The sequence below is a fragment of the Kitasatospora sp. NPDC091335 genome (assembly GCF_044757205.1).
In the GTDB taxonomy this organism is placed as follows: Bacteria; Actinomycetota; Actinomycetes; order Streptomycetales; family Streptomycetaceae; genus Kitasatospora.
The window spans coordinates 115,343-172,178 of record NZ_JBIVUM010000003.1; the positions used below are offsets into that span (position 1 = coordinate 115,343).

The 56,836-nt window shown below is 74.3% G+C and carries 48 protein-coding genes and 2 pseudogenes (2 of these 50 cut by a window edge); 26 read left to right on the plus strand and 24 right to left on the minus strand.

From position 1 onward, the window contains the following. The 3 genes from ACIQOW_RS09180 to ACIQOW_RS09190 form a co-directional block, all read left to right on the plus strand. Positions 1–2,800 carry the final stretch of a MupA/Atu3671 family FMN-dependent luciferase-like monooxygenase gene (locus ACIQOW_RS09180; protein WP_401081643.1) on the plus strand. The gene continues 10,388 nt to the left of window position 1, outside the view, so the window shows 2,800 of its 13,188 coding nt (coding positions 10,389–13,188); its start codon lies off the left edge, out of view; it ends in the stop codon at positions 2,798–2,800. After that, a complete protein-coding gene (locus ACIQOW_RS09185) occupies positions 2,797–4,296 on the plus strand; it encodes a condensation domain-containing protein (RefSeq protein WP_401081646.1) in 1,500 nt (499 codons plus the stop codon). Before ACIQOW_RS09180 ends, ACIQOW_RS09185 begins: the two co-directional genes overlap by 4 nt. Positions 4,297–4,488: 192 nt before the next feature. Beyond that, positions 4,489–5,019, plus strand: coding sequence for a GNAT family N-acetyltransferase (locus ACIQOW_RS09190; protein ID WP_401081649.1), 531 nt, complete (start codon positions 4,489–4,491; stop codon positions 5,017–5,019). 148 nt (positions 5,020–5,167) lie between these two features. Here ACIQOW_RS09190 and ACIQOW_RS09195 read toward each other — a convergent pair whose 3' ends face one another. Beyond that, positions 5,168–6,163: a tellurite resistance/C4-dicarboxylate transporter family protein gene (locus ACIQOW_RS09195; protein ID WP_401081652.1), complete on the minus strand. Its 996-nt coding sequence runs from the start codon at positions 6,161–6,163 to the stop codon at positions 5,168–5,170. A gap of 135 nt (positions 6,164–6,298) precedes the next feature. On the opposite strand from ACIQOW_RS09195, the gene ACIQOW_RS09200 reads away from it, so the two are divergent. Genes ACIQOW_RS09200 through narI form a run of 4 tightly spaced genes read left to right on the plus strand, consistent with a single transcriptional unit; the run spans position 6,299 to position 13,009 of the window. Beyond that, positions 6,299–10,024, plus strand: coding sequence for a nitrate reductase subunit alpha (locus tag ACIQOW_RS09200; RefSeq protein ID WP_401081655.1), 3,726 nt, complete (start codon positions 6,299–6,301; stop codon positions 10,022–10,024). Further along, a complete protein-coding gene (gene narH, locus ACIQOW_RS09205; protein ID WP_401081658.1) occupies positions 10,024–11,616 on the plus strand; it encodes a nitrate reductase subunit beta in 1,593 nt (530 codons plus the stop codon). Before ACIQOW_RS09200 ends, narH begins: the two co-directional genes overlap by 1 nt. Further along, positions 11,613–12,284 (plus strand): nitrate reductase molybdenum cofactor assembly chaperone, encoded by a 672-nt coding sequence (gene narJ, locus ACIQOW_RS09210; protein WP_401081661.1) that lies wholly within the window; start codon positions 11,613–11,615, stop codon positions 12,282–12,284. The genes narH and narJ overlap by 4 nt, the downstream gene beginning before the upstream one ends. After that, complete coding sequence (gene narI, locus ACIQOW_RS09215) at positions 12,284–13,009, plus strand: respiratory nitrate reductase subunit gamma (protein ID WP_401081664.1); 726 nt, start codon at positions 12,284–12,286, stop codon at positions 13,007–13,009. Before narJ ends, narI begins: the two co-directional genes overlap by 1 nt. Positions 13,010–13,022: 13 nt before the next feature. Here the strand turns inward: narI and ACIQOW_RS09220 are convergent, their stop codons facing one another. After that, on the minus strand, positions 13,023–13,868 hold the full coding sequence (locus ACIQOW_RS09220) for a siderophore-interacting protein (RefSeq protein WP_401081667.1): 846 nt from the start codon (positions 13,866–13,868) through the stop codon (positions 13,023–13,025). A 342-nt stretch (positions 13,869–14,210) separates the two neighbouring features. Between ACIQOW_RS09220 and ACIQOW_RS09225 the strand changes: the two genes are divergently transcribed. The 6 genes from ACIQOW_RS09225 to ACIQOW_RS09250 all read left to right on the plus strand — a co-directional run bounded on the left by ACIQOW_RS09225 (position 14,211) and on the right by ACIQOW_RS09250 (position 23,682). Then, positions 14,211–16,760 carry a lantibiotic dehydratase gene (locus tag ACIQOW_RS09225; protein WP_401081670.1) on the plus strand — a complete coding sequence of 850 codons (2,550 nt, stop codon included), beginning with the start codon at positions 14,211–14,213 and terminating at the stop codon, positions 16,758–16,760. Between the two features lie 178 nt (positions 16,761–16,938). Further along, complete coding sequence (locus ACIQOW_RS09230) at positions 16,939–19,620, plus strand: lantibiotic dehydratase (protein ID WP_401081673.1); 2,682 nt, start codon at positions 16,939–16,941, stop codon at positions 19,618–19,620. Beyond that, entirely contained in the window at positions 19,617–20,885 is a 1,269-nt protein-coding gene (locus ACIQOW_RS09235; protein ID WP_401081676.1) for an MFS transporter, read from the plus strand. Before ACIQOW_RS09230 ends, ACIQOW_RS09235 begins: the two co-directional genes overlap by 4 nt. Before the next feature lie 30 nt (positions 20,886–20,915). Next, positions 20,916–22,034, plus strand: coding sequence for a hypothetical protein (locus ACIQOW_RS09240; protein ID WP_401081679.1), 1,119 nt, complete (start codon positions 20,916–20,918; stop codon positions 22,032–22,034). Next, complete coding sequence (locus ACIQOW_RS09245; RefSeq protein WP_401081682.1) at positions 22,031–22,768, plus strand: HAD family hydrolase; 738 nt, start codon at positions 22,031–22,033, stop codon at positions 22,766–22,768. The genes ACIQOW_RS09240 and ACIQOW_RS09245 overlap by 4 nt, the downstream gene beginning before the upstream one ends. Further along, positions 22,765–23,682 (plus strand): phosphotransferase family protein, encoded by a 918-nt coding sequence (locus ACIQOW_RS09250; protein WP_401081685.1) that lies wholly within the window; start codon positions 22,765–22,767, stop codon positions 23,680–23,682. Before ACIQOW_RS09245 ends, ACIQOW_RS09250 begins: the two co-directional genes overlap by 4 nt. A gap of 78 nt (positions 23,683–23,760) precedes the next feature. Here ACIQOW_RS09250 and ACIQOW_RS09255 read toward each other — a convergent pair whose 3' ends face one another. Both ACIQOW_RS09255 and ACIQOW_RS09260 read right to left on the minus strand, forming a co-directional pair. Next, positions 23,761–24,078 (minus strand): hypothetical protein, encoded by a 318-nt coding sequence (locus ACIQOW_RS09255; RefSeq protein ID WP_401081688.1) that lies wholly within the window; start codon positions 24,076–24,078, stop codon positions 23,761–23,763. A gap of 106 nt (positions 24,079–24,184) precedes the next feature. Further along, entirely contained in the window at positions 24,185–26,203 is a 2,019-nt protein-coding gene (locus ACIQOW_RS09260) for a heavy metal translocating P-type ATPase (protein ID WP_401081691.1), read from the minus strand. A 110-nt stretch (positions 26,204–26,313) separates the two neighbouring features. Between ACIQOW_RS09260 and ACIQOW_RS09265 the strand changes: the two genes are divergently transcribed. Further along, the gene (locus ACIQOW_RS09265; RefSeq protein ID WP_401081694.1) at positions 26,314–26,709 is read left to right on the plus strand and encodes an ArsR/SmtB family transcription factor; all 396 of its coding nucleotides are present in this window, start codon (positions 26,314–26,316) and stop codon (positions 26,707–26,709) included. Positions 26,710–26,796: 87 nt separating this feature from the next. Here the strand turns inward: ACIQOW_RS09265 and ACIQOW_RS09270 are convergent, their stop codons facing one another. Then, the gene (locus ACIQOW_RS09270; protein WP_401081697.1) at positions 26,797–28,251 is read right to left on the minus strand and encodes a carboxylesterase/lipase family protein; all 1,455 of its coding nucleotides are present in this window, start codon (positions 28,249–28,251) and stop codon (positions 26,797–26,799) included. Positions 28,252–28,588: 337 nt separating this feature from the next. Between ACIQOW_RS09270 and ACIQOW_RS09275 the strand changes: the two are divergent. The 5 genes and pseudogenes from ACIQOW_RS09275 to ACIQOW_RS09295 all read left to right on the plus strand — a co-directional run. After that, positions 28,589–28,855, plus strand: a pseudogene (locus tag ACIQOW_RS09275) (hypothetical protein); the annotation flags it as partial. Beyond that, positions 28,852–30,057, plus strand: a complete 1,206-nt coding sequence (locus tag ACIQOW_RS09280; protein WP_401081700.1) for a cytochrome P450 — start codon at positions 28,852–28,854, stop codon at positions 30,055–30,057. The pseudogene ACIQOW_RS09275 and the gene ACIQOW_RS09280, both read left to right, overlap by 4 nt. A 3-nt stretch (positions 30,058–30,060) precedes the next feature. Continuing rightward, on the plus strand, positions 30,061–30,261 hold the full coding sequence (locus ACIQOW_RS09285) for a ferredoxin (RefSeq protein ID WP_401081703.1): 201 nt from the start codon (positions 30,061–30,063) through the stop codon (positions 30,259–30,261). A gap of 261 nt (positions 30,262–30,522) precedes the next feature. After that, a complete protein-coding gene (locus tag ACIQOW_RS09290) occupies positions 30,523–30,861 on the plus strand; it encodes a hypothetical protein (RefSeq protein WP_401081706.1) in 339 nt (112 codons plus the stop codon). Further along, entirely contained in the window at positions 30,858–31,055 is a 198-nt protein-coding gene (locus tag ACIQOW_RS09295) for a hypothetical protein (protein ID WP_401081709.1), read from the plus strand. The genes ACIQOW_RS09290 and ACIQOW_RS09295 overlap by 4 nt, the downstream gene beginning before the upstream one ends. Before the next feature lie 109 nt (positions 31,056–31,164). Here ACIQOW_RS09295 and ACIQOW_RS09300 read toward each other — a convergent pair whose 3' ends face one another. Further along, positions 31,165–32,655, minus strand: coding sequence for an ATP-binding cassette domain-containing protein (locus ACIQOW_RS09300; protein ID WP_401081712.1), 1,491 nt, complete (start codon positions 32,653–32,655; stop codon positions 31,165–31,167). Between the two features lie 212 nt (positions 32,656–32,867). Beyond that, positions 32,868–33,809 carry a GlxA family transcriptional regulator gene (locus ACIQOW_RS09305; protein WP_401081715.1) on the minus strand — a complete coding sequence of 314 codons (942 nt, stop codon included), beginning with the start codon at positions 33,807–33,809 and terminating at the stop codon, positions 32,868–32,870. Between the two features lie 71 nt (positions 33,810–33,880). Between ACIQOW_RS09305 and ACIQOW_RS09310 the strand changes: the two genes are divergently transcribed. Then, entirely contained in the window at positions 33,881–34,513 is a 633-nt protein-coding gene (locus ACIQOW_RS09310) for an HD domain-containing protein (RefSeq protein ID WP_401081718.1), read from the plus strand. A 17-nt stretch (positions 34,514–34,530) separates the two neighbouring features. On the opposite strand, the pseudogene ACIQOW_RS09315 reads toward ACIQOW_RS09310, so the two are convergent. After that, positions 34,531–34,647, minus strand: a pseudogene (locus tag ACIQOW_RS09315) (polysaccharide deacetylase family protein); the annotation flags it as partial. Between the two features lie 148 nt (positions 34,648–34,795). Between ACIQOW_RS09315 and ACIQOW_RS09320 the strand changes: the two are divergent. The 4 genes from ACIQOW_RS09320 (at position 34,796) to ACIQOW_RS09335 (ending at position 39,493) form a co-directional block, all read left to right on the plus strand. Then, a complete protein-coding gene (locus ACIQOW_RS09320; protein ID WP_401081720.1) occupies positions 34,796–36,340 on the plus strand; it encodes an MFS transporter in 1,545 nt (514 codons plus the stop codon). A gap of 138 nt (positions 36,341–36,478) precedes the next feature. Beyond that, a complete protein-coding gene (locus ACIQOW_RS09325; protein WP_188296784.1) occupies positions 36,479–36,868 on the plus strand; it encodes an SCO5389 family protein in 390 nt (129 codons plus the stop codon). Positions 36,869–37,076: 208 nt separating this feature from the next. Further along, positions 37,077–38,114: an LLM class flavin-dependent oxidoreductase gene (locus tag ACIQOW_RS09330; protein ID WP_401081724.1), complete on the plus strand. Its 1,038-nt coding sequence runs from the start codon at positions 37,077–37,079 to the stop codon at positions 38,112–38,114. 371 nt (positions 38,115–38,485) lie between these two features. Next, a complete protein-coding gene (locus ACIQOW_RS09335; protein ID WP_401081727.1) occupies positions 38,486–39,493 on the plus strand; it encodes an NADP-dependent oxidoreductase in 1,008 nt (335 codons plus the stop codon). A gap of 111 nt (positions 39,494–39,604) precedes the next feature. Here ACIQOW_RS09335 and ACIQOW_RS09340 read toward each other — a convergent pair whose 3' ends face one another. The 4 genes from ACIQOW_RS09340 to ACIQOW_RS09355 form a co-directional block, all read right to left on the minus strand. Continuing rightward, positions 39,605–41,053 (minus strand): WGR domain-containing protein, encoded by a 1,449-nt coding sequence (locus tag ACIQOW_RS09340; protein WP_401081730.1) that lies wholly within the window; start codon positions 41,051–41,053, stop codon positions 39,605–39,607. Between the two features lie 147 nt (positions 41,054–41,200). Then, positions 41,201–43,276, minus strand: coding sequence for a HEAT repeat domain-containing protein (locus ACIQOW_RS09345; RefSeq protein WP_401081733.1), 2,076 nt, complete (start codon positions 43,274–43,276; stop codon positions 41,201–41,203). A 147-nt stretch (positions 43,277–43,423) separates the two neighbouring features. Next, on the minus strand, positions 43,424–43,720 hold the full coding sequence (locus ACIQOW_RS09350; protein WP_401081736.1) for a WhiB family transcriptional regulator: 297 nt from the start codon (positions 43,718–43,720) through the stop codon (positions 43,424–43,426). 359 nt (positions 43,721–44,079) lie between these two features. After that, positions 44,080–44,373: a helix-turn-helix transcriptional regulator gene (locus ACIQOW_RS09355; RefSeq protein WP_401081738.1), complete on the minus strand. Its 294-nt coding sequence runs from the start codon at positions 44,371–44,373 to the stop codon at positions 44,080–44,082. 166 nt (positions 44,374–44,539) lie between these two features. Here ACIQOW_RS09355 and ACIQOW_RS09360 point away from each other — a divergent pair, with 166 nt between their 5' ends. Together ACIQOW_RS09360 and ACIQOW_RS09365 are read left to right on the plus strand one after the other, a co-directional pair. Beyond that, positions 44,540–45,031 carry an STAS domain-containing protein gene (locus ACIQOW_RS09360; RefSeq protein ID WP_401082852.1) on the plus strand — a complete coding sequence of 164 codons (492 nt, stop codon included), beginning with the start codon at positions 44,540–44,542 and terminating at the stop codon, positions 45,029–45,031. Between the two features lie 170 nt (positions 45,032–45,201). Then, positions 45,202–46,167 carry an alpha/beta hydrolase gene (locus ACIQOW_RS09365; protein WP_401081741.1) on the plus strand — a complete coding sequence of 322 codons (966 nt, stop codon included), beginning with the start codon at positions 45,202–45,204 and terminating at the stop codon, positions 46,165–46,167. Positions 46,168–46,225: 58 nt separating this feature from the next. Here the strand turns inward: ACIQOW_RS09365 and ACIQOW_RS09370 are convergent, their stop codons facing one another. From ACIQOW_RS09370 to ACIQOW_RS09425, 12 genes are all read right to left on the minus strand, one after another. Further along, positions 46,226–46,843 carry a response regulator gene (locus tag ACIQOW_RS09370; RefSeq protein ID WP_401081744.1) on the minus strand — a complete coding sequence of 206 codons (618 nt, stop codon included), beginning with the start codon at positions 46,841–46,843 and terminating at the stop codon, positions 46,226–46,228. Beyond that, complete coding sequence (locus ACIQOW_RS09375; RefSeq protein WP_401081747.1) at positions 46,840–48,069, minus strand: sensor histidine kinase; 1,230 nt, start codon at positions 48,067–48,069, stop codon at positions 46,840–46,842. Before ACIQOW_RS09375 ends, ACIQOW_RS09370 begins: the two co-directional genes overlap by 4 nt. 15 nt (positions 48,070–48,084) lie before the next feature. Beyond that, on the minus strand, positions 48,085–48,498 hold the full coding sequence (locus ACIQOW_RS09380) for a hypothetical protein (protein ID WP_401081750.1): 414 nt from the start codon (positions 48,496–48,498) through the stop codon (positions 48,085–48,087). A 101-nt stretch (positions 48,499–48,599) separates the two neighbouring features. Further along, positions 48,600–48,863 (minus strand): hypothetical protein, encoded by a 264-nt coding sequence (locus ACIQOW_RS09385; protein WP_401081753.1) that lies wholly within the window; start codon positions 48,861–48,863, stop codon positions 48,600–48,602. Continuing rightward, complete coding sequence (locus tag ACIQOW_RS09390) at positions 48,860–49,687, minus strand: hypothetical protein (protein ID WP_401081755.1); 828 nt, start codon at positions 49,685–49,687, stop codon at positions 48,860–48,862. The genes ACIQOW_RS09385 and ACIQOW_RS09390 overlap by 4 nt, the downstream gene beginning before the upstream one ends. A 58-nt stretch (positions 49,688–49,745) precedes the next feature. Next, entirely contained in the window at positions 49,746–50,384 is a 639-nt protein-coding gene (locus tag ACIQOW_RS09395; RefSeq protein ID WP_401081758.1) for a GNAT family N-acetyltransferase, read from the minus strand. After that, positions 50,368–51,303 (minus strand): class I SAM-dependent methyltransferase, encoded by a 936-nt coding sequence (locus tag ACIQOW_RS09400; RefSeq protein ID WP_401081761.1) that lies wholly within the window; start codon positions 51,301–51,303, stop codon positions 50,368–50,370. Before ACIQOW_RS09400 ends, ACIQOW_RS09395 begins: the two co-directional genes overlap by 17 nt. A gap of 122 nt (positions 51,304–51,425) precedes the next feature. Further along, entirely contained in the window at positions 51,426–51,878 is a 453-nt protein-coding gene (locus ACIQOW_RS09405; protein WP_401081764.1) for a Pycsar system effector family protein, read from the minus strand. A 161-nt stretch (positions 51,879–52,039) separates the two neighbouring features. Next, positions 52,040–52,993 carry a hypothetical protein gene (locus ACIQOW_RS09410; protein WP_401081767.1) on the minus strand — a complete coding sequence of 318 codons (954 nt, stop codon included), beginning with the start codon at positions 52,991–52,993 and terminating at the stop codon, positions 52,040–52,042. Next, the gene (locus tag ACIQOW_RS09415) at positions 52,977–55,241 is read right to left on the minus strand and encodes a hypothetical protein (RefSeq protein ID WP_401081770.1); all 2,265 of its coding nucleotides are present in this window, start codon (positions 55,239–55,241) and stop codon (positions 52,977–52,979) included. Before ACIQOW_RS09415 ends, ACIQOW_RS09410 begins: the two co-directional genes overlap by 17 nt. Further along, a complete protein-coding gene (locus ACIQOW_RS09420) occupies positions 55,238–56,212 on the minus strand; it encodes a hypothetical protein (protein WP_401081773.1) in 975 nt (324 codons plus the stop codon). The genes ACIQOW_RS09415 and ACIQOW_RS09420 overlap by 4 nt, the downstream gene beginning before the upstream one ends. 124 nt (positions 56,213–56,336) lie before the next feature. Then, positions 56,337–56,836, minus strand: partial view of a Crp/Fnr family transcriptional regulator gene (locus ACIQOW_RS09425; protein WP_401081776.1) — the 3' portion only. 193 nt of this gene lie beyond the right edge of the window; the window shows 500 of its 693 coding nt (coding positions 194–693); its start codon lies off the right edge, out of view — the gene reads right to left on this strand; the stop codon is at positions 56,337–56,339.

Here is a 56,836-nt window from a genome sequence, read left to right on the forward strand (position 1 = left end):
CTTCGACCTGGCCGAGGGCCCGCTGTTCCGGGCCCTGCTGCTGGAGCGGGCGGCCGACCGGCACGTCCTGGTCCTGTCGATGCACCACATCGTGATCGACACCCTGTCCACCGAGGTGATCACCCGCGAGCTGGGCGAGCTGTACCAGGCCGCCAGGGAGGACCGCGCCGCCCGGCTGCCGGTGCTGGCCACCGGACCGGCCGCCGAGGCCGCCAGGGAGCGGGCCAGGGTGGCCGCCGGCGAGTACGACGAGAGCCTCGCGTACTGGCGCAAGGTGTTCAGCGGCGACCTGCCGGTGCTGACCCTGCCCACCGACCGGCCGCGCCCCACGGTGCCGGACGGCCGGGGCCGCGCCTACGTCCACCACCTGCCCGCCGAACTCGCCGACGGACTGCGGCAGTTGGCCCGCTCGCGGCGCTCCACCCTGTTCATGGTGCTGCTGACCGCCTTCGCCGGCGTGCTCCAGCGGTACGCCGGCCAGGACGAGATCGTGGTGGGCACCCCGGTGGCCAACCGGGCCGAGGGCACCGAGGACCTGATCGGGTTCTTCGTCAACACGCTGGCGCTGCGCCTGGACCTGTCCGGCGAACCGGACTTCGCCGAGGCCCTGGGCCGGGTCCGCTCCACCGCGCTGGACGCCTACGAGCACCAGCAGCTGCCCTTCGAGGTCCTGGTGCAGGAGCTCAACCCGCAGCGCGACACCAGCCGCAACCCGCTCTTCCAGGTCATGGTCGAGTTCGAGAACCACGCGGTCTTCGAGCTGGACCTGCCCGGGGTGACGGCCCGCCCGCTGGACCACGTCGCGGACCGCTCCGCGTTCGACCTGACGCTCTTCCTGACCAGCCTGCCCGACGGCATCCGCTGCCACGTCGAGTACGCCGAGGCGCTGTTCGACCGGGCCACCGTCGACCGGCTGGTCGGCGCCTTCGAGCGGCTGCTGACCGCCGCCGTCGCCGACCCCGAGCGCCCGCTCGCCGAACTCACCGCCGTACCCGCCGACCAGGCCGACGAGGCCCTGGAGAGCGAACCGGTCCTGACCGAGACCCCCGAGCACCCGCTGGCCGTCGTCGCCGCGACCGCGTCCGAGCGACTCGACCAGACCGCGGTGGTCGCCGCCGACGGCACCGAGACCGACTACCGGACGGTGCTGGCCAGGGCCGAGGAACTGGCCGGCCGGCTGCTGGCGGCCGGCGTCCGGGAGGGCGACCTGGTGGCCGTGCTGCTGCCCCGCTCGGTGGACCTGGTGGCCTCGCTGCTCGCCATCCTGCGGCTCGGCGCCGTCCACGTGCCGATCGACGTCCTCCAGGGCCCGGAGCGCTGCCGGCTGATCGCCGCCGACAGCGACCCCGTCGTCGTGCTCACCACCTCGGAGGCCGACCCGGCGCAGTTCGGCCTGACCGCCCCGACGGTGCTCACCGACGTCCCGACCACGGACGCCGGCCCCGTCGCCCTGCCCCCGCTGCCCGTCCCCTCGGCGCAGGCGCCCGCGTACCTGCTGTACACCTCAGGGTCCACCGGCCGGCCCAAGGGCGTGCTGATGCACTCGCTCGGCCTGGCCCACTTCGTGGCCTGGAACATCGCCGGGCACAACGCGGCCCGCACCCTCCAGTACGCCTCCTGCGGCTTCGACGTCAGCGTCCAGGAGATCCTGACCACGCTCGCCACCGGCGGCACCCTGCTGCTGATCGAGGAGGAGACCCGCTACGACGTGACCGCCCTGGCCGCCGTGGTCCGGGCCACCAGGGCCGAACGGGTCCACATGCCGTACACCCCGCTGAACGCCCTGGTCGACGCGCTCGGCGAGGAGCCGGCGCCCCACCTGCGGGAGCTCATCTCGGGCGGCGAGCAGGTGCTGGTCAACCCCGGCATCCGGGCGTTCCTGCGCCGCAACCCCGGCTCCCGGCTGTTCAACCACTACGGCCCGACCGAGACCCACGCGATGACGGCCTGCGAGATCGACCCGGAGTCCACCGAGTACGCGCCGATCGGCCGCCCCACCCCGGGCAGCCGGGTCGTCATCCTGGACGCCGCAGGGCGCCGGGTGCCGCCGGGAGCGATCGGTGAGATCCACGTCCGGGGCGTCCAGGTCGGCATCGGCTACCTCAACCGTGACGCGGAGAGCGCCGCCGTCTTCACGGACACCCCCGAAGGCCGCAGCTACCGCACCGGCGACCTCGGCCGCTGGCGGCCGGACGGCGCCGTGGAGTACCTCGGCCGGGCCGACCGCCAGGTGAAGATCCGCGGCTACCGGGTCGAGCCCGGCGAGGTGGAGACCGTGCTGCGCAACGTGCCCGGCGTGCGCACCGCCGCGGTGGCGGCACGCCGGACCCCGGCGGGCACCGTGCTCGCCGGGTACGTCGACTGCCCGGCCGCCGACCTGCCCGTGGTCCGCGACCGGCTCGCCGAACTGCTGCCCGACTACATGGTGCCCGGGCTCTGGGCCGCCGTGGACACGCTGCCGTTCACCGTGCACGGCAAGCTGGACACCGCCGCCATGCCGGAGCCCCGCCCGCTGGGCGCGGACGAGCCCGAGGCCGCGCCGGTCACCGAGCTGGAGCGCACCGTACAGCGGCTCTGGGAGGAGGAACTCGGCCGCCCCGCGGGGGTGGAGACCTCCTTCTTCGACCTCGGCGGGCACTCGCTGGCCGCCACCAAGCTGCTGAACCGGGTCCGCGAGGCGACCGGGATGCGGATCGGCGTCCTGGACTTCTTCCGCCGCCCGACCATCCGCGCGATGGCCGCGCACGTGCCGGCCGCCGCCGAGCAGCAGGCCCCGGCGTTCGAGGAGGGCACGCTGTGACCACCACCACCGACGCCACCACCGGCACGACCCCGACGGACGAGGGCTGGAAGCGGCTCCTCCAGCTGCTCGACGAACGCGAGATCGTGCTGCGCACCACCGGCGAGCGGCTCTCCTACCTCGCCCCCGCCGGGGCGATGGACGAGGAGGTGGCCGGCCTGGTCCGGGCCCACCGCGACCGGCTGCTGACCATCCTGACGGGTGCCGGGGCCGCCGAGTCCGCCGCGCCGGCCTCGGTGGGGCAGCGGCGGATGTCCGGGACCCACGCCCGGTCGGCCGACCCCGCGGTGTGGAACGTCAGCTACCGGGTCAACGTGGGCGGGCAGCTGGACCCCCCTCGCATGGCCGCCGCGCTGACGGCGCTGATCGAACGCCACGAGAGCCTGCGGACCCGGATCCTGGACACCGAACTCGGAGTGCTCCAGCACGTGCTGCCGAGCACCCCGGTGGTCCTCCCGGTCGAGGACCTGAGCGCGCTCCCGCCCGCCGAGCGGGAGGCGGCGGTGGCCGGCGCCGTCGAAGCCGAGCTCAGCCGCCCGTTCGACCTGGCCGCACCCCCGCTGGTGCGGACCCGTCTGCTGCGGGAGTCGGCGGACGGGTGGGTGCTGCTGCTGACGATCCACCACATCGCGATCGACGGCTGGTCGATGGCCACCGTGCTGACCGACCTGGCGGAGCTCTACCGCACCGGAAGGCCGCTGCCGGAAGAGCCTGCGCGGATGACCGACTACGCCTGCTGGCAGCTGACCGTGGTCAACCGGGCCGGCATCGAGGCGGCCACCGACCACTGGGTCGAGGCCCTCGGCGAGGACCCGCTGGCGATGGACCTGCCCACCGACCGGCCGCGCCCCGAGCGGCGCTCCGGGCGCGGCGACACCCTCGAACTGCGGCTCCCCGCGGTGCTGGCGGACGCGATCGGGCAGTACGCCGCCGCCCGCTCCACCACCGCCTCCGCCGTGATCGTGGCCGCGTGCGCCCGGCTGCTCTGCTCGATCGGCGGGGCACCGCAGGCCCTGGTCCTGCTCTCCAACGCCAACCGCACCCGGCCGGTCGACGAGGGGGTGGTCGGCCTGCTCACCGGCGGCCTGCCGATCCTGGTGCGCACCGAGGATGCCGACGGGTTCGGGGACCTGGTCGACCGGGCCGGGCGGGCGATCGCTTCCGCCCTCGACCACGCCGTCGTACCGTTCGGCCTGCTGGTCCCCTCCCTGCGCGAGCGCGGCGTGCAACTGCCCCCCACGTACCCGGAGTTCCAGCTCGCCGTGCAGAGCACCCCGCCCATCGCCCTGGACCTCCCCGGGCTGACCACCGAACTCATCGACATACCGGGCACCTCGGCCCGCGGCGACTTCGTCCTCGCCCTCACCCCCGAAGCCGACGGCTACGCGGGCCTGGTCGAGTACGACACCGACCTCTTCGACAAGAGCACGGTCCGGTCCTGGCTGGATACCCTGGCCACCGACCTGGCAGGGGAGCTGGGGGTCCCGCTGCCCTGACCCGACGGTCCCCGGCGGGCGGTGCGCCGCCCGCCGGGGACCGCGAGCCCAGGATTCGACCCACGGCCCGGGCAGCGAGCGCGCCCACCCCGGGGCCCGCACCACCTGACTGCCCGTCGGCCCGGCCGTCGCGGCACCGGGCCGGGAGAAATCCGGTGGTCACGGCCGCACTGCCGATGGTAGACATGTGACATGTTACAAGGCGCTCTCATCACCCTCCGGGCCCGTCACGATGCCGACCTGCCGGTGCTCCAGTCCGAGTTGTACGACGACGTGGCCACGCGCTCGCGGGCCGACTCCCGGCCCTGGCGGCCCCTTCCGCCCGGCTCCGCGCACTCCCCGTACGTGGTCACCGGGCCGTCCGACGAGGCCGCGTGCTTCTCCGTGGTCGAGACGGCCTCCGGGGAGCTGGCCGGCGAGGCGATCCTGTGGGGCATCGACAGCCACAACCGCAGCGCCCACCTGGGCGTCGCCCTGCTGCCCGGCCACCGGGGCCGCGGGTTCGCGCCCGACGTCCTGCGGGTGCTCTGCCACTACGCCTTCCCGGTCCTCGGCCTGCACCGCGTGCAGTTGGAGACGCTCGCGGACAACGCCCCGATGCTCCGGGCCGCGGGCCGGGCCGGATTCACCGTCGAGGGCCGGTTGCGCGGTGCGGCCTGGGCGGACGGGAGCTTCGTGGACCAGGTGGTGCTCGGACTGCTGGTCGAGGAGTGGCAGCGCTGAACCGGGTGCGGCGCTGAAGCAGATGCGGCGCTGAACCGGGTGCGGTCCGGGCCGGCACCCGGCGCACCGGCGCCGTCGGCGAGGGCCAAGTTTATGACGGATCGTCAGGTCCGGGAAGGGCGCGTACGGCCGAGGGCCCCCGGAGAGGTCAGCGGTCCAGGCGCAGCAGGCGGCGCACCCGGGGCCGGTGCGAGGCGTCGACCAGGAAGCCGGCCGCCGTCAGCAGCCAGGCGGCCACCCCGATCCACAGCAGCACCCGGCCGAGCGGGTCCAGCCAGTCGACCCCCGTCGCCGTCCCGGCGACCAGGGCGGCGACGGCGGTCATGCCGAGCGGGAAGACGGTGGCCCAGCGGCGCACGTCGTAGGCCGGGCGCGGGCTGCGCAGCTCCGCCGCCAGGAGGACGGCGTAGCCGGCGAGCGCCAGGCCGAGCAGCACCCAGGTGGCGGTGCGCAGGGCGCCGCGGAGGCCGGGCGTCCAGTCCGGCAGGGCGGTGAGCTTGCCGGCGGCGAGGGCCGAGATGGACAGTGCCCCGGCGATCACCCACTGGTCGCCGGCCCCGGTGAGGATCTGGCGGAGGTCGAAGCGGACCAGGGCGCCGAGGTAGAGCACGAGGCCGAGGCAGAAGAAGGCGAGCGCGGCGGGTGCCAGCCGGTCGGGGCCGCCGGCCGCGGCGACGGTGGCGGCCAGGACGGCGAGCGACTGGGTGGAGACGCAGACCAGGAAGACGGCCCCGGGCATGCCGCGCCCCCAGTGGCGCACCACGGAGGCCAGCAGGAACGGCCAGACCAGGACGGCGAGGGCGAGCAGCCCGAGGGCGACGCCCTGTTCGCCGAGCAGCGAGATCCGGGTGCCGAGGACGCCGGTGGAGGCGACAGCGGTGAGGGCGGGCGGGGTCGCGGCCTTGAGCGTCCAGTCGGTGCGGGTGTTCAGCAGGGTCAGGGCGAAGGCCGCTGCGAGCAGCACCCAGAGGCCGGCGGCGAGGGCCAGCAGGACGGCGGAGAGCACCTCGCGCCCGGCCAGGTGGAGGCCGACGGACAGGATTCCGGTGGCCATCACCGCCGCCCCGGCCGCGGGCGGGACGGTGGTCCACCATCCGTTCGGGGTGTTCTGCCGCGTGCCCCGGGGGCTGGTCACAGAGTTCATGTGCCCATTCGAGCGGAACTCCTGACGGGGAGCCAGGGCCGCCACGCCGGTACCGCCGTTGTGGCGATTCGTCTGCTTCGACCGCATAACTTGGTCCCCGGTCGATCCGTGGTCAGCAGTGGTCAGGAGTCCGTCATGGCTGAGTCGCCGCCCGAACCGTCCGAACCGCCCGAGTCGCCCGAACCGCCTGAACCGGCGGAGCCGGGCGCGCTCCTGTTGCGGGCCGGACGGTTCTTCCGCCCGGGGAGGGCCTCCGCCGACCTGCACCGGGTGGAGGTCGAGGGCGGCCGGGAGGGCGACGTCTTCTACCGCGACCGGTGGAGCCACGACAAGGTCGTGCACTCCACCCACGGGGTCAACTGCACCGGGTCGTGCCGCTGGAAGGTGTACGTCAAGGACGGCATCATCACCTGGGAGACCCAGGCGACGGACTACCCGTCGGTGGGCCCCGACAGCCCCGAGTACGAGCCGCGCGGCTGTCCGCGCGGGGCGGCGTTCTCCTGGTACACCTACTCGCCGAGCCGGGTGCGCTACCCGTACGTACGCGGTGTGCTGCTGGAGCTGTTCCGCGAGGCGAAGGCCAGGCTCGGGGACCCGGTGCTGGCCTGGGCGGACCTCCAGGCCGATCCGGAGCGCCGTCGCCGCTACCAGCGGGCGCGCGGCAAGGGCGGTCTGGTGCGGGCGAGTTGGGACGAGGCGGTGGAGATCGTGGCCGCCGCCCAGGTGCACACCATCAAGGCGTACGGCCCCGACCGGATCGCCGGCTTCTCCCCGATCCCGGCGATGTCGATGGTCTCCCACGCGGCCGGCGCCCGCTACCACAGCCTGATCGGCGCGCCGATGCTGTCCTTCTACGACTGGTACGCGGACCTCCCGGTGGCCTCCCCGCAGGTGTTCGGCGACCAGACCGACGTGCCGGAGTCCGGCGACTGGTGGGACGCGGCGTACCTGCTGATGTGGGGGTCCAACGTGCCGGTCACCCGGACGCCGGACGCCCACTGGATGGCCGAGGCCCGCTACCGGGGGCAGAAGGTCGTGGTGGTGGCGCCCGACTACGCCGACAACGCGAAGTTCGCCGACGAGTGGCTGCACCCCCACCCGGGCACCGACGCCGCACTGGCGATCGGCATGGGGCACGTGCTGCTCAGGGAGTTCTTCGTCGACCGCGAGGTGCCCTTCTTCACCGACTACGTCCGGCGGTTCACCGACCTGCCGTTCCTGGTCACCCTCGCCGAGCGGGACGGCGGGTACGTGCCGCACAAGTTCCTCCGGGCCGCCGACCTCGGCGACGGGGGCGAGGGCGCGGCCTGGAAGACGGTGGTGCTGGACGAGGCCACCGACGGCCCCGCCGTGCCCGGCGGCTCGCTGGGCTTCCGCTGGACGGAGTCCGGCAAGGGCCGCTGGAACCTCGACCTCGACGGCCTGCGGCCCGCCCTGTCCCTGCACGGGCGCGGGGGCGAGGCGGTCGAGGTGCTGCTGCCGCGCTTCGATACCGAGGGCGGCGAGCACGGCCAGGGGCGCGGCGAGGTGCTGCGCCGGGGCGTCCCGGCCCGCCGGCTCGGCGGTGCGGACGGCCCGCTGGTGACCACCGTCTTCGACCTCCTGCTCGCCCAGTACGGCGTCGCCCGCCCGGGCCTGCCCGGTGTCTGGCCGACCGGCTACGAGGACGCCGAGGCGCCGGGCACCCCGGCCTGGCAGCAGCGGCACACCTCGGTGCCGGCCGCGGCCTGCGCCCGGATCGCCCGCGAGTTCGCCACCACCGCGGAGAAGTCCCGGGGCCGCTGCGTGATCCTGATGGGCGCGGGCACCAACCACTGGTTCCACTCCGAGACGATCTACCGCTCCTTCCTGGCGCTGCTCCAGCTGACCGGCTGCCAGGGCCGCAACGGCGGCGGCTGGGCGCACTACGTCGGGCAGGAGAAGTGCCGGCCCTCCACCGGCTGGGCGACGCTCGCCGGGGCCGCCGACTGGTCCCGCCCGCCCCGGCAGGCGATCGGCACCGGCTGGTTCTTCCTGCACACCGACCAGTGGCGCTACGACCACTTCAGGGCCGACGTGCTCGCCTCCCCGCTGGGCTCCGGCGCCTTCCGGGGGATGACCGGCGCCGACTGCCTGGCCCAGGCCGCCCGCACCGGCTGGATGCCCTCGTACCCGACCTTCGACCGCAACCCGCTGGACCTCGGCGACGGAGCGGACCCGGTCGCCGCCGCGGTGGCCGAACTGCGGGCCGGGACGCTGAAGTTCGCGGGAGAGGACCCGGACGCCCCGGAGAACTGGCCCCGGGTGCTCACCCTGTGGCGCTCCAACCTGTTCGGCTCCTCAGCGAAGGGCGCCGAGTACTTCACCCGGCACCTGCTCGGCACCCACTCCGGCCTGCGCGCCGCCGAGGCCCCCGAGCCGGTGCGGCCGCGCGACGTGCGCTGGCGCGAGGAGGCCCCGGAGGGCAAGCTCGACCTGCTGCTCTCGCTGGACTTCCGGATGACCTCCTCCACCCTGCTGTCGGACATCACCCTCCCGGCCGCCACCTGGTACGAGAAGCACGACCTGTCCAGTACCGACATGCACCCCTTCGTCCACGCCTTCGCCCCCGCCATCGACCCGCCCTGGCAGGCCAGGACCGACTTCGACGCCTTCCACGCCATCGCCCGGCGGTTCAGCGAACTGGCCGTCACCCACCTCGGCACCCGCCGCGACCTGGTCGCCACCGCGCTCCAGCACGACACCCCCGGCGAGACCGCCCAGCCCGGCGGCACCGCCCCGGACTGGCGCGCCGGGGACTGCGAGCCCGTGCCCGGGCGCACCCTGCCCAGCCTCACCGTGGTCGAGCGCGACTACCCCGCGGTCGCGGCGAAGATGGCGGCCCTCGGCCCGCTCGCCGAACGGCTCGGGCTGCCCGCCAAGGGCATCGCGCTGCACCCGGACGACGAGATCGCCGCCCTGGCGGCGGCCAACGGCACCGCCCGCGGCGGGCCGGCGGACGGCCGCCCGCTGCTGGACACCGCCGTCAAGGCCGCCGACGCGATCCTCGCGCTGTCCGGCACCACCAACGGCCGCCTCGCCGTCCAGGGCTTCCACACCCTGGAGCAGCGCACCGGGCAGCCGATGGCGCAGCTCGCGGCCGAGCACGAGGGCAGGCGGGTCGCCTACGCGGACACCAGTGCCGCGCCCGTCCCGGTGATCACCTCGCCGGAGTGGTCGGGCAGCGAGGCGGGCGGGCGGCGGTACACCGCGTTCACGCTCAACACCGAGCACCTCAAGCCCTGGCACACCCTGACCGGCCGCCAGCACTTCTTCCTCGACCACGACTGGATCCACGAGCTGGGCGAGGCCCTGCCGGTGTACCGTCCGCCGCTGGACATGCACCGGCTGTTCGGCGAACCCGTGCTCGGCCCGGACGGGCAGCACGAGGTGACGGTCCGCTACCTGACCCCGCACAACAAGTGGTCCATCCACTCCGAGTACCAGGACAACTGGTTCATGCTCTCGCTCTCCCGCGGCGGCCAGCTGATCTGGATGAGCGACCACGACGCCGCCGCCGTCGGCGTCGCCGACAACGACTGGGTGGAGGCGGTCAACCGCAACGGCACCGTCGTCGCCCGGGCCGTGGTCTCGCACCGGATGCCGCGCGGCACGGTGTACATGCACCACGCCCAGGACCGCACCGTCAACGTCCCCAGGACGGAGCGGGAGGGCCGGCGCGGCGGCACCCACAACTCGCTCACCCGGATCCTCCTCAAGCCCACCCATCTGATCGGCGGGTACGCCCAGCTGTCCTGGGGCTTCAACTACCTGGGCCCGACCGGCAACCAGCGCGACGAGGTCACCGTGATCCGCCGCCGCTCCCAGGAGGTGCAGTACTGATGCGTGTCATGGCGCAGGTCGCGATGGTGATGAACCTCGACAAGTGCATCGGCTGCCACACCTGTTCGGTCACCTGCAAGCAGACCTGGACCACCCGCTCCGGCGTCGAGTACGTCTGGTTCAACAACGTGGAGACCCGCCCCGGCCAGGGCTACCCGCGCCGCTGGCAGGACCAGGAGCGCTGGAAGGGCGGCTGGCGGCTCAACCGCCGCGGCCGGCTCACCCTGACCTCCGGCGGCCGGGTCGAGCGGCTGGCCAGGATCTTCGCCAACCCGGTGCTGCCGACCGTCAAGGACTACTACGAGCCCTGGACGTACGACTACAACAAGCTCACCGACGCCCCGCTCGGCGACGACTACCCGGTGGCCACGCCCCGCTCGCTGCTCTCCGCCAAGCCGATGAAGATCGAGTGGAGCTCCAACTGGGACGACAACCTCGGCGGCCTGCCCGAGCACGCCGACGAGGACCCGATGGTCGCCCTGGTGCGCCGGCAGGCCGAGGAGAAGGTGCGGTTCGCCTTCGAGGAGAGCTTCATGTTCTACCTCCCGCGGATCTGCGAGCACTGCCTCAACCCCTCCTGCGTCGCCTCCTGCCCGTCCGGGGCGATGTACAAGCGCGCGGAGGACGGCATCGTCCTGGTCGACCAGGACCAGTGCCGCGGCTGGCGGCAGTGCGTCACCGCCTGCCCGTACAAGAAGGTCTACTTCAACCACCGCACCGGCAAGGCCGAGAAGTGCACCTTCTGCTACCCGCGGATCGAGGTCGGCCTGCCGACCGTCTGCTCGGAGACCTGCGTCGGCCGGCTGCGCTACCTCGGGGTGCTGCTGTACGACGCCGACAAGGTCACCGCCGCCGCCTCCGTCCACGACGAACGGGACCTCTACGAGGCTCAGTTGGGCGTCTTCCTGGATCCGGCCGACCCGGCGGTGCGGGCCGCCGCCGAGCGCGACGGCATCGCCCACGACTGGATCGAGGCGGCCCTGCGCTCCCCGGTGCACGCCCTGGTCTCGCGCTTCCGGGTCGCGCTGCCGCTGCACCCGGAGTTCCGCACCCTGCCGATGGTCTGGTACGTCCCGCCGCTCTCCCCCGTGGTCGAGGCGCTCACCGCCACCGGCTTCGACGGCGAGGACGCCGGCAACCTCTTCGGCGCCATCGACGCGCTGCGCATCCCGGTCGAGTACCTGGCCGGCCTGTTCACCGCGGGCGACCCGGAGCCCGTCCGGGCGGCCCTCGGCCGGCTCGCCGCCATGCGCACCCACCAGCGCGCCCGCAACCTCGGCGAGGTGCCCGACCCGGCCGGGCCCGGCGCCGTCGGGCTGACGGCGGAGGACGTCGAGGAGCTGTACCGGCTGCTGGCGATCGCCAAGTACGAGGACCGGTACGTCGTCCCGACCGCCGCCCTGCCCGACGCCCGGGCGCTGGAGGAGTCGGCCGTCCCCACCGAGTGCGCCGTCGGGCACCAGGACGCCCCGGGCGGCAGCGGACCGTTCGGCGAGAACTCCGGCCGCCGGGCCCTGCCGATGGTCTCGCTGGAGTCCTTCCACGCGCTGCGCCGACGCCAGCGCGCCGACCACGAGGAGGACGCCCGGTGACGCTCCGGGGACGACTGACGACCGGCCGCGCCCACCGCCGCGCCGTGGTCCGCCAGGCCGCCGCGCTCTGCCTGGTCCACCCGGACGCCGAGCTGTACGAGCGGCTGCCGCTGCTGCGCGAGGCCGTCACCGGCCCCGCGGCCGACGGGCTGCGGCGCTTCCTCGACCACGCCGAGCGGGTCGGCCCGGCCGCCCTGGCCGAGCACTACGTCGAGGTCTTCGACTTCACCGACCGGCACAGCCTCTACCTGAGCTGGTGGACCGACGGCGACACCCGGCGCCGCGGCGCCGCCCTGCTCCGGTTCCGCGAGGCCTACCGGCGCCACGGCCTGGACCAGGCCGGCGGCGAACTGCCGGACTACCTCCCGGTCGTGCTGGAGTTCGCCGCCGCCACCCGCACCGACGACCTGCTGCGCGAACACCGGCCCGGGCTGGAACTGCTGCGCCTGGCCCTGCTGGAGGCCGGCACCCCCTACGCCGGCCCGCTCGCAGCCGTCTGCGCCACCCTGCCGGGCCCCCGCCCCGCCGACCGCGCCCAGGCGCTCGCCCTCGCCCGCTCGGGCCCGCCCCGCGAGGAGGTCGGCACCGGAGCCCGACTGCCGCCGTACGGACAGCTGCCGCCGTACGGACACCTGCACCAGCTCCCCGTGATCGCCGGAGACCGCTGATGAACACCTTCCTGTGGGGCGCGCTGCCCTACCTCGCCTTCGCCTCCCTCGTCCTCGGGCTGCTCTGGCGCCACCGCTACGACCGGTTCGGCTGGACCACCCGCTCCAGCGAGGTGTACGAGTCCCGGCTGCTCAACTGGGCCTCCCCCGCCTTCCACTACGGCATCCTGTTCGTCCTCGCCGGGCACCTGCTCGGCCTGTTCGTCCCCGCGGGCTGGACGGACGCCCTCGGCGTCGACGAGCACGCCTACCACCTGCTGTCGCTGATCGGCGGGACCGTCGCCGGCGTCCTCGCGGTGGCGGGCCTGGCCACCCTGCTCTACCGCCGGCGCACCAACACGCCCGTCTTCCGGGCCACCACCCGCAACGACAAGGCGATGTACCTGCTGCTCTTCGGCGAGATCTGCCTCGGCCTGTACGCCAAGCTCGCCACCTCCGACCTCAGCGGGGGCTACGACTACCGCGCCACCATCGCCCCCTGGGCCCGGAGCCTGTTCACCCTGCGGCCCGACACCGGTTTGTGGGACACCGTCCCGGCCGTCTTCCAGGCCCACGCCGTGCTCGGCATGCTGGTGATCGCCGTCGTCCCGTACACCCGGCTGGTGCACATGTTCAGCGCTCCGTGGTTCTACCTGTTCCGTCCGTACCTCGTCTACCGCGACCGGCCCGCCGGGCGGCCGGCCGAACGCCCGGCGCGCCGCGGCTGGGAGGGCATCGACACCTGAGCGGAGTCCGGCCTCAGTCCTCGGTGTCCGCCGGGCCGTCCTCGGCGCGCTGGTCCTCGGTGCGCCCGGCCCGCCAGTAGCCCATGAAGCAGACCGCGCGCCGGTCGATTCCCCGCTCGCCCACCAGGTGCCGGCGCAACTCCCGGACGCAGGAGGCCTCTCCGGCGATCCAGGCGTACGGCCGCCCGGCCGGGAACCGGGCGGCGCGCACCGCCTCCGGGAGGCCCGGCGCGCCGGCCCGGCGGTGGAGCCAGACGGTCTCGACGCCCGGGCGACGGGCCGGGAGGTAGGCCTCGTCCTCCGGTCCTTCCACCTCGGCGAAGATCCGGACCGGCAGGTGCCCGGGCAGCTCCTCCAGGATGGCGGCGATGGCCGGCAGCGCGGACTCGTCCCCGGCGAGCAGGATCCAGCCGGCGTCGTCGGGCAGCCGGAACTCCACGCCGCCGGCCTCCTCCACGGCCGGTCCGCAGACCACCACCCGGTCGCCGGGGCGGGTCCTGACGGCCCATCGGGAACCGGGGCCGAGGTCCCCGTGCACGGCGATGTCGATGTCGATCTCGTCGGGGTCGCGGCGCTGGGCGCGGACGGTGTAGGTGCGCAGCACCGGGCGCACCTCGGCGGACATCCCCCGCCAGTTCTGGTACCAGCCGAACTCGCCGTCGCCGGAGGGGATCAGCGGCTCGGTCTGGCCGGCGAGCGGCAGCAGCAGTTTGATCCGCTGGTCGAGGCCGCCGTTGACGAACCCGGCGAGGCTCTCGCCGGTGAGGGTGATCCTGACCAGGTGCGGGGTGAGGGTCGTGGTGCGGGCGACGCGCAGGGGGAAGAGCGCGAAGCGGGCGGGGGCGGTGACGGTGGACACGTCGGGCTCCTTCCGGCGAAACGGGCTGACGCCGCGGCCGTGCCGGTCCGTACACCGTCGACACACACCGTAGCTTAGGTGAGGCTAACCTAAGATCTCCATCGAGGACACCCACCCCGGCCTGCGAAAGCTTGACGACAATCACACGTGATCAGGTCTTGGAAGAACACGGTCAAGCTGAGTACGATCCATCGAAGTTACGAATCCGGGGGACTACACGGAGCTACCGGCTCAAGGTCATCCGCCGGTCCGTGCGGCACTGTGGCACCAGGCACCGGTCCCGCACCACGACCGGCGACGACCCGAGGCCCGGGCACCTCCGTGCGCAATGGGGGATGAGTCATGGCTGAAACCTGGACCGCGATGAGCCACGGGCTCCTGCGACAGGCGGGCTTCGCACTGGACACGCTGGATCCGCTGGCACACGACCTCGCCGCCGAGCTCTCGGCGATCCGGGCCGCGACCGGCCGCGCCACCGAACTGGCCGATCGACTGGCGAAGACGCTGCGCCAGGGCGACGTGGGCGGCCGGCAGCGCGCGCTGTCCCGGCTCGGCCTGCTGCGCGACCTCACCGGGGAGGACACCGCCGGACTGCCGGCGGACGTCGCCGCGCCGCTGACGGAGTACCAGGACGCGGTACTGGCCCTGAAGAGAAGCGTCTCCGCCCTGGAGCAGCGGCACGCCGCGGCACTGGAGGACTCCCGGCACCACGTCGCCCGGCTGTTCCGCGAGGACCCCGCGCTGCGGCAGGTGCTGCTGCTCTCCAACGAGGCCCACTACCCGCGCTTCGAGGCCTGGCTGGACCGGGACGGCGAGATGTCGGACCGCACCGCCCGCCGGATGACCGACCTGCTCACCATGTACCTGCAACGGGTCGCCTCCAAGAACGAGACCACCTCCCACTTCGGGCCGGTCAGCGTGGCCTCCCTCACGACCGGGGCCGAGGCCGGGACCGGCGACCGGGGCGCGGACGACGGCCTCGACTGGACGGACACCCCGATCGAGCGCGTCGCCTTCTTCAGCCACTGGGCGGCCGAACGCCTCGCGGAGACCTTCAGCGCCGACCCGCGGCTGCGCGGCCACGTCCGCCCCCGGCTGCGCCCGCTGGCCTTCCGGGACGGCGACCGGATCGACCTGTTCGCCTTCCGCACCGAGACCGGCATGCCCGGCGACTGGCGCTTCGTGGTCGTCGGCAGCTCCCCCGTGGACGAGGCGGCCGACTGGCTCTGGCGCCACTGCGACGCCCGGCGCACCGTCGGCGAACTCCACCGGGACTGGGCGGCGGACACCGCGCGCCCCGGCACCGACCTCGACGAGGCGCTGCGCAGGGCCGCGGCGGACGGCTGGCTGGTGACGGTGGCGGAGATCCCGATCGGCGCCGTCCGGCCGCTGGAGACGCTCCGCGAGCTGGTCGCGGAGGCCGGCGGCGAGGCGAGCGACCTCGGCGCGGCCCTGGACCGCTTCGACCGGTTCCTCGCGGAGTTCCCGCTCGCCGCGGCCGCCGACCGGCCCGCCCTCCTCGCCTCGCTCAGGTCCGACTTCGAGACGCTCACCGGCGGCGCCGCCGAACGGCCCGGCGGCACCCACTACGCCGACCGCTCCCTCTTCTACGAGGAGGCGCACGGCCCCCAGCGCGACCTGACCGTCGGCCCCGGCCTCACCGACTTCGTCACCGGCGAGCTGACGCCCGTCTACGGCCTCGTCCTGCTCGCCCCGCGCCTGCGGATGCGGCGCGAGCGCGCGATCCTGACGCGGTGGGCGCAGCACCGCTTCGCCCTCGGCACGGACGTCCCGCTGCACCACTTCTACCAGGCGTTCTTCGCCGACCGCCCGGAGCTGGAGGCCGCCTGCGCCGAGGTGGACGCCGAGATCGCCGCCGTGGAGCGCGAGCTGCGGCAGGTCCTGCTCCCGGACGGGCAGCAGGACCTGCGCGAGGTGCGGGCCGACCGGGCGCGCCTCGAAGAGCTGATCGCCCGGCACGCCGGTGACGTGCCGGCCCTGTGCAGCCCCGACGTGATGCTCGCCGCGCGGGATCTCCGGGCCCTGGCCGACGGGGACTTCACGGCCGTGGTCGGCGACTGCCACGCGCTGCGCGACCCGCTGACCCACTCCAGCCTCGCCCCGCTGCTGGCCGCCCGCGCCGACGGCATCGTGGCCGAGGCGCAGCAGCGCTACCAGGACCTGCTGGACCCCGACGAGGTCATCGTCGACCTGGCCCGCGCCCACCTCGACAAGACCGGTGCCCAGCTCGCTTACCCCTGCCTGGACGTCGAGGTGCACGGACGCTCCGGCAAGCCGCGCGACCGGGTCGTCCAGCCCGCGCAGCTGTCGATCACGGTGACGCCCGAGCGCCTCGAACTGCGCGCCCGCGGGGTCTCCGGCCGGCTGCGCCTCAAGTCCCCCTTCGCCGGCGGGCCCGGCATCCGGCACGATCCGCTGTCGGTGTTCGCCTTCCCCCGCCACTTCGGCGGGATCGGCATCCGCACCGACGACCTGGCGCACGTGCCGCGGATCCGCTGCGGCCGGGTGGTCCTGCGGCGCGAGAGCTGGCGGGTGCCCGTCGCCGAGCTGCGCCCGTGGTCGCCCGGCGGCCACCCGGTGGCCGCGGACGCGGCGGCGCACCTGGGGGCCGTACGGCTGCGCGAGCGGCTCGGGCTGCCCCGGCACTGTTTCGTGAAGATCCCCGGCGAGCCCAAGCCGGTCTTCCTGGACTGGGAGGCGCCGCTGCTGGTGCGTCAGCTCGTCCGGCTCGCCAAGGGGACCGAGGGGGCGCTGGAGTTCAGCGAGATGCTGCCCGGGCCCGACGAGCTCTGGCTCGACGTGGCCGGGCACCGCCACACCAGCGAGCTGCGCTGCACGGTCTTCTCCCGGACGGACGCGCCGCCCGCGTAGTCCGGAGCCCTGTCGCGGTCCGGTCCACCCGTCGGCCCGCGCCTCTCCCCTGCCCCCTTCTCCCCTTTCCCCGCATCTCCGTACCCGTTCGCACCCGCCCGTCGGCGGACCCGCGGCCGGTCGGTGTGCCCTGCCCGCACGGGCTCCCCACCCTCCCACGAGCCGAGAGGTTCCCCTGATGGCGACCACGGACAGCCCGGACCGGCCGGCCCGGCCCGGTTCCCTCCCAGCCCCGAGTTCACCACGGTGGTCACTGGCGCCGACCGCGCTCGTCCGCCAGGCCGGGTTCCCGCTCGAACTGCTCTCCGGCCTGGTCGACGAGGGCGCCGACGCCCAGGCCCGCGCCCTGCTCGACCGGCACGCCGCGCTGCTGGAGGCGGCGGCCGCGGCCAAGGAGGAGCTGAAGCGCTCCCCGGTGGCCCTCAGCGGGCCCGTCGTCAACGCGATCGGCAACTCGATCGGCATGCTGCGGCCGCTGACCGAGCCCGACCTGGCGGCGGCGCTGCGCGAACTCGGCCCCCGCAGCGGCCCGTTGGCCGCCTTCCAGGAGGCCGTCACGGAACTGCGGCGCACCTGCCGGGAGTTCACCGAGGCCCACGCGGAGCGGCTGTGGGCGGGCCGGCTGGCCGTCGCCGGGGCCTTCGCCGACGAGCGGCTCAGGGACGTCCTGCTGCTGTCGAACGACGCCGCCGCGCCCCAGTTCCTCGCCTGGCTGGACGCCTTCGACCCCACGGTGACCGGGCGCCGGCGCGCCCACGCCCAGAAGATGACCGACCTGCTGACGATGTACCTCCAGCGCGTCACCATGAAGAACGAGACCCACTCGCACTTCGGGCCGCTGAACGTCGCCCGGGTCGGCGGCGAGGGGATGCTCGACTGGACGAGCGGATCCGCCGTCCGGCGCCGCGCCCACGTCAGTCACTGGGCGGCGGCCCGGCTGGCCAGGAAGCTCGGCGAGGACCCCGCGCTGCGCGGACTCGTCCGGCCCCGGCGGCTGCCGCTCGCCCTCCTCGGCCGGGGCGACGGCGACCGAGGAGTCGTCGACCTCTACTCGAGCGGGGTGGAGGCCGCCCCGGGCGTCGACTGGCGGTTCGACCGGATCGGCGGGTTCGCCGTCGATCCGCCGCAGGAGTGGCTGCTGCGCCACTGCGACGGCGTCCGTACCGCCGAGGAGCTGGCCGCCGAGTGGAACGCGAGGTTCGGGCCCCTCGGCTGCTCCACCGACGACGGCTCCGGGTTCGACAAGGCGCTGGCGGACCTCGCCGACCGCGGCCTGGTCACCGCGTGGCCCGAGGTGCCCGTCGGCGACCCGCGGCCGCTCGTCGCCCTGCGCGGACAGCTCCTCGCCGCCGGCTCCGGGGACCACCCCGCGATGGAGTGGACAGCCGGCCTGGAGGCCGCCGTCGCCGCCTTCACCGAGGCCCCATACCCCGAGCGGCCGGCCGCGCTCGCCGCCCTCAAGGCCCGCTTCGAGGAGCTCACCGCCGGCCCGGCGAACCGCTTCGGCGGCCACCACTACGCCGACCGCAGCGTGGTGTGGGAGGAGGCCCACGGCGAGCTCGACGACCTGCGGATCGGCTCCGGGCTCGCCGCCGTGCTCAGCGAGGAGCTGGCGTTCGTCTACGAGATCGCCCTCGCGGCCCCCCGCCTGCGGCTGCGGCTGGAGACCGGCCTCCTCACCCGCTGGTTCCGCGACCGATTCGGCCCGGACCGGCCCGTGCCGCTGGCCGACTTCTACCGCGCGTTCGTCGAGGACCGCGAGCGACTCGCCCTGCGCTGTGCCGAGGTGACCGTCGAGGTGGACCGGCTGCGGGCCACCGTGGCCGGTCACCTGCTTGGCACCGCCGACCCCGCGGCCCGCGAGGTGGTCGTCCCGGACCGGGCCGTCCGCGAACTCAGGGCCGCGCTCCCCCGCGAGCCCGCCGCCTTCTGCAACCCGGACGTGCTGCTCGCCGCGGACGGGCCCGAGGCCCTGGCCGCGGGCGAACTCCAGATCGTCGTCGGAGAGTTGCACGCCGGCCGGGACCTGCTGACGCACAGCAGCATGTCCGTCCAGGCCGCCGAGCGCTCCCCTCTGCTCGCCGAGGAGGTGTACGCCCACTACCGGACCCTGGTGGACGAGGACGAACTCCTGGTGGACGTGCTACGCGGCCACCAGGACAAGACCGCCTCCCAGCAGCGCTTCCCCGGCCCCGACCTGGAGATCCTCGGCCGCTCGCCGAAGGACCGCGCCGACGTCCTGCACCCCTCGGACCTCCACCTGGTGCTCGCCGGCGACCGGCTGGAGCTGCGCGCCGAGGGCCGGCCCGGACGGCTGCGGCTGCTCGCGCCCCCGGCCGGCGGCTACACCCTCATGGACGACCCGCTGGCGCCCTTCGCGTTCCCCCGGCTGCACGGCGGCAACGGCCTGGAACTCGACGGGCTCCCGCACGTGCCGCGGATCCGCCACGGGCGCACCGTCCTCCAGCGCGAGCTGTGGCGGGTGCCCGCCTCCGAGCTGCGCGGCTGGTCACCCACCGGCAGCCCGGTGAAGGCCGACGACGCGGCCGAGTACCTCACCGTCTGCCGGCTGCGGGCCCGGTACGGGTGGCCCCGCCGGGTGTTCGCGAAGCTGCCCGGCCAGCCCAAGCCCGTCTACGTGGACTGGGACGCCCCCCTGATCGTCCGGCAGTTCTTCCGGCTGGTGCGCGGGGTCGAGGGGACGGTGGTGATCTCCGAGCTGCTGCCGACCGCCGAGCAGCGCTGGCTGCGGGTGAACGGGGCCTCGTACACCAGCGAGCTGCGCTACGCCGTGTTCGCCGGGCCCGCGGCGGCCTCCGCCGCGAGCGGTGCCGGGGCAGCCGACGGGCAACCGGCATGAGCCGGACCGCGGGGAGCGAGACCGCCTACCGGCGGCTGCTCACGGCCTCGACCGTCTCCGCGCTGGGCGACGGCGTGCGCTTCTCGGCCCTGCCGCTGCTCGCCGCCGCCCTGCTCGGCTCCCCGTTCGCGGTGAGCCTGGTGACGGCCGCCTCCACCCTGCCCTGGCTGCTGCTCAGCCTCCCGGCCGGCGCCCTCGCGGACCGCTGGGACCGGCGGGCGCTGATGGTCGCGGCCGACCTGCTGCGGGCCGGCGCGCTCGCCGTCGCCGTGCTCCTGCTGCTGAGCGACGCGCTGCGCCTGTGGCCCCTGGTCGCGGTCGCGCTGACGCTCGGCATCGGCGAGGTCCTGTTCGACTGCGCGTCGTTCGCCGTGCTGCCCGCGCTGGTGACGGCCGAACGCCTGCCCGCCGCGAACGGGCGGCTGTTCACCTCCCAGACGCTCAGCCGGGACATGGTCGGGCACGTCCTCGGCGGCTGGCTCTTCGGGCTCGGCCAGTTCGTACCGCTGCTGGTCAACGCCGTCTCGTTCCTGCTGTCCGCCGGCTTCCTCAGCGGCCTTCCGGCCAGCCGGTCGAGCCGTCCCGACGCCCCCCGCAAGCTGCGCCAGGAGATCGCCGAGGGCATCGCCTTCGTCGCCCGCGACCGCCTGATGCGGGCGCTCACGCTCGCCGCGGGACTCGTCAACGCCGTCTACCTCGGGCAGATCGCGATCTTCGTACTGCTGATCAGGGAGGTGCTGCACGCCCCCGCGTCCAGCTACGGCCTGTTCGTCGCCGCCTCGGCGCTCGGCGGCGTGCTGGGCGGCGCGGTCGCCGACCGGATCACCCGCCGGCTGGGCCGCGCCCGCGCGCTCGCCGGCGCCCTCGCGGTGGTCACCGCCTGCGGCCCCGCCATCGCGGCCACCACCAGCCCGTGGGTCGTCGGCGCCGCCAACTTCGCCTCCGGGGCCGCCATCATGGTCTGGAACGTGGTGGCCGTCTCCGTGCGCCAATCCCTGGTGCCCGAGGAGCTGTTGGGGCGTTCCATCGGCGTCTACCGGCTCTTCGCCTGGGGCACGATGCCGCTCGGCGCCGCCCTCTACGGCCTGCTCGCCGACCTCTGGGGCACCCGCGCCGCGTTCCTCGCCGGCAGCCTCCTGGCGGTGGCCGCCCTGGTGCTCGTCGTCCCCGCCCTGCTGGCCGAGGCCCGGCTCGCCCGGACCACCCCGGCCGCGCCCGCCGACGGCCGATCGTCGGATTCCCAGTCCTGCGATGACCTGCGATGACCTGTGTTGACCCGCGATGAAGGGACAGTTGTGATCCTTGTGGAGAATGAGGCCGCCCTGGTCGGCATGGCGGTGTTCCGTGCCGCCGCCGCGGTCAGGAACCGGACCGTCGTGACCGCCGGCGGGGAGCGCCATCCCGTCTCCCCGGTGTCGGGCGGGTTCGTCGCGCTGCGGCCCCGCGGGTTCGAACAGGACCTGACCGCCTCGCTCGGCGCCCTCGGCTGGGGCCGTCCGGTCGCCTTCGTCGGGGACCGGTGGGGGCTGGCCGGGTTCGCCGCCGCGGCCACCGAGTCCGCCCTGCTGGAGGCACCGCCCGGGGCCGGCCCGGCCGGGGTGTCCTTCGTGATGCCCGACGCGTTCCTCGCCCGCAGGAGGACCGCCATCGAACGCCGACTGGAACGATGTCGCCCGAGGCCCCAGGGCGCCGTCCAGACCGTCCGGGCCGTCGGCGTCGGCCCCTGGACCGTCACCGACACCCGTGACGCCGTCCGGGCCCTGGAGGGCGTCGAGGACATCGTCATGTCGGACTGGACGTACGCCAACACCTTCCCGCTGCTGCCGGACCACGACCGGCTGACCGCGCACGTCCTCCCGTACGAGTTCGGCGACTTCGACGCCAACATCCACCACGTGGACGACGCGCTGCGCGGCCTCCACGAGAAGGGCGTCGACCGGGTCGGCCTGCTCATCGAGGGGAACCCGGACACCTACGACGTCCTGGACGGCCTGCCCGTCACCAACCGGGAGATCGAGGTGACCCCCGGCGTGCCGATCGGCCTGCTCGCCGCCTCCCGCAACGCCGACCGCTTCCGCACCGACCCGTTCGGGCGCTCCTTCGCCTACTTCTCCGGCCTGCACAGCCGGCACAAGCTCCCGGCCGAGCAGTTCCTCGGCGAACTCACCTGCTACCTCGCCGCCGGCATCACCTGCGTGCTGGTCGAGATGTACAAGGGTGACGTCGAACTCGCCCTGCGGGCCGCCCGGTTGAGCGGACGTCCGGCCACCGCCGTGCTGATGAGCGACTACTTCTCCGGCTCGGAGAAGACCCTCGTCCTGAACCGGCCCGACGCCGAGGCGGCCCGCAGCGCCGCCGAGGCCACCCGGGGCGGTCTGTGCACCATGCTGATCACCGACGAGGAACTGCGATGACCCCCGCGCCGACGCCCGGCCCCGCCCTCCCCGCCGTCCTGTTCGACGCCGCCGACACCCTCGTCGAACTCGCGCCCTCCATCCCCGAGCTGCTCACCACCGCCTGGCTCGGCGAGGCCGGCGCCCCCGACGCCGCGGCCGTCCGCCAGGCGCTGTGGGCCATCGGCTCCGAAGGCGACTGGCCCGACGACGAACCCGACCCCGGACGACGGCAGGCCATGTGGAGCCGGTTCTGCCGCGAGGCCCTGCGCAGGGCCGGGGGAAGCGACTCCGCCGAGGCGGCCGACCGCGCGGCCCGGCACATCCTCGACCCGGCCCAGTACCGCGCCTACCCCGACGCCGTGCCCTGCCTGCGGGCGCTGCGCGCGGCCGGCCACCGGCTCGCCCTGGTCTCCAACTTCGACCGGTGGCTGCGCGACATCCTCGACGGCACCGGTCTCTCCGGGCTCTTCGACACCGTCGTCATCAGCAGCGAGGTCGGCCTGGAGAAGCCCGGCCCCGGGATCTTCGCCCTCGCCTGCGAGCGCCTCGGCCGCCCGCCGCAGGAGTGCGTCTTCGTCGGCGACTCGGTCGTCATCGACGTCGAGGGAGCCCGGGGGGCGGGTCTGCACCCCGTCCTGCTCGACCGCTACGCTCGCTTCCCCGACTTCACCGGACCGCGCGTCACCACCCTGGACGGCTTCGCCGCCCTCGCCGCCCGGCTCCCGATCCCCGCAGGAAGGACCGTCCAGTGACGACCGACTCCCAGCACGGAGAGCTGGACACCCGTCGGGTGGCCGTCCGGGTGGCCGAGGAGCGGGGGCTCGAACTCCTCGGCCTCGCCGGGGAGGGCGTGGACTTCGCCGTCCACCGCGCCCGCTGCGCCACCCACGGCGAGGTCGCCCTGCGCATCCCCCGGCACCGGGTCTACTCCGCGCCCTACGGCGAGGTCGACGCCGGCGACCTGGTGCGCCAGGAGCACGAGATCGCCCGGCTCCTCACCGGCCGGGGCCTTCCCGCCGCGCCCGCGCTCGAACTGATCACCCTGGGGGACGGTCTGGTCGTCTCCCTCGCGGGCTACGTGGAGCACGACGGGCTGCCCGTCGCCCCGAAGGAGGTCGGCCGCTTCCTGGCCGCTCTCCACCGGCTGGAGCCGCCGACCGTCAAGCTCGCCTACCAGGAGCCGGGGGACTTCCCGTCCTTCCTCACCAGGCGGCTGACGACCCGGCACGCGCACCTGCGCGACCTCGACGCCGACCTGCCCGAGCTGCCCGGCCCCGGGGAGATCCGCGCGGTCCTCGAAGCCGAACCCGACGACCCGCGCCTGCTGCACCTGGACGTCCGCCGGCAGAACCTGCTCGGCAGCGGGGGCCGGCTCAGCGCCGTCGTCGACTGGTCCAACGCCCTGGTCGGCCCCGTCCTGATGGAACTGGCCCGGGTCGCCGAGTACGCCAGGCTGGCGGACAACGGCATCGACGCGGACGGCATCCTGGCCGGCTACGCCGACTCCGCCGACCTGCCCGACCTGCACTCCCGGGCGGCCCTGCTGCACCGGCTCGACACCACCGTGATGCTGGCCCTGGTCTTCCACTCGGTGGCGCCCGACCCGGCCCGCGCCGCCGACCTGGTCGCCCGCTCCCGCCACCTGCTGGAGCTGCTCGGGGGCTGATCCCGCCCCCGCCCCGGCGCACAGGACCGGACCGCCGCCCCCTGCCCGGGGACGGCGGTCCGGTCGTCGCGGTGCGCGCTACGAACCGCCGTGGACCCCGAACTTCCGGCAGACGGCGGCCAGGGCCTCCGCCGGATCGGTGGTGCGGATACGGCCGGCACCCTCCACGACGAACGGCGGCTGCCCGTGCTCGCCGGAATCGACCTGGACCCGCCCGGTCCGGGAGCCGACGCCGAGGAAGTACACGTTGTCGTCATCGCCCGGACGCGTCACGCGCAGCCGCTCGACCCCGAGGCCGGGGAGCAGCCGCCGGGCGCCGTCGAGAACCTCGTCCAGCGGCCCACCGCCGCGATCGGCGGGACCCCGTTCCCCGACCGGAATCACCTGTCCACTCATGACGTGCGTCCTCCCACCCGGGACGGCCCCGTGATGGTCCGTTGCCGCACCCGGATGGCGCAGCAGGGACAGTGGGACGGCCACCCCGCACGGGGACGGGCTCCGGTCAGGCCTTGGTCCAGGCGGCCTCGCGCAGCAGCCGCAGGCCGTTCAGGCCGACGACGACGGTCGAGCCCTCGTGGCCGAGCACGCCCAGCGGCAGCGGGAGGGTGGCGACCAGGTCCCAGACCACGAGGACGGTGATGAACACCGAGGCGATCACGAGGTTCTGCACCACGAACGACCTCGCCCGCCGGGAGAGCGCCACCACCGCCGGGACGGTGGCGAGTTCGTCGCGGACGATCACCGCGTCGGCGGTCTCCAGGGCCAGGTCGGAGCCGGCCCGGCCCATCGCGATGCCGGTGTGGGCGGCGGCCAGCGCGGGCGCGTCGTTGACGCCGTCGCCGACCACCAGCACCTTGCGCCCGGCCGCCTCCTGCTCCCGGACGGCGGCGACCTTGTCCTGCGGCAGCAGCCCGGCCCGGACGTCGGCGATGCCGACCTCGGCGGCCAGGTGGGCGGCGGCGCGGGGGTTGTCGCCGGTGAGCAGCAGCGGCGTGCGGCCGGTGAGTCCGGTCAGCGCGGTGACGGTGGCGGCGGCGTCCGGGCGCAGCCGGTCGGCGATGCCGAGCACGCCGACCGGGACACCGTCCGCCTCGACCAGGACGGCGGTACGGCCGGCCTCCTCCAACCCGGCGGCCAGTGCGGCGGCTTCGGCGGCCGCGGTGGCTGCGGTGGCGGCTTCGGCGGGCGCTTCGGTGACGGCCTCGGTGACGGCGGGCCCCCTGGTCAGCCGGGCGGGCGCGCCGACCGCGACCGCCCTGCCGCCGACGGTGGCGGTGACGCCGACGCCGGGGGTGGAGGTGAAGTCCCCGGCCACGGCGATCGTCAGGCCGCGGCCGCGGGCGGCGTCGACGACGGCGCGGGCGAGCGGGTGCTCGCTGGGGTGCTCGGCGGCGGCCGCCAGGGCCAGCAGTTCGTCCTCGGTGAGGCCGGAGCCGGTGAGCGGCCGCAGGTCGGTGAGACGGGGGGTGCCCTCGGTGAGGGTGCCGGTCTTGTCCAGCGCGACGGCGTCGACCTGGCCCAGCCGCTCCATCACGACGGCCGACTTGACCAGGACGCCGTGCCGTCCGGCGTTGGCGATGGCGGAGAGCAGCGGCGGCATGGTGGCCAGCACCACCGCGCACGGGGAGGCGACGATCATGAAGGTCATCGCCCGCAGCAGCGAGCCGGTGAAGGCCGCGCCGAAGGCCAGCGGGACGGCGAAGACCGCGAGGGTGGCGGCCACCATGCCGATCGAGTAGCGCTGTTCGACCTTCTCGATGAACAGCTGGGTGGGCGCCTTGGTCTCGGAGGCCTCCTCGACCAGCTTCACGATCCGGGCGATCACCGTGTCCGAGGCGTCCCGCTCGACCCGCAGCCGCAGGGCGCCGGTGCCGTTGAGGGTGCCGGCGAACACCTCGTCGCCGGGCTGCTTGGCGACGGGCAGCGGCTCGCCGGTGATGGTGGCCTGGTCGACGTCGCTCGCGCCGTCGAGCACCCGCCCGTCGGCGCCGATCCGTTCGCCGGGCCGCACCAGCACGGTGTCGCCGACGGCCAGTCGCCCGGTCGGCACGGTCTCCTCGCCGCCGTCGGGCAGCAGCCGGGTGGCGGTGGCCGGGGCGAGGTCGAGCAGTCCGCGCACCGAGTCGGCCGTACGGGCGGTGGCCAGAGCCTCCAGGGCGCCCGAGGTGGCGAAGATGACGATCAGCAGGGCACCGTCCATCACCTGCCCGACGGCGGCGGCGCCGAGCGCGGCCACGATCATCAGCAGGTCGACGTCGAGGGTCTTCTCGCGCAGCGCCCGGAGCCCGGCCCAGGCGGGTTCCCAGCCGCCGGTGGCGTACGCGAGGGCGTACAGCGGGGCCCAGGACCAGGCGGGCGCGCCGGTCAGCTGAAGCGGCAGCGCGACCAGGAACAGCACGGTCGCGGCGGCGGCCCAGCGGGCCTCGGGCAGCGCGAGTACCCGGGTGCGCCGCCGGGGCGCGGCGTCCGGTCGCGGCGCGGCCGGGGGCGCGGGGCGCTCGGTCAGGGTGGTGAAGGACATGGCGGGCGGGACCCTTTCGGGGCGGGCCTGGACAGGGCGGGGCCGATGGGCCACTCACGATACATGAACATATGAACGCTCCTTCATTCATCAGTTGTACTATGGCCCGTATGGGTCATGGAGCCGCCCCCGCCACCGCCGTCCCGCACACGCGCCTGGACGCCACCAGCGCTGCCCGGGTGGCCACCACCCTGCAAGCCCTGGCCACCCCCTCCCGCCTGCTGATCCTCTCCCGGCTGCGCGAGGGCCCCTGCGCCGCCACCGAACTCGCCGCCGAGGTCGGGCTGGAGCAGTCCGCCTGCTCCCACCAGCTACGCCTGCTGCGCAACCTCGGCCTGGTCGTCGGCCGGCGCAACGGCCGCCAGGTCGTCTACGCGCTCTACGACAACCACGTCGCCGCACTGCTCGACCAGGCCGTCTACCACATCGAGCACCTCCGGCTGGGCCTCAGCGACGCCCTCGACGGACAGGACGCGGACGAGCCGGCCGCCGCCCCGGCCCGCTGACCTCCGCGCCGATCCGATCGCCCCGCCGGCACCGCACGGGCCCGGCTCGGAGGGGCTCCGGGTCGGGCGCGCGGGCTCCGGGCCCCCTCAGGTGAGCCAGATCTCCCGGACGGTGCGCAGCGGGTCGTGTTCCACCCGGGGTTCGGTGTGCCAGCGCATGGTGGCGCGGCCGTCGCCGTACGGGGGCCAGGCGGGGCCCGGGTCGAGGTCGCGGACGAAGGCCACCCAGGCGGTATGGACGGCGTCGGCCAGTGACCGCGGCGGGTGGGCGCCGAGGGCGGCGGTGACGCCCTCGGCGTCCAGCAGGTCGAAGGCGAACGGGAGGTCGATGCAGTGGAAGGCCTGCCCGGTGCGGCCGGGCGCGGCACCGGACCAGTCGAACTGGTAGAGCCAGGTGGGATGTCGGCGCTCGCCGCGGGCCTCGGCGATGGCCAGGGCGGGGGCACGGAACAGCCAGTCGGTGATCGCGTCGCCGCCGGCCGCGCCGGGCCGCTCGGCGAGGAAGCGCGCGGACCGGCGGTCGTCCAGGCCCAACCCGGCCAGCAGGCCGAGCAGTTCGTCCACCTGGGGCGGCGGCGGGGTGCCCTCAGCGGCCGAGGCGGCGAACTCGTGCGCGGTGAAGCCGAGCAGCAGCGGAACGCCGGCGTCGGCGAGCGCCTCCGGCACCGGCAGTGGTACCAGCTCGCCGTCGGCGAAGGGCGCGACGGGCAGCGCCGGCAGTCCGTCGGGGTCCGGCCCGCCGGCGTCGAGGGTGTCCTGGAGGGCCAGCAGCTCGGTGTCGGTGGTGCCCCGCAGGGCGGCCGCCGTGGCGGGCACGCCGGTGCGGGCGGCGAAGGCCCGGCTGACGGCCTCGGCGGCGGCCCGGTCCTGCGGGCGCATCACGGCGCCGGAGGCCGAGATCGCCGCGCGGAACAGCCCCCGGGCGGCCGGTGTGGCGAGCAGCGTCTGGACGGCTCCGCCGCCGGCCGACTGTCCGGCGATGGTGACCTTCGCCGGGTCGCCGCCGAAGGAGGCCACGTTGTCCCGTACCCATTCCAGGGCGGCGATCCAGTCCCGCACGCCCCGGTTGTCGGGGGCGTCCGGCAGGTGCAGGAAGCCCTCGACGCCCAGCCGGTAGCCGATCGAGACCACGACCACGCCGTCCCGGTTGAAGGCGGTGCCGTCGTACCAGGGGCTCGCCGAGCAGCCGGCCACGTAGCCGCCGCCGTGGATCCAGACCAGTACCGGCAGGCCCGCCGCCGGGGCGAGGTCAGGGGTGAAGACGTTGAGGTTGAGGGTGCCCGCGCCCGCGATGGTCGGCTCGGGGATGGTGGTGACCTCGCCGAACGGGCGGCGCTGCGCCGTAGGCCCGTAGGCCGTCGCGTCCAGTACCTCGGTCCACGGCCGGGGCGGCACGGGTGCGGCGAACCGCAGTTCGCCGACCGGCGGCCGGGCGTACGGGATGCCCAGGAAGCGGGTGCTGCCGTCGGCCCTGCGCTCGCCGCGCACCTGGCCCCGGCGGGTGGGGACGACCGGCTGCGGCTGCGGGCTCGGGGTGGTCATGCGGGTCCTCCTGTGCGGGGCACGGGCGCGGTGCCTCGTGGTCGATGTGGCGCCGGAGCCGGTTCGGCTCCTGGGGGCGGCCGTCCGGACACCGTAGGCCCGGACGGGGATGACGAGCGAGACGGAGATCCGGCCAGGCGGGACGACCGAGGCCGCCGGGCGGTCGTTCCCCTCCGGCACCCGGCCGGGCGCCGGGGCGATCACGGCGCGGATCCCGGACCGGATCCCCCGAGCAGGCGCCTTACGTCAACACCATTGACGTTGAACCGCGCACGAAGGGGACCGCTTCGGCCTCGGCTTCGACAGCTGACGGCCGGTCGTCGGGACCTTCACCCGGGCCCTGCTCGGCTCGGTGAGCACCCACTGCGCGCAGTACGCGACCTGCCCGGTGGTCATCGTCCGCGCCCGGGACCGATCCGCGCCGGCATTGCCTTCGCCATCCTTCATTGCAACGCGCCATTGCATTCGCATTCAGCGTCATTGCATCAATTTGCCGATTCTCACCTGGGAAATCGCCTTCAAGGCGATTGACACCCCGTCAAAACGCAACGTAGCTTTCCAGTATCGCAAACGCTCGGCAACGCGAAACGAGGAATGGCCATGAGCGAATCCCCGCACACCCTCGCGGCAATGCCGACGACACGTCGGGCCGACTGCCCCTTCGACCCGCCGGCCGAGCTGACCGACGCCCGCCGGCACGCTCCGATGAGCCGCTTCACCTTCCCCGGCGGAGAGCCCGGCTGGGTGATCACCGGCTACGACCTGGTCAGGTCGGTGCTGGCCGACTCCCGGTTCAGCTCGCGCAAGGAGCTCATGCTCCACCCGACCATCGACTACGGGGGCATCCAGGTCCCTCCGGCGCCGCCCGGCGAGTTCCTCCTCATGGACGAGCCCCTGCACAGTCGCTACCGGAAGCCGCTGACCGGCAAGTTCACCGTACGGCGGATGCGGCTGCTCGCCGAGCGCGTCGCCCGGATCACCACCGAACGCCTGGACGCCATGGAGGAGACCGGGCCCCCGGCGGAGCTGGTGACCGCGTTCGCCAAGCCCATCCCCGCCATCGTGATCTGCGAGCTGCTGGGAGTGCCGTACCAGGACCGGGACTCCTTCCAGGAGCAGGTCGACTCGTTCATGAACGGGGAGACCAGCGACGAGGACATGCTGGCCGCCTACACCGCGACCCAGGACTACCTCGCCCAGCTGGCGGCCGCCAAGCGCGCGCACCCCACCGACGACGTGCTCAGCGACCTCACCGACAGCGACCTCACCGACGAGGAGCTGAAGGGGATCAGCCTGATCCTGCTCGCGGCCGGGCTCGACACCACCGCCAACATGCTGGCGCTCGGCACGTTCGCGCTGCTGCGCAACCCGGAGCAACTGGCCGCGCTGCGCGCCGATCCCTCGCTCACCGGCCGGGCCGTGGAGGAACTGCTGCGGTACCTGAGCGTCGCCAAGACGTTCATGCGGACGGCACTGGAGGACGTCGAACTCGGCGGCCGGACCGTCCGGGCCGGCGAGCGGCTGATCCTCTCGTACAACACCGCCAACCGCGACCCCGACCGCTTCCCCGATCCCCACGCGCTCGACCTCCACCGGCAGGACGGCGGGCACCTAGCCTTCGGCCACGGCATCCACCAGTGCCTGGGCCAGCAACTGGCCCGCGTCGAGATGCAGGTCGCCTTCCCCGCCCTGCTCGACCGCTTCCCCACACTGCGCCTGGCCGTCCCGCCGGAGGACGTCGCGCTGCGCCCGGAGATCGCGGACATCTACGGGGTCAAGAGCCTCCCCGTCACCTGGGACGCGTGACCGATGAGGATCACCGTGGACTCCGAGCGCTGCATCGGCTCCGGAATGTGCGTGCTGACGGCGGGTGAAGTGTTCGACCAGCGCCAGGAGGACGGCACGTCCTTCGTGCGGCAACCCGAGCCGCCCCCGGAGGCGCTGGAGGCGGTCCGCGAGGCCGTCGACCTGTGCCCCGCCTCGGCGATCACCCTGTCGACCGGCCGCTAGGCGGCCCCGCCGGGCCTCCCGGGTCTTGCGCCACCAGCCCTCCCTGGCCCCGCCAACCCGCTCGCGCGCGACACCTGCCGTCGCGTCAACCGCACGCGCGGGTTGGACAACCTGACATCTGACGTCACATCAACTACGTGCGGGAACAAGGTAGTCCAGCGGGCGACGACCGCGTGTGGGCTTTGTGCTTCGTGCCACGCGGCCGGGCTCGCGCAGCTACTGCCGGTACACCGACGAACGTGTCCCGCGGAGGGAGCGAACATGGTGGGCATGGAGCTGGTGGTCGGGTATCTCTTCGCGTGGGCCGTGGGCAAGGCGAAGCGGGTGGCGGGCCGGGTGGCGCCGCGCCGGCGGGCGTGGGAGGGCCGGCGCCGGGACCCGGAGCGGGTGTCCCGCTGGCTCGGCTTCCTCGCCCGGCACCTCGAACAGCGCGGAAAGCCCGACCTCGCCTGGTGGGAACCGGGCACCTCCATGCGGCTCGTGACGCGCATGACCGTGACCGGACTGGTCTCCGGGGCGTGCATCGGACTCCTCATCGGGCCCATGGACGGGTCCTCACCGCGTACACCGCGGGCGGGCTCGGCACCATGCTCAGCGTGACCGCGTGGGGCCAGTGGACGGTCGTCGCACGCGTCTGGCTGCCGCTGACCGGACGGCTGCCCGGGGCGGCGATGACGTTCCTGGAGGACGCCCACCAGCGGGGCGTGCTGCGCAAGGTCGGCGCGGTCTATCAGTTCCGCCACACCCGCATCCGGCACCACTTCGCCCGGCTCCCGGACCGGCGCCACCGGTGACCGGCGGCTCCGGTGACCGGCGGCTCCGGTGACCGGCGGTTCGCACTCCCCCTCGCGAGCAGCGTGACGCCGTCCGCCTGACGGCCGAGGAGGCGGGCGTGCGGGGCCGTCAGGGGTTCCCGGCGCGGGGGCCCGGGATCCGGCGGTCGTTCTGCAGGGTCCACAGCTCGTGGAACAGGCCGCCGGTGTCGGCGACGAGGTCGGCGAACGTCCCCTGCTGGATGATCCGGCCCCGGTCGAGGACGACGATCCGGTCGGCGATGGCGACGTTGGCGAGCCGGTGCGTCACCAGGACGACGGCGCGGTCCTGGGCGAGCCCGCGCAGGCCCGCGAAGATCCGGTGCTCCGCCCGGGCGTCGAGGGCGCTGGTCGGTTCGTCCATCACCAGGAGGCCGGCCTGCCGGTGGAACGCGCGGGCGATCGCGATGCGCTGCCACTGGCCGCCGGAGAGCTCCTCCCCTCCCCACCACTCCCTGGCGAGCAGGGTGTCCAGGCCGGAACGGAGTCCGGCGACGACCTCGTCCGCGCCGGCCGCCTCCGCCGCCGCGAGGACCGCGGCGTCGCCGCGTGCGGCCGGCTGACCGAGATGGATGTTGTCGCGGGCGGACATCGGCCAGCGGGCGAAGTCCTGCGGCACCACGGCCACCCGGCCCCAGAGCGCACCGGGTTCGATGTCCGCGATGTCGGTCCCGTCCCAGCGCACCGTGCCGCCGGTGGGGAGGTAGAGCGCGGAGATGACGCGGGAGAGCGTCGTCTTCCCGGCGCCGTTCTCGCCGACCAGCGCGAGGATCTCGCCCCGGCGGACGGTCAGGTCGATCCCGCTGAGCGTGTTCTTCTCGCTGCCGGGGTAGCGGTAGTCCATGGCGCAGATCGCGATCTCCTTCGGATCGCCCGGCGCCTTCCGGCCGCGCGCCATCCGATGGCCGCCGGCCTCCTCCAGGAAGTCCGACCAGTCGTCCAGGTAGAGGCCCGTACGGAACAGCCGGGTGCCCTCGCCGATGATGCCGCGCACGCCGGCCGTGGCCGTCTGGAGGCCGATGACGGCCGTCCCGGCGGACGGGATGCTGATCCGGCCGCTCGCCATCAGCAGCACCAGGGCGCCCCACACCACCACGGAGCCGGCACCGCCGCCGAGCGCCCCGACGGTGGCCGCCTTGGCGCCCTTCCAGACGGCGCGGTCCATCGTGCGGTCCACCCGTGCCCCGGTGGACCGGTAGTGGGAGAGGAGGAAGCCGCCCATGGTGTTGGAGCGGATCTGGTCGGCCGCGTGCTTGTCGACGACGTACCAGCGCAGCATGCCCAGCATCCGGCGGTCGGAGTTCGTCTCGACCGACGACAGGTAGTGCACCCGGGCCGCCCGGATCGACGCGACGCCCTGCGGAAGGCCCGCCAGGACCAGCAGCGGCAGCAGGACCGGGTGCAGGTAGGCGAGGACCCCGGCCGCGCCGACCAGCGAGGCGGCGGCCGCCATGATCGTCTGCGACTCGCCGAGGAGGTCGGGCGCCACGTCCGCACCCCGGTCCGCGGCCTCCCAGCGGTCGTTGTACCCGGCGGTGTCGTACGCGCACAGCTCGGCGTCCAGGGCCGCCGTCAGGAGCATCAGCTCGGCCTCCCGGCCGATCCGCGGCGCCAGGCGCCCGTTCAGCCGGCGGAGATCGGAGCGACGAGGCTACGGGAGGGCCGGCAGCGCCTCACAGGTAGTCGTCCACACGCACTCGATCGAGTGAACACCGATGCGTAACACGCGGTCCGAGCAGCACAGTTGGCCCGTTTCGCCGCCCACGGGGAAGGCGCCGGGCCCACGCGGCCGCGCTACGCCCTGAAGGTGGCCCGATAGTCCGCGGGGGACGTGCCGACATGGCGGTGGAAGGCCGCGCGGAAGGCGGCGGGGCTGCCCAGTCCGCTGAGCCGGGCGACCTGTTCGACGGGGGTCGTGGTCGTCTCCAGGAGTTCCCGCGCCCAGTCGATGCGGGCGGCGGTGAGCCAGGCCATCGGGGAGCTGTCCGTCTCCTGCTGGAAGCGGCGGATGAACGTCCGCCGGGACATGTGCGCGCGCTGGGCCAGCTCGTCCACGGTCTGCCGGCGGGCGAGGTTGTCGAGCATCATGGCACGGACCGGCGCGAGTTCCTCGCCCCGGTCGGGCGGCCGGAACCGATCGATGAACTGCGCCTGGCCGCCCGGGCGTTGGGGCGGGGCGACGAGGGCCCGGGCGCGGGCGTTGGCGGCCGCGGCGCCGAAGTCCCGCCGGATGATGTGCAGGCACAGGTCGACGCCCGCGGTCACGCCGGCCGAGGTCAGGACGTCGCCGTCGTCGACGTAGAGCCGGTTGGGCCGGACGTCGATCCGGGGGTACCGGCGCTGGAGCGCCGCGGCGTCCAGCCAGTGGGTCGTCGCGGGGCGCCCGTCCAGCAGCCCGGCGGCCGCCAGGGCGAACGCCCCCGTGCAGATCGACACCAGACGGGCTCCGCGCGCGTGCGCCGAGCGGATCGCCGCCAGTGCCGCGGCGGGAGGCGGCTCGTCCGGGTCCTGGCAGCCGGGGACGACGACCGTGCCGGCGCCCTCCAGCGCCTCCAGCCCGGCGTCCGCGGCGACGGTGAACCAGCCGCTGCGCACCGGCCCGGCCGCCGGATCGGTGCAGACGGTGACCTCGTAGTGCGGGTCAGGCCCGAAGGCCTGCACCGGGATGCCGAGGTCGAGCGGGAGGACCCCGGGAAGTGCCAGCACCGCGACCCGGTGCGCTTCGATCGCCGTCATGGCACGATCCTAGCGACCCATGGCCCGCGTGCCAGTGTCGAGGCCGCGGGCCCGGTTCCTAACCTTCGGCCATGGACTTCTCACTCGACCTGCCGACCGGCCCCCTGGCCGAGGCCATCCTCGCCGCCGTGCACGCCTCCGAGACCCCGCCGGTGGCCAACCACAGCGTGCGCAGCTTCCTCTTCGCCGAGCTCCTCGCCGCCCACGAGGGCTGCCTGGACGACGCCGCCTACGACCGTGACCTGCTGTTCGCCGCGACCGTCCTGCACGACCTGGGCACCGGCACCCTGGCGAAGGGCGAAGCCCGCTTCGAGGTGGAGGGCGCCGACCTGGCGGCCGACCTGCTGCGCGGCCACCAGGTGCCCGAGGCCGACATCGACCGCGTCTGGGAGGCGATCGCGCTCCACACCTCCCCCGGCATCGCCGAGCGCCGCGGGCTGCTGAGCCACCTCACCCGCGAGGGCGTGGGCGCCGACTTCGGACGCAACGCGGCCCTCGTCTCCCGGCAGGCGGAGCGGATCCACGCCGCCTACCCCCGCCTGGCCATGGTCCGCTCGCTCGTCGACGCGATCGTGGAGCGGGCCGCCCGGTCGGACGCCGCGGCGCCCCGCCACTCGCTCGGCGGCGAACTGCTCCGCGAGCGCCGGGCCGGCGGCGTGACCGAGCTGGAGCGCTCCGCCGCCTCCTGCCCCTGGGGCGAGTAGGCGGCGGCCCCCGCGGCTCACCGCTGGGGGAAGCTGAAGGCGTAGCCGTTGTCCTTGAGCCAGGGCAGGAGCTGTTCGAGGGCGGCGAGGGTCTGGGCACGGTTGCCGCCGCCGTCGTGGACGAGGACCGGCCCGGGTGAGCACGGCGCCCACGGTGCCGGCGGGGCCGCGATGTCCGTAATGAACGATTGTGTTCCCTATCCCCCGGGGATACCGTCGGTAGTGGTGAACGAATCCGTCCCCTGCCCGTCGTTCACCCCCGAACCCATTGGGGGACCTGCCATGGCCACCTCGCGCGCTCTGGCCGAGGCTTCGCCCGCGACCGCACGTCGGGGCCAGCACCCGGGGATTGCACTCACCGTCATCGCGGCCACACAGCTGATGGTCGTGCTCGACATCACGATCGTGAACATCGCGCTGCCGCACATCCAGCGGGCGCTGAGCTTCAGCACCACCGACCTGTCCTGGGTGATCAACGCCTACACCCTCACCTTCGGCGGGCTGCTGCTGCTCGGCGGACGGGCCGGCGACATCCTCGGGCGGCGGCGGGTGTTCATCGTCGGCGTCCTGGTCTTCAGCATGGCCTCGCTGCTCGGCGGCGTCGCACAGTCCTCCGGCTGGCTGCTGGCCGCCCGGTCCCTCCAGGGACTGGGCGGCGCCATCGCCTCACCGACCGCGCTCGCGCTGATCGCCACCAACTTCAGGGAGGGCCCGGAGCGCAACCGGGCCTTCGGCGTGTTCTCCGCCGTCGCCGGGGCCGGCGGCGCGATCGGCCTGCTGCTCGGCGGCATGCTGACCTCCTGGCTGTCCTGGCGCTGGGTGCTCTTCGTCAATGTGCCGATCGGCATTGCGATCGCGCTGCTGGCACCGCTCTACATCAACGAGTCCGAACGGCACCCCGGACGCTTCGACCTGGCCGGCGCGTTCGCCGCCACGGCGGGCATGGTCTCGCTGGTGTACGGCTTCATCCGCGCCTCCGCGCACGGCTGGACGGACCCCGTGACGCTGACCGCGTTCGGCCTGGCCGTGGTGCTGCTGACGGCCTTCCTGGTCCACGAGCGGCGGGTGCCGCAGCCGATCACCCCGCTGCACCTGTTCCGCAACCGCAACCGCTCCGGCGCGTACGCGCTGATGCTCTGCGTGGCCGCGACGATGTTCAGCATCTTCTTCTTCATCACCCTGTTCGTGCAGGAGATCCTCGGCTTCAGCCCGCTGCGGGCCGGCTTCGCGTTCCTGCCGATCAGCGTCGCGATCGTGGCCGCCGCCCAGTTCGCGGCCCGCACCCAGGTGCGGTTCGGCGCCAAGCCCTTCCTGGTGGCCGGTTCGCTGCTGGTGCTGGGCGGGGTGATCTGGGCGACCAGGATCGACATCGACAGCAGCTACGTGGGCGGCATCCTCGGGCCGACCCTGATGTTCGGCTTCGGCATGGGCTCGATCTTCGTCCCGGCGCTGCTGACCGCCGTCTCCCGGGTCGCCCCGCACGAGACCGGCGCCGCCACCGGCATGCTCAACACCACCCAGCAGGTCGGCGGCTCGCTCGGACTGTCGATCCTCGTCACCGTGTACGGCACGGCCGGCCGCAACGAGGCCCGGCAGCAGGCCGCCGCGTTCCTGCGGCAGGCCACCCCGCAGCAGGCCGCCCAGTTCCGGGCCACCGGCCGGCTCCCGGCGCCGTACTCCTCGCAGGTGCTGGTGCACGGCATCGGCAGCGCCTTCCAGATGGGCGTGGTGTTCGCCGCACTGGCGGTGACGATCGCGGTGTTCGTCATCAAGGCCGGCCGGCTGCCGCTGCCGCCCGCCGTCAGCTCTTCGGGGGGCAGTGCTTGACAGGGCGTCAGGGTGACCGGGAGAGTCTTTCTTGCAATGGTTTTCATCTTCGATAAACCGTTGCGGGCGGCTGCCGCCTGCCCACCTGCGGGTGAGCGCCGCCCATCGAAGCCCACGCCCTCCCGAAAGAGGACCGCCATGTCGCTCGACGTCTCCCCCGCCCTCCTCGACCAGGCCCGGCAGGGCCGCGTCGACGAGGCCGAGTTCCTGGACACCGTCCGGGCCTCGCTCCCGTACGCCTACCAGGTCGTCGCCGGGCTCAGCACCGAACTCGCCGCCGGAGAAGAGGAGTTCACCACCGACAACACCACGCCCAGCGACGAGCAGCGGGCCCAGCTGCTGCGCGCGCTCGCCAGCAACGCGATCCGCGGCAGCCTGGAGGACCACTTCGGCGTGAAGCTCGCCTTCGTCAACTGCCACCGCGTCGGTGCCTTCCGCCCGGGCACCGAGGACAGCGCCGCGTACCGCGAGTTCACCTCGCTGCACAACCAGATCCGCAACCAGAGCCCGGAGCTGCGCAGCTGCTGACGGCGGCCGGACGCGACCTGCCCGCGGCGGCTCCCACCCAGGTTCCGAGGAGGTGGGAGCCGCCGCACGTGTCGCCGTGTTGCGCCCCGTTGCGGGCCGGTGTCGGGATCGCGCGGCGATCTTGTCGCACGGCCCGGCGCCTGCGTACGTTCGGAACGCACCACCAGACCGGCCCGCCCCGGGCCGCCCTCACCCCGCGGAGCCCACCATGTCGCCGGACCCTCGCCCACTGCGGAAACTCGGCTTCCTGACCATCGGGCTCTTCGACGAGGCGGACCCGCGCCGGGGCCACGAGTCCACCCTGGAGATCATCGCCCTCGGCGAACGGCTCGGCTTCGACAGCGCCTGGCTGCGCCACCGCCACCTCCAGTACGGCATCTCCTCCCCGGTCGCCGTCCTCGCCGCCGCCACCCAGCGCACCAGCCGCATCCAGCTCGGCACCGCCGTCACCCCGCTCGGCTGGGAGAACCCGCTGCGGCTCGCCGAGGACCTGGCCACCGTGGACGTGCTCTCCGGCGGCCGGCTCAACCCCGGCTTCAGCGTCGGCCCGCCCGTCCACTACGAGCACGTGCGCGGGGCGCTCCACCCCGACACCGCCGAGCAGGAGGACTTCAGCCCCCGGCGCGCCGAACGGCTGATCGCCCTGGTGCGCGGCGAGGACGCCTCCGACTTCGCGGGCACCGAGGGCATCGAGGTCTACTCCCGCCGGGTCCAGCCGCACTCCCCCGGCCTCGGCTCCCGGCTCTGGTACGGCGCCGGGAGCCTGCGCTCGGCCCGCTGGGCCGGCGAGCAGGGGCTCAACCTGCTCACCAGCAGCGTGGTGAAGACCCAGGACGCGGCCGGCCCGGGTCCGCTCGACTTCGCCGCCATCCAGGCCGCCCAGATCCGCGCCTTCCGCGAGCGCCACCCCGACGGCGAGCGCGCCCGGGTCTCCCAGGGCCTGGTGGTCATCCCCACCGACAGCGCCACCCCCGACCAGCGCGCCAGGTACGAGGCGTACGCCCTCGCCCGCACCCCGCGCACCCTCGCCCCGCAGGGCCCCGCCCGGATGCTCTTCGCCCCCGACCTGGTCGGCACCACCGAACAGCTGGTCGAGCGGCTGCACGCCCACGCCGGCTACCGCGAGGTCGACGAGGTCGCCTTCGCCCTGCCCTTCTCGTTCGAGCACGAGGACTACGTGCAGATCCTCACCGACCTGGCCACCCGCCTCGGCCCCGCCCTCGGCTGGAGCCCGGCCGAGGGCTGAGGGACGGCTCCCCGGAAGCCGCCGTCCGGGTACGTCCGCCACGAGCGCCACAGCCCTGGCACCGGCCTCACGGGAAGCGGTGGCTCGCCCTGTCCGCGTCGACGTCGGCCCGGGCGCGCGGGGTGACCAGAGGTCAGCCTCAGAACTCGCTGGTGTCGATGTCGAGTTCGAACGGCTCGGGCAGCGCGTCGATGGTGTGCTGGTGGGCCCAGGAGTGCGCCACCGGGGTGGCGACTCCCTCGATGGTCTCCGTTTCCACGGGAGGAAGCCCATCGGCGTTTCCGAGGATCACCGGCTCTGGTCAATGGAATAAGCGCTTGCTTGGAATCGGGCGCGTGCAGCCGTGGAACCCGAGCGCTCCAGGAGATGTCATGGCCGGAACCAACCGTCAGATACGCCTCGCCCGTCGGCCGGTCGGGGAGGTGCGGCCGGAGGACTGGACGCACGGGGAGGAGGCGGTTCCGGAGCCCGGGGACGGGGAGTTCCTGGGGCGGACGCGGTACGTGTCGCTGGATCCGGCGATGCGCGGGTGGCTGGACGACCGGCCGTCGTACCTGCCGCCGGTGGGGCTCGGCGAGGTGATGCGGGCGGGCCCGGTGGTGGAGGTGGTCGCGTCCAACCACCCGGGGTTCCGGGTCGGCGACCACGTGGTCGGCAGCTTCGGGGTGCAGGAGTACGCGGTGTCGGACGGCAGGGGCGCGCTCACCGTCGATCCCGCGCTCGCGCCGCTGTCGACGTACCTGGGCGCCCTCGGGTTGCCCGGCATGACGGCGTACTTCGGGCTGCTGGAGGTCGGGGCGCTCAAGGAGGGCGAGACCGTCGTCGTCTCCGGCGCCGCCGGGGCCGTAGACAGCCTGGTCGGGCAGATCGCCAGGGTGAAGGGCTGCCGGGTGGTCGGCATCGCGGGCGGCCCCGCGAAGTGCGCGCTGCTCACCGGGGAGCTGGGCTTCGACGCCGCGATCGACTACCGCGCGGAGGACGTCCGCAAGGCGCTGCGCACCCACGCCCCGGACGGCATCGACGTGTACTTCGACAACGTCGGCGGCCCGGTCCTGGACGCCGCACTGACCCGTCTGGCGCTGCACGCCCGGGTGGTGGTCTGCGGCGCGATCAGCCAGTACAACAACGAGGGCGCCGTGCGGGGCCCGTCCAACTACCTGTCCCTGCTGGTGCGGCGGGCCCGGATGGAGGGCTTCGTGGTGTTCGACTACGCCCGCCGGTACCCGGAGGCGGCCGCCGAACTCGCCGGCTGGATCGCGGACGGCCGGATCAAGGTCAGGGAGCAGGTGGTGGAGGGCACCGTGGACGACTTCCCGGACACCTTCGGGATGCTGTTCCGGGGCGAGAACACCGGCAAGCTGGTGCTGCGCCTGGCGTGAGGCTCCTCGGGCGGCCGCCACCCCGTACGGCCGCCCGAGTTCACCAGGCCGACAGGTCACCGAGCCGAGAGCAGGTCACCGAGCCGACGGCAGGTCAGAGCAGGCGGCAGGTCAGAGCAGGCGCTTGATCTCGCCGCGCGCCCGGTAGAAGCCGCCGGAGGCGGACTCCCGCACCTCGGCGACCAGGTAGCGGGCCCCGGCGATCCGGACGTCCTTGGGGAACTGCACCCGCCAGGACGGGTCGTAGCCCTGCGACACCACCCGCACCCGCAGCCGGGCGCCGTCCTGGACGCACTCGACCTCGATCTCGCCGCCGGTCCTCTCGGCGGTCACCGTGACCGTCTCCAGTCCGGCCCCGGCCAGCACCGGCTCCCGGTCCGCGCCCTTGACCTCGGCGGTCTTCGGCAGCGTGCCGCCCTCCGCCGCCCGCACCGCCTGCTCACTGGCGTCCAGGCAGGCCAGCGAGCCGTCCGTGGTCACCAGGTAGAGCCGGCCGTCCCGGTACTGCATGCTGTACGCCGAGCCGCAGCCGGTGGCGAGCTTCCACAGCCGGGTGCCGTCGGCGGCGAAGCAGTACACCGAGGAGTGGTTGTCCCCGGCGAAGACGTACTCGCCGTCCGGGGAGGCCGCGCAGGAGAAGACGGCGGCGTCGCAGCGGTAGGCGGCCACCTCGGCACCGTCCGACTTGCGCAGCCGGTGCACCCAGCCGCGGCCGGTGCCGGCGAACACCTCGTCGGCTTCCTGCCAGCCGAACAGCACCTCGCCCTTGGTCGGGGTGTGCCACCGCGGGTCGCCGCTGCGGTTGTCGTAGCGGGCGACGCCGCGCGAGTGGCCGTGGTAGACGCCGTCGGCGTCGCAGCGCACCATCCAGCCGGCCCGGCCGTCGGCCTGGCGGCGCCACTGGAACTCGTCCTCGTGGTCCACCGTGGTCAGTCCGCCGCGCTCGTCGGCGACGCCGAGCACGCCGTCGTGGATGTCGAGCCAGAAGATGTCCACGTCCTGGGCTATCTCGTACGCCACCCGCGGGACCTTGCCGCCCAGGTCGTACACCTTGCCGTCGTCGCAGCCGGCGTAGATCCACCAGTCGTCCGCGACGATGCACTTGACGCCGTCCGGCAGGCCGTAGCGGGCCGTCACCTCGCCGTCGTGGGTGAGGGTGTAGACGTCGCCGCGCTCGTTGCCGACCCAGGCGTGCTCCTCGCCGACGAAGATCCCGAAGGCGGGCGAGCCGGAGCGGAAGCGCCAGAGCAGCGGCGCCTGACGGGCGGTCGAGCCGCTGCTGACGATCTGCCGCCTGGTCACCGACCGGCGCTGGCGCACACCCCGGACGGCCGGGGCGTACCCCTTGCGGACCTTCTCGCCGATCTTCTTGGCCGCCGACGCGGACGCCTTCTCCGGGCTCGGGTACGTGGTCGACTTGCTCTGCCCGGGCTCACCGATCCGCCCATACCGCACCGTCACCACCTGGCCGGCGAGCCGCACCTCGTAGAACTTGTGCGCGCTCCCCTCGTCCTCGGACAGTTCGAGGTACGTGACCTGCTCTTCCACGGCGACGGACACGGCGGGGTCCCCTTTCGGGCAAACGGAGATGGGGGCGTCGGGCGGGACCGGCCCGCCGACATCACCAAAGCTATCGCCAGGCACCGACAGCCGGCCCTGGTGAGTGCCGGCGGGTGCCGGTCCCGGCGCTCCGCGGACCGCCCGGGGTCAGTACAGCCCGGCCAGGAGGGCGCGCAGCCGCTCGTCCTCGCTGATGATGTCGTACGCGAGGCCGGAGGTGACGATCCGGCCGTCGCGTTCGACGAGATCGCCGACGTACCGGCCCAGGTCGATGTCCCCGGCGGCGGCGAGCGTGTGCAGGGCCTCGCAGCCGCCCGTCACGTCGGCGCCCGACTCGACCGACCGGAGCGCGGCCTCGGCGAGGCGGCCGAGGTCCACGGTGTCGGGGCCGGCGATGTCGAGCAGCGCGAGGACGGCGCCGGCGGCCTTCTCCGGGTCGTCGAGCAGCGCCTCCAGCCGGGGTATCAGGTCCCGGCCGGCCGCGCCGAGGGAGGCGGCGGCGCGCAGGGCGCGGACCACCGTCCAGCGGGCCCACAGCCGTGTCCCGGTGGTGCGGTCGAGGACGGAGGCCAGGATCCGGACGGCCTCCTCCGCGTCGCCGTCGATCTGCCAGAACGCGCGGGCCGTCGCGATGTCGGCGTCCAGCTGCGGGGCGGTCGGCTCCGGGTCGTCGCCGACCGCCGCGAGCAGGGCCGGGAGCAGCCCGGCGGCGGCCGCGCCCAGGTCGGCGGCGGCCTGCGCCGCCTCGGCCCGCTCGCGCGAGGACGCCAGCCGTTCGGCGACGGCGTCGAGCAGGAGGCCGGGTTCGCCGGTGACGTCGTAGTGGGCGCGGGCCACCTGGAGCGGACCTGCCGCGGACCGCAGCCCCTCGGCGGCCCGGTCGCGCACCTCGGGTGGGCCGCCCGCGGCGACGGCCGTGACAGCGGAGGCCGCGTAGGGGAAGTGCGGCAGCACCGCGCACAGTTCGGGCAGGCCGACAACCGCCCGCGGGCCCCACTGGCGCAGCAGGTGGACCAGGTTGGCGGTCTCGTTGTTGCCGAGTCCCTCGACGGCCAGCCGGGCGCGGACGGCGGCGAGCAGGTCCCGGTCGAAGGGGAAGGCCGTGGCCCCGGAGTCACCTGCGGCGGCGCGGGCGAGCGGGCGTCTTTCGAGGTCGCGGGCCAGCAGCGGGGCGGCCTGCCGGGGGTCGATCCGGACCAGCGCGGCGAGGGCCCGGTCGGCCGCCGCGTCGTCGGGCAGGCCCGCGAGTCCGAGCAGCCGGGGCGCGGCCTCGGCGGCGAGCGGGCCGAGCTTGGCCAGCAGGCTCGCCGCCGCGTCCTGGGCGGCGAGCGGGGCGATGGCCGGGATCAGCCGCGGCGGGGCGCTGCGCGAGACGTAGCAGGCGTGGTCGGCCGCCCACAGGGCCTCGGCCCGCACCTCGGGGCGCGGGTCGCCGAGTGCGGCCTCCAGCAGGGCGAAGGCCGCCTCGCGGTCGGCGTCGGTGTCGCGGTCCAGCAGGGTGTCGACGACCGTGTGCAGCAGTTCCTCGTGGTCCTGGCTGTAGTGGTCGACGGTGTGCTCGCGGGCGGGAAGCAGGCCGAGCACGGCCGCGTGGTGGCCGGGCCCCCAGCGTTCCCCGTTCCTCAGGCAGACCAGGACCGCGGCCAGCCGCAGTGGCACCGCGGTCTCCTCACCGAGCAGTGCCCGGGCCGCGTCGGCGGCCGTGCCCGGGTCCAACCGGCCGAGGGCGACGAGCAGTTCGGCGGCGACGTCCGGATCCCGCTCGGCCGCCCAGCGCTCCCGCAGGGCGGCCACCGCCCCGCTCTCGCCGGTGTGGCCGACGGCCCAGGCGGCGGTCAGCCGGACGGCCTCGTCCGGATCCGACAACATCGGGAGCAACAGCGGAAGTTGGGCGACCACCGCGGCCCGGACGGCGCCCTCGGCGGCCTCCCACTCGTCCTGGCTCTCGGCCAGCCCGCCGAGCAGGCCCAGCACATCCACCGTCCGGATCCCGGCGGCGGCGATCCTGGCCAGGAACGGCACGGCGTCCACGCTTGCCGAGTACACCGTGCCCTGGTGGAGGATGCTGACGTACAGCTCGGAGACGGCCTCCCCGGCCGCCCCGTCGTCGCCCTCGGCGAGTTCGCGCAGCAGGTCGGGCAGGTCCCCGGCGGGGCCGTAGGCGTGCGAGACGGCGGCCCAGGGGTGGTCGTCGAGCCCGGCGAGGGCGGCGGTGAGATCCATGGGCGCGATCCTCGCAGCCGGGACCGACAACTCCACCGGCCGGCCGGTGAACCCGGTGGCCCGCTCCGCCGCCGGAGGGGGCCGTTCGGTGGAACGTGTGGACCGCTCACCCCCGTACGGGTGATCAGCTGTCACGGGGGCCTGCTGTCACGCCGCCCGGTGCCCGCGTGCGGGGCCGGCCAGCAGGTCGGCCCGCTCGTGCTCGGTGAGCCCGCCCCACACGCCGTACGGTTCACGGGTCAGCAGGGCGTGCCGGCGGCACAGGGCCAGCACCGGGCACCGGCGGCAGACCCGCTTCGCCGCGTCGTCCCGCTGCTCGGCGGCGGTGCCCCGCTCGTTCTCCGGATGGAAGAAGACGGTGCTGTCGGCAGTGCGGCAGGCGGCGCTCAGCTGCCAGTTCCAGTGGTGCTCGACCGCCCCGGGGAGTCGGGAGACGTCTGTCATGGCCGTGTGTCCCTTCAGGTGAGCGACCGTCACAGGTCGGTGTGCCGTGCGTGTGACCCGATCCGCCGGGTTCATGCACGGCACTTCGCGGCCGGATCCCCGGACATCGCGGCAGACCCCTCTCGGACGCGGGACCGGAGGCGGCCGGCATCGCGAGGGGGCGTTGTCAGTGACCCGCGTTAGGCTCCCAGGACCCTGAGGAAACACCGGGGCCCGCTCCCTCGAATTCGCCTACGGGGAGCGGGCACCGGCTCGCACCGGTGTGCCGTGGGCCGGGCACGGTGGCCCGCGGGGCCCGGGGCGGGCACTGCCGACGACCGGTGCCGGCGGTTCGCCGAACGGCCCGCGGCGGGGCGGCTTCAGCGCAGGAGGGTGGCGAGGAGTTCGGCGATGGTGGGGCCGGCGTCGGCGGGGTGCCGGAGCTGCTTGCTGGTGATGACGCTGTAGTGGTTGGTGCGGCCGCGGCGCTCGTGGCTGAGGTATCCGGCCTGTTCGAGGTCGACGATGATGCGCTGGACGGCGCGTTCGGTGAGCAGGCAGCAGGCCGCGATGTCGCGCACCCGGATGCCCGGGTCGCGGGCGATCTGGACCAGCACGCGGGCGTGGTTGGTCAGGAAGGTCCACTGCCGTTCGGTCGCCGTGCCGTTGTCCATGCCTCCACGATAGGACCCAGGTTTCCTGACAGGCGAAACACGACAGAAGATTCGTGCATTGGTTGACATGTCTGCCGGACGGGCGAAGAGTGGGGGGAGAACCCGCACCGCTTCCGCAGCACGACCGTGCGGAGGCCGTCGTCTGGAGATGGTGTGCGTGGACCCGATGAACAGGCACGAGCCGGAGGGACTCGGGTCCCTGCCGGCCGAACGCACCGGCCCGCCCGGCGAGCCCACCCGGGGCTCGCTCCTCGTGCCGCTCCAGCCGGGCGCCCGGCCGAGGCGGGCGACGGCGCTTCCGTGCCTGGTGGCGGAGACCGTCCGGGTCGGTGACGCCCTCGTGTGCTCCTTCACCGGGGACATGATCCTGGACAGCGAACCGGCGGCCGCCCGAGCCCTGGGCGCGGCACTCGACCGGCGCCCTGCCCTGCTCGCCGTCGACCTGGCCGGCGTGGAACTCTTCACCTCCACCGGCCTCAACCTGCTCCTCACCGTCCGCCGGCGCGCCCTGGACGCCGGCGTCCCGCTCGTCCTCGTCGCCCCCTCCACCAGGACAATGCGGGTCCTGGAGCTCACCGAGACCACCGCGCTGTTCCCGGTCCACGCCACCGCGGAGGAAGCCCTGCGGCACCGGCCGCCGGACACGCCGTCCGGATGACCGGACCGCCCTGGCCCGGCCGGGCGGCCCTCCCGCGTCGGCCGGGAGAACCGTCCGCGGGGGCGCCGCTCGTCGACGCGGGCCGGGCTGGCAGGCTGTGCCGTTCGGGGCGCTGCCGGGCGCCCCTCGGCGAGGGGGTACCGGTGGTGGACGGATCGGCGGATCGGCGCGTGCCGCCTCTGGACCCGCAGGTGCGGGCGGCCCTGACGGCCGCCGGCGAGCGGGCCCGGCAGGTGCTCACCCCCGAGGACCTGGTGGCCTGGCAGGAACGGGACGCCGCCGCCCGGCCGCGTCCGGCGCTCGACCGGCTGCGCGACGACGGCCGGTTCGAGGTCGAGGAACTGCGGGTGCCGCGGGGCGACGGCGAGGGCGAGGTCACGCTCGTCAGCGCCCGGCCCGCCGGGGTCCGCGAGGAGCTTCCGCTGCTGTACTACCTGCACGGCGGCGGGATGGTGACCGGCAACGCGTGGTCCGTCCTGCCACGGCTGCTGCGCGGGTGGGCGCTGCCCCTGGGCCTGGCCGTCGTTTCCGTCGAGTACCGGCTGGCGCCCGGCACCCGCTTCCCCGGCGCCGTGGAGGACTGCTACGCCGGACTCGTCCGGGTGGCCGGGCACGCGGACGGGCTGGGCGTGGACGCCCGGCGCGTGGTCGTCGGCGGCAAGAGCGCCGGCGGCGGCCTCGCCGCGGCCCTGGCCCTGCTGGCCCGCGACCGCGGCGGTCCGGTGCCGGCCGGCCAGCTGCTGCTGAGCCCGATGCTCGACGACCGCGGCGACACCTTCTCCAGCCACCAGATGACCGGCCACGACACCTGGGACCGCACCTCCAACGCCACCGCCTGGCAGGCCGTGCTCGGCCACCGGTACGGCGCCGCCGACCTGTCGCCGTACGCCGCTCCGGCCCGCGCCACCGACCTGTCCCGGCTGCCCGCGGCGTACGTCGAGGTCGGGTCCGCCGAGACGTTCCGGGACGAGGCCGTCGCCTACGCGAACGCGATCTGGCAGGCGGGCGGCGAGGCCGAACTGCACGTGTGGCCGGGCGCCTGCCACGGCTTCGACACCCTGGCCCCGCACGCGGCCCTCAGCCAGGACGCCCACGACGCCCGCACCCGCTGGCTGCGGCGCGTCCTCCGGCGGTGAGCCCGGCTCCGAGCGGTCCGACCGGCGCCGAGCCGCGCACGCCGGCCGGACTCGCCGGTCAGAGCCAGCCGCGCTCGTCGGCGACCCGCAGGGCCTCCGTGCGGTTGCGGGTGCCGGTCTTGGCGATGGCCGAGGAGGAGTAGTTGCGGACCGTCCCCTCGGACAGGTAGAGCTTCGCGGCGATCTCGGCCACCCCGGCGCCGGGGCGGGAGGCGTTCAGCACGTCCCGTTCGCGGGCGGTGAGCGGGGAGGAGCCGGCCGCGAGGGTGGCGGCGGCCAGCTCCGGGTCCACCACCCGCTCACCCGCCGCGACCCGGCGGATCGCGTCGGCCAGCACCTCGGCCGGGGCGTCCTTGACCACGAAGCCGAGCGCGCCCGCCTCCATGGCCCGGCGCAGGTAGCCCGCGCGGCCGAAGGTGGTGAGGATGACGACCCGGCACCACGGCGCCCGCTGAGCCAGTACGGCGGCCGCCGCCAGGCCGTCCAGTCCCGGCATCTCGATGTCGAGCAGGGCGACGTCCGGCCGGTGCTCCGCGGCCGCCTCCGCGACCTGGTCGCCGCGGCCGACGGCGGCGACCACCTCGAAGTCGTCCTCCAGGTCGAGCAGGGCGCGCAGCGCGGTCCTGACCAGTTCCTGGTCCTCGGCGAGCAGCAGGCGGATCGTCCGGATCGTCATCTCGTCCCTTCGTTGCCGGTCCCGGGCCTGCCGGGGTCAGGACCGTCCGGCGGGACGGTGACCAGCAGCCGCCACCCGTGCGGGTCCAGCGGGCCTGCCTCGACCGTACCGCCCGCCGCGCCGACCCGTTCCCGCAGGCCGGTCAGGCCCTTGCCGGCGGTTCGGTCCAGGCTGATGCCGCCGCCGTGGCCGCCGGTCCCGTCGTCGCGGATCTCCACCGTGGTGGCGGTGAGCAGCACCGAGCAGCGCCCGGCCCTGGCGTGCCGGACCACGTTGGTGATCCCCTCGCGCAGCACCCAGCCGAACAGTTCGCGCTCCCCCGGCGCGACCGCGTCCGCCGCCGTCGGCAGGTCGGCCACCACCCCGGCGGCGCGCAGCAGTTCGCGTCCGCGGGCGAGTTCACCGGCCAGGGTCACCTCTCGGTAGCCGGTGACGGCGGCGCGCACGTCGGACAGCGTCTGGCGGGACAGCGTCTCCACGGCGGCCATCTCCGCCACCGCCTGGTCCAGGTCCTTGACCGCCATCCGTTGCGCGAGGCGGGACTTGACGGTGATCGCGGTGAGCGAGTGCCCCAGCAGGTCGTGCAGGTCCCGGGCGATCCGGTTGCGCTCGGCCTCCGAGGCGAGCCGCGCCACCTCGGCCCTGGCGGCGACCAGGGCGCTGTTGGTGGCGGCGATCTCGGCGAAGGCGCCGCAGGTGAGCGAGGTGAACAGCAGGGCCAGCGCCTGGAATCCGCCGGGCCCGGTGTGCCAGGGACGCACCGCCCAGGGCACCACCAGCGCGGCCACCGTACCGGCCGCCACCGCCCTCGCCGCGTACCCGCGCCACCGGATCGCGACCGCGGAGACGACCACGGTGGCGAGGAAGAAGGAGTCCTCGTGGGCGAACGGCAGCACGGCCAGGAAGAGCGCCGTCATCACCGCCAGCAGCGGAGCGATCCAGCGCGGCCGACCGCGCCCGAGGGCGAGGGCCAGCAGCGCGTAGCAGAGGCAGAACGCGACGACCACGGCGTACCCGGCGATCGCCGCCGCGCCGGAGACGGTGCCGTTCACGGCCACGGCGGTGAGCGCGGGGAAGACCATCATCCCGCTGCCCAGCAGGAGGCGCCGCCGGCCCTGCCCCCAGCCCTCGACGGGGTGCGGCGGGCCGTCCCGGCCGGGGGCGGCGGCCGGGCTCTCGTGCACGGGGTCACTCCCGTGCACGAGGTCGTGGTCGCGATCGGTCACCCTTGCGTCCCCTCCTCAGAGCCTGGCGAACAGGCTACGCAGGTGCCGTCCGTTGACCACCGCGGCCACACCCAGCAGGGCGAGCCCGCACACGGCCTGCTCGGCCTTCATCCACACCGGGAACGTCCCGGGCAGGGCGACGATGGCGGTGATCGCGACGATCATGACGGCCGAGAGGATCCGCAGCCGCCGGAAGGCTGCCCGGGAGCCGTTGGCGGCCCGGCCGGTCAGCAGGAGGGTGAGCGCGGCGCTGGCCACGACGATGGTGCCGCGGACCAGCACCGCGTCGTTGACCACCGCGTGGTGGTCACGGAGGGCGATGGCGGCCACCAGCGTGACGACGCTGAGGCCGAGGTAGGCGAGCACGAGCCGCCTCACGGTACGGAAGGCCCGACGGGTGTCGGGGTGGTGCAGGTCGGTGGTGGTCATGGCATCCATGCTGCTCGCCGACCGGGTGCGCGCAGCAGTGTGCTCGCGCACCGGTACACCGTGACAATTGTCAGTGCCCGGCGGACTGGTCGACGTGGGGATCAGGCCGTGTAGCGGGCCGTGTGGTAGCCGCCGCGGGCCGTACGGTCCACCTCCTCGGCGCCCCAGGTGTGCGGCACGGCCAGGTTCCAGCGGGCCCGCAGGACCGCGTGCTCCTCGCGGTTCCCGGTCACGTACCACTGCCCCATCCGGCACCACGCCAGCGGCTCGTCCGCCTCCGTGGCCACCGCCCGCACCAGCTGCGCCGCCTGCCGGGCCACCTGCGCCTCCAGCGCGGCGTCCTCCGCCTCCAGGATCTGGTTCATCCGGTACGTGGCCTGGTCACCGTGGCGGAGTACACCTCGTGCAGGTCGTAGTCCCCGGTGTAGAGGTACTGCTTCCACCGCGGAACGGCCTTCAGCTGGGCCAGCTCCGGGCCGCCGTCCCGCGCGTTCATGTCGATCGGCACGTACGGCTCGCCGCCCGCGCCGGTCCGGACGATCCCCAGGACCTGGACCGCCGGGGGCGGGTTGTCGATCCGTACGCCGATCAGCCCCTGCGCGTCCCAGTGGCCGACGAAGCCGCTCAGGTCGTGCTCCTCCAGCCAGTTCAGCACCAGCTCCGAACCGCCCTCCGCCCGCGCGTACTTCTTCTCGACGGACGAGGGCTTGATGGAATTCTCCAGGATCGTGTGCGGCTTCGGCTTGGCGCCTTCCTCGATGCGACGGATGGAGAACTCCCCGGTCTCGCGGACGGCGATGGTGTACTTGTGCCTCCGGCACACCGCGGAGATCGGGGCCCAGTGGTCCTTCCACACGATGTCCCGCAGGGCGGCGGCCCGGCCGCGGGACGTGACGTCCCGCCCGTCGTACGTGGCGGCCTCACAGACCCTCAGCACGTTGTCCGGGGTCAGCTGCCGCGGCCGCGTCGGCGCGGCGGCCCGGCCGTCCGGCGCGCGCTGGATCCCCGGCAGTGCCCGGCCGTCCGCGCCTGTGCCGTCCCGGTGCCCGGCGATCATGCGCGCCGTCGCCGCGTTGCCGACGGTGCGCTGGAGGGCCGCGCCGGACTGCGCGGACGCGGCCCCGTCCTCGGGTCGTGCTCCGGTGCCGGACCGTCGGGCCCGGGCCCCGTCGCGACGAGGATCCCCCACCCTCTCCGGCTGTTCCCTCAGGTGCATGCCGAACCCCCTCGGTCCCGTTCGGCTCCGTTTATACAGCGGGAGCCGGGCGGGCGCGGAGTGCGGTTCCGGACCCGGCCGCCGGATCCGACGGTTCGTAACACCCGGCCGACGCCGCCCGTTCCGCGTCCAGCAGGCACACCATGTGCAGCTTCGCGACCGCCCGCCCGTCGACCAGCACGGCCCTCGGCTCCCGCCCCCACACCTCGAACCCGCAGGCGGTGTAGACCCGCAGGGCAGGTTCGTTGCCCTCCGAGACCGTCAGCAGCACCTGCCGCAGCCGCCCGTCCCGCGCCGCCGTGCGCAGCACCTCGCGCACCAGGGCCCGGCCGATCCCGCGGCCGGCGGCACCGGGGGCCACCGCCATGCCGTACAGCGTGCCCTTGTGCCGCTCCTGGCTGCGCCCCGGCACCTTGAGCCCGGCGGTGCCGACCAGCACGCCGGTGCTGTCGAAGGCGCCGAACAGCGCGCCCGGCCCGTCCCCGGCCTCGGCCAGCCGGCGCAGCGTCGCGGACAGCGGCCTGACCGCCTCCTCCGCGTGGCTGGAGGTGAAGGCGCTCGGCGACTCGCGCAGCGCCGCCAGCCGGAAGGCGCGGTACGGTGCGGCGTCCGCCACGCCGAGGCGGCGCAGCAGCACGGGGCTCCGGTCGCGTTCAGCCGAGGCGGACACGGGTGCACCTGGTCACGTACGGCAGGGCGATCTCCTCCCGGCCCGCGAGGTCCGGGTGGGTGGCGAGCAGCTGCTCGACGTCGGCCAGCAGGCGCACCCGCTCCTCCTCCGGCAGCGCGATCACATAGCTGCGCGAGGCGACCATGTCGACGATCCCGGCCCGGGTGGTGACGTGCTCCCAGCGGATCTCCAGCCGCTCGGGCTCGCCGAACGGCGCCGGGAGGACCGGCCGGGTGTCGATCCGCTGCGGTGCCGAACGGTGCATCAGCACGCCCAGCGCGGCGGCCCACGGCTCGGACTCGTCCCGGACGTTCCACACCAGCGCGAGCGTCCCGCCGGGGGCGAGCACCCGGGCGATCTCCGGCACCGCGACCGCCGGGTCGAACCAGTGCCAGGCCTGCGCGACCACCACGGCTTCCACACTGCCGTCCGGCAGCGGGATCCGTTCGGCCGAGCCCGCCCTGACCGCCGCCTTCGGCACCGCCGCGGCCAGCCGCGCCCGCATCCCCTCGTCGGGTTCGACCGCGACCACGTCCAGCCCCGCCTCGACCAGCAGCCCGGTCAACTTGCCCGTCCCGGCGCCCAGATCGAGCACCCGCCGCGCCTCCCGGGGCACCGCCGAACCGACCAGCGCCCGCGGGTAGCCCGGCCTGCCGTGCTGGTAGGCATCGACCGCGACCCCGAAGGACCGCGCCCGCAGCCGCCCCGCCCACCGCCGGGTGGCCCCCTGCCGTGTCATGCCGCAGGCCCGCCCGATCTCCTCCCAGGTCGCCTCCCGCCCGCGCCGCAGCTCCTCCACCAGCTCCGTCCGCCGCTCCTCCAGCGCTTCGATCACCTCCGACAACCGCCGCAGGCCCTCCGCCCCGCCCCCGCCGGCCACGTCCTCCGCCACTCGCCGTCCACGATCGCCTGTGCTCATGGCCCGGCACTGTACGGGCCTGCGGCGGAGGGCGTCAACAGTCATTGCTGGTGAAGGCAACAGATGTTGCCTGCCTTTCGAGCCCCGGCCATGGTGCGACCGGGGCCGCCGGCGGTCCGTCGTCACAGCCGGAGGGTGAGCGCGAACTGGGGCAGCGCCAGCAGGAGCAGGACCGTCCCGGCCTCGATCCAGCGGTACTTCGCGCGGATGATCGCACTGGTGCCCGCCAGTGCCGAGAGCAGCGGACCCGCCGGGTCGTGTCCGGCCCGCTCGAAGGCCCGGCGCAGCCGCTCGGGACCGGCGCCCGGGGTGATGTGCTCGAAGTAGCCGGGACCGTCCGCGCCACCGCCGCGCCCCTTGCGGTGACGCGGCACGAGCGCGGAGGCGAAGCAGCCGACGGCCAGCAGCGCGCCGGCCACGGCGCTCCAGCGCAGCAGCGGGACCGTCCAGGCCGGAGATCCGGGGCCGACCCCGCCGTCCGAGGGGATGAAGGTGGCGAGCACCGCGCCGGTGAAGGCCAGGAAGACGGCGGCCTTGGTGTCAGCCCGGACGAGTTCCGCGCTGTTGGCCGCCATCAGGCGCTCCATCGCCGAGAGCGAGGACGGGGACGGGGACGGGGACGGGCCTGGCGGCGCGGCGGGCCCGCGGGACCGGACCACGGGCAGCCGGGGCGCCCTGCCCACGGAACGCCTGCGGGCGACGCGCCGCGCCGGCTCGCGGCGCACGCCGGCCCGGGTCACCGCGGCACCCCGTTCGGGACACCGCCGGACCAGCCGTTGACGTGGGAACGAACCTTGGCGAAGTCCGGCCCCGGAGCCTGCGGGGCCGGACCGGGGACCTTCCGGCCGAGGGCGACCAGGCGGTCGCGCAGGATCCTGGACAGCTCGTCCTGCTCCTGTGCCGTCAGCGTGCCCAGCATGCCCGCCATGTCGTCCTGCCAGGTGGTCTCGCCCCGGAGCAGTTCGGCGTGCTTGACCACCCAGTCGAGGACGTCGCGCACCTCGTCGGGCTTCCTGGCGAGCCACAACCCCGCGAGCGCGAGCGGGCCGTCCTGGACGGCCCGCCGACAGAATCCGTACTCCTCCTGGCTCTTGGCCATCCAGTCGAAGGGCACGTCCGTCGCATCGGGCTCCCCCAGCCTCAGTTCGTTCCCGTGCTCGCGGGCGAACACGTCCGTGACGCGGTAACTGAGACCGAAGTGGGGCAGCACGTAGGGGGCCGCGAGGTACTGCACCAGTTCCTCGGGGCCCAGCCTGGCCTGCGCGGCGGCGAACTGCTCGTTGAGCTGGCGCAGGCGGCCTTCGAGATCCTTGCGGACCGGCAGCCAGCCCCGGCTGGTCCGGGTGCGCACGACCTGCGCGGCATCGTGGACCCACCACAGGACGTGGACCTCCACCGATTCCGTCCCGTACGGAGTGGGGAGACGGACCGCCCGGATGTCCGGGCGCTCGTCCAGCTCGACCAGGTACGCCCGGTCGAATCCGCGCAGTCCCAGCCGAGGGGCTGCTCCGCTCTCCTCCTCCGCGTCGGCCGGCCCCGGGCGGATCTCCCCCAACTGGTGGTGCATCCCGGCCCGGTCCCGCAGGACCAGGGCGAGGTCGCGCCGCCCGGACCAACGGTGCCGGAGGATCTCCCGCCAGGGGGCACGCGTGGCCTGGGTGTAGACGGGCGGGTCAGTGTCGACGGTCATCGGGTCCTCCGGACACGGGGTCGGTGGGGTACGGCTGCGGCTCGCCGTGCCGCCAGGCCTCCAGGGCGCGGTGGGCGATGTCACGGCCGACCAGGTCGGGGTCGTCGCTGCGATCGATCTCGACAAGCAGCCTCAGTTCACCGGGGCGCATCTCCTGGGCGAGCACCGTCAGGAGCAGCTCCACGGCGGCACGGAGCGGCTCGGCCCAAACCGCCGCGCGGCACCAGCCGAGCAGCCTGTAGCTCGTGCGAACGAAGAGCTTCTCGTCGTTGAGGGAAGCCCTGACACAGGAGATCACCGCGTCCGTGAACTCACCTTCAGGACTCAGCTGTCGTTGGAACCAAGACGGCTCCCACAGCAGTTCGGGGAATGCCATGTGCGCGAGTTCGGCGTCGCGCCCCCGTTCGACTGACCACTCCATGAGCTGGCGGAAGACCGCCGACTGGTTTCCTGCCGTGAACAGCCTCTCCAGGGACGAGTGCACTGCCCTGGCGACCGCGCCCTCGTCCTCTTCCTCTCCTCGGTAGCAGCGCCGGAGAAGTGAGAGCGCAAGCTCCGGCCGCGATACCCCGAAGTCCCTGCCGCAGGCATCGGCCACGGTGGAACGGAGCCGCCAGCCGCCGTTGACGCTCCACCTGCTGAGACGGAACTTCACCTCGCCGGCGAGGATCGGGTCCTGTGCCGCGATCCCCAGCGCGTACGCGGCCGTGCTGCGGCTCTGAAGGTGCTCGGACCGGGCCAGGTCGTGGATGTGGCGAAGCGCCCGCCGACCACCGCTCCATCCGGTGGACAGACCGACCACACGGCCCATGGGCTCGGCGAGGTCGGGCTCGTTACCGGGGACATTGTCGATCCACTCGGTCAGGAGCCCGGACACCTCTCCGTACTGCCGCCACACGTACCGCAGCACCGTCTCGGCCTGCCGGTGCCGCTTGAAGTGGACCGGCTCCACCGTGTAGGCGTAGCTTGAGGTCTCCCGCATCTCGCCCGGCGAGCACTCGGCGCGGATGGTCTCCAGCAGTTCGTCCAGCGATCGGCGGAAGACGAACCGAGGGTTCGGACTGGGCTCCTCACCGCGTCCGCTCCGCCCGTGCTCACCATCGCCCTCCGCATTCGCCCGCAGGACCAGGTCGAGGCGGCCGTCGGCCAGCTTCAGCAACCGGTCGGTCTCCTCCCGGACGATCCGGTGGTCGAGCCCTTCCAGGACGCTCGTCACCAGCAGGAATGCCAGAGCGTCCGGGTCCTCTCGGAGCTTCTTCAGGAGGTCGGGAACCTCCGTCTCCGCGAGGAAACTGAGCCGCTGGCCGAGGTCGGCCAGGTCGGGGCCGTCGTCACCGGAGCGGCCTACCTCGTCGACGAGTTCGGCGACCTGGGCCGGCATCAGCTCGGGTGCCAGGAGCTCGTCCAGGTCCGGTTCCAATCGGTCCAACAGCGCCTGGCGTCGCCCCTCGTCGAGCACCACAGCCTCCAGACGCGAGTCGAAGACCGCACGCGGCAACGGGGGCGTGTAGTTCACCGGGCTGATGTCCGCGTCGCGCGCCAGGCCACGCAGCCGGTCGGCGTCGCAGGGAAGCATGACCACCATATGGGCCTCGGCGTCGTTCAACCGCTGACGAAGCCTGGCGATCGCCGCCGGCCCGAGTCGCACCGCCGGCGACAGGCCGTGCACCAGATATCCACGCACCCCGTTCTGGCTGGGCTGCCAGGAAGACAGGTCCGAGTCACTGTCGAGCGCGCGGAGCGCCACGCTCTTCCCGCTGCAATCGAACAGCAGGTTCAGGGCCGTGGTCCGGCGTCCGCTGCCGGGTTCCCCGGCGAGGAAGAGCAGGCGGGAACTCAGCCTCCTCTTCGCCTCCGGGAAACAGCCCGGCTCCGCGAAGCCGGTCCGGGCGGCCAGCACCTCCTGCACGGAGATGGGTCCGTCCTGCGCCTCCACCCGCTCGGCGCCGCCCGGGGCGGCCCCGGCACCGTTCTCGACGCGCTGGCCCCCGTGCACCGAGCCGGTGTTGATGTTTCCGTTCGGCGCGAAGATGACGAACGGCGCCCTCCCGCGTCCGCCCATGGCGCCGGACCGGTCCGCGAACTCGCCGTGGAGGTCCTCGAAGTCCTCGAACTCGAGGTCGTCCGCTTCACCCACCTTCCCGGCCGCGCCCGCGCCCCGCTCGGGCGCGGCACTCTCCGGCCCGTCCGACGGCCGGGCACCGCCGCCGGACGGCCCTTCGATCGCCGGGCGCTCGTCGGGGTTCACCGGTGGTGCTCGTTCTTGTCGCCGTGGACGGTGTCGCCCTTGTTCCCCGTCACGTAGTCGCCGCCGAAGCCCCCGAGCGAGTCCCCGCGCACGAAGTCGCGCCCCGCGTACGGGCCGCTGGCGTTGGTGACGCTCTGGCCGCCGTGCACCGTGCCGGAGTTCAGGTTGCTGCCGTCGCCCCGCTGGGTCACGACCGTCCGCGGTGCGCGGCGGCCCTCCGGGCGTCCGGCCCGCGGTTCGCCCGGCTTCCGTCCGTCCGGCCCCTCCTGTTCCGCCACGACGGCGTCGCCGAGGATCCGCCGGTCGTACAGGTTCCCCGACGGCGTGGGCACGTACAGCCACGCCTGCTGGTCGAAGCGCTTGCCCTCCACCGTCGCCGGCACCTCGATGAAGTGGTCGGGGTGGCGCCCGGTGTAGCCGCCGGCCACCGCGTCCTGGTAGCACCGGTCGGACAGGATGGCCGCCACGTGGGTGATGCTCTCGTTGGAGGCGGCCAGCATCGCCTTCACCGGACGGGAGTCGAGCAGCCGGTGGGTGTCGTTGCGCGGGGTGCCGTTGCCGTCGAACTCGCCGCCCTCGTCCGGGAGCGGGCCGATGTGGAGGCTGACCCGCAGCCGGATGCGCACCGTCCCGACGGAGTGCACGTTGAACTCCGTGAGCACCTCCTGGAGGGTGTTCAGCCAGGGGTGGATCAGGAAGGGCATCCAGGCCGGGTCGAAGCCGAACACGTACCCGTCGCCGGTCGAGTTCGGGAACCGCCGCTCCTGCCAGACCTCGGCCAGTCCGGCCCGCTCGAAGGACCACTGGAGCACCTCCGGCACGGACTTGCTGATCACGCCGTGCTCGATCGCCGGGTACCCGGTGAAGTCCTTGGCGTCCACGGCGACGATGCCCCGGTACGGCGGGAGGTGCCGGCTGCGGCTGTACGGCAGGGCGCTGGCCTCGGGCATCGGCTGGTCGAACTCGGTCATCTCTGCTCCTTCGTCGTTCCGTGCTGACCTTGCGTCACCAAGCTTCGCGAGCCGGCGCCGCGCGGTGTGCCCAGTCGGTGCGGAAAGCGGGTGACGGAGGTCACACGGGAAGGAGGGCTGGGCGTCAGCCACCGGGCGGCGCGGCCGCGCTGCGGAGGGCGGGGAGATCGCCGAGGGCGATGGACTTCCGGCCGGCGTCGACACCGTTGGCGGCCAGGGCCCCGAGGGCCGCGGTGACGGTGTTCCGGGACACCCCGAGGTGCTGGGCCAGTTCGTCCCGGGTCAGGGCGAGTTCGATCCGGCGGCCGGCCGTCGCCGCGGGGCCCGCGGAGAGGTCGGCGAGCGCGACCAGGGCTGCCGCCAGCCGCGGCACGACGTCGCCGCCGGTACGGGCCAGGTCGGATTCCCGCAGCCGGCCCATGGCGTAGCGGACCATCACGGGGAACAGCTCGCGGTCGGCGACGAAGCGCAGGAAGACCGCCTTGGCGAGGACCGCGACCGTGCAGTCGGAGATCGCCTGGACGCTCGCCGAGCGGACGCCGTCGTCCAGGACGGCCACTTCCCCGAGGAGTTCGCCCGGGCCCCGGAACGCCAGCAGCCGGACGTCGCCGTTGCGTTCCCGCC

Coding starts and splice junctions, on each gene's coding strand:
- ACIQOW_RS09190 (WP_401081649.1), top strand. CDS start 4,489: ATGTTACAAGGCGCTCTCATCACCCTCCGGGCCCGTCACGATGCCGAC.
- ACIQOW_RS09195 (WP_401081652.1), bottom strand. CDS start 6,163: ATGAACTCTGTGACCAGCCCCCGGGGCACGCGGCAGAACACCCCGAAC.
- ACIQOW_RS09200 (WP_401081655.1), top strand. CDS start 6,299: ATGGCTGAGTCGCCGCCCGAACCGTCCGAACCGCCCGAGTCGCCCGAA.
- narH (WP_401081658.1), top strand. CDS start 10,024: ATGCGTGTCATGGCGCAGGTCGCGATGGTGATGAACCTCGACAAGTGC.
- narI (WP_401081664.1), top strand. CDS start 12,284: ATGAACACCTTCCTGTGGGGCGCGCTGCCCTACCTCGCCTTCGCCTCC.
- ACIQOW_RS09225 (WP_401081670.1), top strand. CDS start 14,211: ATGGCTGAAACCTGGACCGCGATGAGCCACGGGCTCCTGCGACAGGCG.
- ACIQOW_RS09230 (WP_401081673.1), top strand. CDS start 16,939: ATGGCGACCACGGACAGCCCGGACCGGCCGGCCCGGCCCGGTTCCCTC.
- ACIQOW_RS09235 (WP_401081676.1), top strand. CDS start 19,617: ATGAGCCGGACCGCGGGGAGCGAGACCGCCTACCGGCGGCTGCTCACG.
- ACIQOW_RS09245 (WP_401081682.1), top strand. CDS start 22,031: ATGACCCCCGCGCCGACGCCCGGCCCCGCCCTCCCCGCCGTCCTGTTC.
- ACIQOW_RS09255 (WP_401081688.1), bottom strand. CDS start 24,078: ATGAGTGGACAGGTGATTCCGGTCGGGGAACGGGGTCCCGCCGATCGC.
- ACIQOW_RS09260 (WP_401081691.1), bottom strand. CDS start 26,203: ATGTCCTTCACCACCCTGACCGAGCGCCCCGCGCCCCCGGCCGCGCCG.
- ACIQOW_RS09265 (WP_401081694.1), top strand. CDS start 26,314: ATGGGTCATGGAGCCGCCCCCGCCACCGCCGTCCCGCACACGCGCCTG.
- ACIQOW_RS09270 (WP_401081697.1), bottom strand. CDS start 28,251: ATGACCACCCCGAGCCCGCAGCCGCAGCCGGTCGTCCCCACCCGCCGG.
- ACIQOW_RS09280 (WP_401081700.1), top strand. CDS start 28,852: ATGAGCGAATCCCCGCACACCCTCGCGGCAATGCCGACGACACGTCGG.
- ACIQOW_RS09285 (WP_401081703.1), top strand. CDS start 30,061: ATGAGGATCACCGTGGACTCCGAGCGCTGCATCGGCTCCGGAATGTGC.
- ACIQOW_RS09290 (WP_401081706.1), top strand. CDS start 30,523: ATGGTGGGCATGGAGCTGGTGGTCGGGTATCTCTTCGCGTGGGCCGTG.
- ACIQOW_RS09300 (WP_401081712.1), bottom strand. CDS start 32,655: ATGCTCCTGACGGCGGCCCTGGACGCCGAGCTGTGCGCGTACGACACC.
- ACIQOW_RS09305 (WP_401081715.1), bottom strand. CDS start 33,809: ATGACGGCGATCGAAGCGCACCGGGTCGCGGTGCTGGCACTTCCCGGG.
- ACIQOW_RS09310 (WP_401081718.1), top strand. CDS start 33,881: ATGGACTTCTCACTCGACCTGCCGACCGGCCCCCTGGCCGAGGCCATC.
- ACIQOW_RS09320 (WP_401081720.1), top strand. CDS start 34,796: ATGGCCACCTCGCGCGCTCTGGCCGAGGCTTCGCCCGCGACCGCACGT.
- ACIQOW_RS09325 (WP_188296784.1), top strand. CDS start 36,479: ATGTCGCTCGACGTCTCCCCCGCCCTCCTCGACCAGGCCCGGCAGGGC.
- ACIQOW_RS09330 (WP_401081724.1), top strand. CDS start 37,077: ATGTCGCCGGACCCTCGCCCACTGCGGAAACTCGGCTTCCTGACCATC.
- ACIQOW_RS09335 (WP_401081727.1), top strand. CDS start 38,486: ATGGCCGGAACCAACCGTCAGATACGCCTCGCCCGTCGGCCGGTCGGG.
- ACIQOW_RS09345 (WP_401081733.1), bottom strand. CDS start 43,276: ATGGATCTCACCGCCGCCCTCGCCGGGCTCGACGACCACCCCTGGGCC.
- ACIQOW_RS09350 (WP_401081736.1), bottom strand. CDS start 43,720: ATGACAGACGTCTCCCGACTCCCCGGGGCGGTCGAGCACCACTGGAAC.
- ACIQOW_RS09355 (WP_401081738.1), bottom strand. CDS start 44,373: ATGGACAACGGCACGGCGACCGAACGGCAGTGGACCTTCCTGACCAAC.
- ACIQOW_RS09360 (WP_401082852.1), top strand. CDS start 44,540: ATGAACAGGCACGAGCCGGAGGGACTCGGGTCCCTGCCGGCCGAACGC.
- ACIQOW_RS09370 (WP_401081744.1), bottom strand. CDS start 46,843: ATGACGATCCGGACGATCCGCCTGCTGCTCGCCGAGGACCAGGAACTG.
- ACIQOW_RS09380 (WP_401081750.1), bottom strand. CDS start 48,498: ATGACCACCACCGACCTGCACCACCCCGACACCCGTCGGGCCTTCCGT.
- ACIQOW_RS09385 (WP_401081753.1), bottom strand. CDS start 48,863: ATGAACCAGATCCTGGAGGCGGAGGACGCCGCGCTGGAGGCGCAGGTG.
- ACIQOW_RS09400 (WP_401081761.1), bottom strand. CDS start 51,303: ATGAGCACAGGCGATCGTGGACGGCGAGTGGCGGAGGACGTGGCCGGC.
- ACIQOW_RS09405 (WP_401081764.1), bottom strand. CDS start 51,878: ATGGCGGCCAACAGCGCGGAACTCGTCCGGGCTGACACCAAGGCCGCC.
- ACIQOW_RS09410 (WP_401081767.1), bottom strand. CDS start 52,993: ATGACCGTCGACACTGACCCGCCCGTCTACACCCAGGCCACGCGTGCC.
- ACIQOW_RS09420 (WP_401081773.1), bottom strand. CDS start 56,212: ATGACCGAGTTCGACCAGCCGATGCCCGAGGCCAGCGCCCTGCCGTAC.